The 54,966-nt window shown below is 72.5% G+C and carries 49 protein-coding genes and 5 pseudogenes (1 of these 54 only partly in view); 27 read left to right on the forward strand and 27 right to left on the reverse strand.

All coding sequences use genetic code 11. The features are described 5' to 3' along the window. Window positions 1–390 precede the first annotated feature (390 nt). Window positions 391–890, forward strand: a pseudogene (locus tag ACZ6JS_RS26715) (IS5 family transposase); the annotation flags it as partial. Window positions 891–1,077: 187 nt separating this feature from the next. Here the strand turns inward: ACZ6JS_RS26715 and ACZ6JS_RS26720 are convergent. The 3 genes and pseudogenes from ACZ6JS_RS26720 to ACZ6JS_RS26730 all read right to left on the reverse strand — a co-directional run bounded on the left by ACZ6JS_RS26720 (window position 1,078) and on the right by ACZ6JS_RS26730 (window position 2,904). Then, a complete protein-coding gene (locus ACZ6JS_RS26720) occupies window positions 1,078–1,527 on the reverse strand; it encodes a hypothetical protein (RefSeq protein ID WP_469301612.1) in 450 nt (149 codons plus the stop codon). A gap of 175 nt (window positions 1,528–1,702) precedes the next feature. Next, window positions 1,703–2,510 (reverse strand): annotated as a pseudogene (locus ACZ6JS_RS26725) (IS5 family transposase). Window positions 2,511–2,712: 202 nt separating this feature from the next. After that, window positions 2,713–2,904 carry a hypothetical protein gene (locus ACZ6JS_RS26730; protein WP_469301613.1) on the reverse strand — a complete coding sequence of 64 codons (192 nt, stop codon included), beginning with the start codon at window positions 2,902–2,904 and terminating at the stop codon, window positions 2,713–2,715. Window positions 2,905–3,242: 338 nt separating this feature from the next. Here ACZ6JS_RS26730 and ACZ6JS_RS26735 point away from each other — a divergent pair, with 338 nt between their 5' ends. Beyond that, complete coding sequence (locus ACZ6JS_RS26735) at window positions 3,243–5,216, forward strand: tetratricopeptide repeat protein (protein WP_469301614.1); 1,974 nt, start codon at window positions 3,243–3,245, stop codon at window positions 5,214–5,216. A gap of 108 nt (window positions 5,217–5,324) precedes the next feature. Continuing rightward, complete coding sequence (locus ACZ6JS_RS26740) at window positions 5,325–5,489, forward strand: hypothetical protein (RefSeq protein WP_469301615.1); 165 nt, start codon at window positions 5,325–5,327, stop codon at window positions 5,487–5,489. Window positions 5,490–5,853: 364 nt separating this feature from the next. On the opposite strand, the gene ACZ6JS_RS26745 is transcribed toward ACZ6JS_RS26740, so the two are convergent. The 3 genes from ACZ6JS_RS26745 to ACZ6JS_RS26755 form a co-directional block, all read right to left on the reverse strand. Beyond that, window positions 5,854–6,084: a hypothetical protein gene (locus tag ACZ6JS_RS26745; protein ID WP_469301616.1), complete on the reverse strand. Its 231-nt coding sequence runs from the start codon at window positions 6,082–6,084 to the stop codon at window positions 5,854–5,856. A gap of 134 nt (window positions 6,085–6,218) precedes the next feature. Next, complete coding sequence (locus tag ACZ6JS_RS26750; RefSeq protein WP_469301617.1) at window positions 6,219–6,902, reverse strand: hypothetical protein; 684 nt, start codon at window positions 6,900–6,902, stop codon at window positions 6,219–6,221. A gap of 504 nt (window positions 6,903–7,406) precedes the next feature. Next, complete coding sequence (locus ACZ6JS_RS26755; protein WP_136234612.1) at window positions 7,407–7,568, reverse strand: hydrophobic protein; 162 nt, start codon at window positions 7,566–7,568, stop codon at window positions 7,407–7,409. 267 nt (window positions 7,569–7,835) lie between these two features. On the opposite strand from ACZ6JS_RS26755, the gene ACZ6JS_RS26760 reads away from it, so the two are divergent. Further along, window positions 7,836–8,012: a CsbD family protein gene (locus ACZ6JS_RS26760; RefSeq protein WP_469301618.1), complete on the forward strand. Its 177-nt coding sequence runs from the start codon at window positions 7,836–7,838 to the stop codon at window positions 8,010–8,012. Window positions 8,013–8,289: 277 nt separating this feature from the next. Here the strand turns inward: ACZ6JS_RS26760 and ACZ6JS_RS26765 are convergent, their stop codons facing one another. Continuing rightward, window positions 8,290–8,694 carry a PASTA domain-containing protein gene (locus tag ACZ6JS_RS26765; protein ID WP_469301619.1) on the reverse strand — a complete coding sequence of 135 codons (405 nt, stop codon included), beginning with the start codon at window positions 8,692–8,694 and terminating at the stop codon, window positions 8,290–8,292. A 505-nt stretch (window positions 8,695–9,199) separates the two neighbouring features. Here ACZ6JS_RS26765 and ACZ6JS_RS26770 point away from each other — a divergent pair. Both ACZ6JS_RS26770 and ACZ6JS_RS26775 read left to right on the forward strand, forming a co-directional pair. Beyond that, window positions 9,200–10,894, forward strand: coding sequence for an alkaline phosphatase D family protein (locus ACZ6JS_RS26770; protein ID WP_469301620.1), 1,695 nt, complete (start codon window positions 9,200–9,202; stop codon window positions 10,892–10,894). Between the two features lie 353 nt (window positions 10,895–11,247). Further along, window positions 11,248–11,397: a hypothetical protein gene (locus ACZ6JS_RS26775; protein WP_469301621.1), complete on the forward strand. Its 150-nt coding sequence runs from the start codon at window positions 11,248–11,250 to the stop codon at window positions 11,395–11,397. A gap of 37 nt (window positions 11,398–11,434) precedes the next feature. Here the strand turns inward: ACZ6JS_RS26775 and ACZ6JS_RS26780 are convergent, their stop codons facing one another. Then, entirely contained in the window at window positions 11,435–13,507 is a 2,073-nt protein-coding gene (locus ACZ6JS_RS26780) for a SpoIIE family protein phosphatase (RefSeq protein ID WP_469301622.1), read from the reverse strand. Window positions 13,508–13,965: 458 nt separating this feature from the next. On the opposite strand from ACZ6JS_RS26780, the gene ACZ6JS_RS26785 reads away from it, so the two are divergent. Beyond that, window positions 13,966–15,222 carry a DUF2716 domain-containing protein gene (locus tag ACZ6JS_RS26785; RefSeq protein ID WP_469301623.1) on the forward strand — a complete coding sequence of 419 codons (1,257 nt, stop codon included), beginning with the start codon at window positions 13,966–13,968 and terminating at the stop codon, window positions 15,220–15,222. Between the two features lie 275 nt (window positions 15,223–15,497). Here ACZ6JS_RS26785 and ACZ6JS_RS26790 read toward each other — a convergent pair whose 3' ends face one another. Then, window positions 15,498–16,310: a hypothetical protein gene (locus ACZ6JS_RS26790; RefSeq protein WP_469301624.1), complete on the reverse strand. Its 813-nt coding sequence runs from the start codon at window positions 16,308–16,310 to the stop codon at window positions 15,498–15,500. A 547-nt stretch (window positions 16,311–16,857) separates the two neighbouring features. Between ACZ6JS_RS26790 and ACZ6JS_RS26795 the strand changes: the two genes are divergently transcribed. Both ACZ6JS_RS26795 and ACZ6JS_RS26800 read left to right on the forward strand, forming a co-directional pair. Then, window positions 16,858–17,544 carry a hypothetical protein gene (locus ACZ6JS_RS26795; RefSeq protein WP_469301625.1) on the forward strand — a complete coding sequence of 229 codons (687 nt, stop codon included), beginning with the start codon at window positions 16,858–16,860 and terminating at the stop codon, window positions 17,542–17,544. A 170-nt stretch (window positions 17,545–17,714) separates the two neighbouring features. Then, window positions 17,715–18,170, forward strand: a complete 456-nt coding sequence (locus tag ACZ6JS_RS26800) for an RpiB/LacA/LacB family sugar-phosphate isomerase (protein ID WP_469301626.1) — start codon at window positions 17,715–17,717, stop codon at window positions 18,168–18,170. A 140-nt stretch (window positions 18,171–18,310) separates the two neighbouring features. On the opposite strand, the gene ACZ6JS_RS26805 is transcribed toward ACZ6JS_RS26800, so the two are convergent. Together ACZ6JS_RS26805 and ACZ6JS_RS26810 are read right to left on the reverse strand one after the other, a co-directional pair. Continuing rightward, window positions 18,311–18,886: a TetR/AcrR family transcriptional regulator gene (locus ACZ6JS_RS26805; protein WP_469301627.1), complete on the reverse strand. Its 576-nt coding sequence runs from the start codon at window positions 18,884–18,886 to the stop codon at window positions 18,311–18,313. 61 nt (window positions 18,887–18,947) lie between these two features. Next, window positions 18,948–19,838, reverse strand: coding sequence for an SDR family NAD(P)-dependent oxidoreductase (locus ACZ6JS_RS26810; RefSeq protein ID WP_467282011.1), 891 nt, complete (start codon window positions 19,836–19,838; stop codon window positions 18,948–18,950). Between the two features lie 323 nt (window positions 19,839–20,161). Here ACZ6JS_RS26810 and ACZ6JS_RS26815 point away from each other — a divergent pair, with 323 nt between their 5' ends. Both ACZ6JS_RS26815 and ACZ6JS_RS26820 read left to right on the forward strand, forming a co-directional pair. Then, entirely contained in the window at window positions 20,162–21,040 is an 879-nt protein-coding gene (locus ACZ6JS_RS26815; protein ID WP_469301628.1) for a universal stress protein, read from the forward strand. An 805-nt stretch (window positions 21,041–21,845) separates the two neighbouring features. Continuing rightward, complete coding sequence (locus ACZ6JS_RS26820) at window positions 21,846–22,943, forward strand: GNAT family N-acetyltransferase (RefSeq protein ID WP_469301629.1); 1,098 nt, start codon at window positions 21,846–21,848, stop codon at window positions 22,941–22,943. 523 nt (window positions 22,944–23,466) lie between these two features. Here the strand turns inward: ACZ6JS_RS26820 and ACZ6JS_RS26825 are convergent. Continuing rightward, window positions 23,467–23,934, reverse strand: a complete 468-nt coding sequence (locus ACZ6JS_RS26825) for a hypothetical protein (protein ID WP_469301630.1) — start codon at window positions 23,932–23,934, stop codon at window positions 23,467–23,469. A gap of 247 nt (window positions 23,935–24,181) precedes the next feature. Then, window positions 24,182–26,257 (reverse strand): SpoIIE family protein phosphatase, encoded by a 2,076-nt coding sequence (locus ACZ6JS_RS26830; RefSeq protein WP_469301631.1) that lies wholly within the window; start codon window positions 26,255–26,257, stop codon window positions 24,182–24,184. A 401-nt stretch (window positions 26,258–26,658) separates the two neighbouring features. On the opposite strand from ACZ6JS_RS26830, the gene ACZ6JS_RS26835 reads away from it, so the two are divergent. Then, window positions 26,659–27,108 carry an iron chaperone gene (locus ACZ6JS_RS26835; RefSeq protein ID WP_467282024.1) on the forward strand — a complete coding sequence of 150 codons (450 nt, stop codon included), beginning with the start codon at window positions 26,659–26,661 and terminating at the stop codon, window positions 27,106–27,108. 89 nt (window positions 27,109–27,197) lie between these two features. Here ACZ6JS_RS26835 and ACZ6JS_RS26840 read toward each other — a convergent pair whose 3' ends face one another. After that, window positions 27,198–30,113 (reverse strand): ATP-binding protein, encoded by a 2,916-nt coding sequence (locus ACZ6JS_RS26840; protein WP_469301632.1) that lies wholly within the window; start codon window positions 30,111–30,113, stop codon window positions 27,198–27,200. 146 nt (window positions 30,114–30,259) lie between these two features. On the opposite strand from ACZ6JS_RS26840, the pseudogene ACZ6JS_RS26845 reads away from it, so the two are divergent. Both ACZ6JS_RS26845 and ACZ6JS_RS26850 read left to right on the forward strand, forming a co-directional pair. Further along, window positions 30,260–30,583 (forward strand): annotated as a pseudogene (locus tag ACZ6JS_RS26845) (VOC family protein); the annotation flags it as partial. Further along, entirely contained in the window at window positions 30,569–31,066 is a 498-nt protein-coding gene (locus ACZ6JS_RS26850) for a pyridoxamine 5'-phosphate oxidase family protein (protein WP_469301965.1), read from the forward strand. The pseudogene ACZ6JS_RS26845 and the gene ACZ6JS_RS26850, both read left to right, overlap by 15 nt. Before the next feature lie 91 nt (window positions 31,067–31,157). Here ACZ6JS_RS26850 and ACZ6JS_RS26855 read toward each other — a convergent pair whose 3' ends face one another. The 3 genes from ACZ6JS_RS26855 to ACZ6JS_RS26865 form a co-directional block, all read right to left on the reverse strand. Next, the gene (locus tag ACZ6JS_RS26855; protein WP_469301634.1) at window positions 31,158–32,612 is read right to left on the reverse strand and encodes an RNB domain-containing ribonuclease; all 1,455 of its coding nucleotides are present in this window, start codon (window positions 32,610–32,612) and stop codon (window positions 31,158–31,160) included. A 338-nt stretch (window positions 32,613–32,950) separates the two neighbouring features. After that, on the reverse strand, window positions 32,951–33,697 hold the full coding sequence (locus tag ACZ6JS_RS26860; RefSeq protein WP_469301636.1) for a lytic polysaccharide monooxygenase: 747 nt from the start codon (window positions 33,695–33,697) through the stop codon (window positions 32,951–32,953). Between the two features lie 56 nt (window positions 33,698–33,753). Then, complete coding sequence (locus ACZ6JS_RS26865; RefSeq protein WP_469301638.1) at window positions 33,754–35,091, reverse strand: fibronectin type III domain-containing protein; 1,338 nt, start codon at window positions 35,089–35,091, stop codon at window positions 33,754–33,756. Between the two features lie 484 nt (window positions 35,092–35,575). Here ACZ6JS_RS26865 and ACZ6JS_RS26870 point away from each other — a divergent pair, with 484 nt between their 5' ends. Next, window positions 35,576–36,067, forward strand: a complete 492-nt coding sequence (locus tag ACZ6JS_RS26870; protein WP_469301640.1) for a hypothetical protein — start codon at window positions 35,576–35,578, stop codon at window positions 36,065–36,067. A gap of 159 nt (window positions 36,068–36,226) precedes the next feature. Here the strand turns inward: ACZ6JS_RS26870 and ACZ6JS_RS26875 are convergent, their stop codons facing one another. Then, window positions 36,227–37,255, reverse strand: coding sequence for a helix-turn-helix domain-containing protein (locus ACZ6JS_RS26875; protein ID WP_469301642.1), 1,029 nt, complete (start codon window positions 37,253–37,255; stop codon window positions 36,227–36,229). A gap of 131 nt (window positions 37,256–37,386) precedes the next feature. Between ACZ6JS_RS26875 and ACZ6JS_RS26880 the strand changes: the two genes are divergently transcribed. Next, complete coding sequence (locus ACZ6JS_RS26880) at window positions 37,387–38,415, forward strand: saccharopine dehydrogenase NADP-binding domain-containing protein (protein ID WP_469301643.1); 1,029 nt, start codon at window positions 37,387–37,389, stop codon at window positions 38,413–38,415. Window positions 38,416–38,664: 249 nt separating this feature from the next. On the opposite strand, the gene ACZ6JS_RS26885 is transcribed toward ACZ6JS_RS26880, so the two are convergent. The 3 genes from ACZ6JS_RS26885 to ACZ6JS_RS26895 form a co-directional block, all read right to left on the reverse strand. Continuing rightward, a complete protein-coding gene (locus tag ACZ6JS_RS26885) occupies window positions 38,665–38,988 on the reverse strand; it encodes a plasmid stabilization protein (RefSeq protein WP_469301645.1) in 324 nt (107 codons plus the stop codon). Between the two features lie 66 nt (window positions 38,989–39,054). Continuing rightward, window positions 39,055–39,282 carry a hypothetical protein gene (locus ACZ6JS_RS26890; protein ID WP_469301646.1) on the reverse strand — a complete coding sequence of 76 codons (228 nt, stop codon included), beginning with the start codon at window positions 39,280–39,282 and terminating at the stop codon, window positions 39,055–39,057. 194 nt (window positions 39,283–39,476) lie between these two features. Then, window positions 39,477–39,830, reverse strand: coding sequence for an STAS domain-containing protein (locus tag ACZ6JS_RS26895; protein ID WP_469301647.1), 354 nt, complete (start codon window positions 39,828–39,830; stop codon window positions 39,477–39,479). Window positions 39,831–41,068: 1,238 nt separating this feature from the next. On the opposite strand from ACZ6JS_RS26895, the gene ACZ6JS_RS26900 reads away from it, so the two are divergent. Then, window positions 41,069–41,677: a GOLPH3/VPS74 family protein gene (locus ACZ6JS_RS26900; protein WP_469301649.1), complete on the forward strand. Its 609-nt coding sequence runs from the start codon at window positions 41,069–41,071 to the stop codon at window positions 41,675–41,677. Window positions 41,678–41,978: 301 nt separating this feature from the next. Here the strand turns inward: ACZ6JS_RS26900 and ACZ6JS_RS26905 are convergent, their stop codons facing one another. Together ACZ6JS_RS26905 and ACZ6JS_RS26910 are read right to left on the reverse strand one after the other, a co-directional pair. Next, window positions 41,979–42,605: an ATP-binding protein gene (locus tag ACZ6JS_RS26905; protein WP_469301650.1), complete on the reverse strand. Its 627-nt coding sequence runs from the start codon at window positions 42,603–42,605 to the stop codon at window positions 41,979–41,981. 83 nt (window positions 42,606–42,688) lie between these two features. Continuing rightward, entirely contained in the window at window positions 42,689–43,168 is a 480-nt protein-coding gene (locus tag ACZ6JS_RS26910) for a MarR family winged helix-turn-helix transcriptional regulator (protein WP_469301966.1), read from the reverse strand. Window positions 43,169–43,372: 204 nt separating this feature from the next. On the opposite strand from ACZ6JS_RS26910, the gene ACZ6JS_RS26915 reads away from it, so the two are divergent. The 6 genes from ACZ6JS_RS26915 (at window position 43,373) to ACZ6JS_RS26940 (ending at window position 47,869) form a co-directional block, all read left to right on the forward strand. After that, complete coding sequence (locus ACZ6JS_RS26915; protein WP_469301651.1) at window positions 43,373–44,503, forward strand: NADH:flavin oxidoreductase; 1,131 nt, start codon at window positions 43,373–43,375, stop codon at window positions 44,501–44,503. A 291-nt stretch (window positions 44,504–44,794) separates the two neighbouring features. Then, on the forward strand, window positions 44,795–45,790 hold the full coding sequence (locus ACZ6JS_RS26920; protein ID WP_469301653.1) for a TerC family protein: 996 nt from the start codon (window positions 44,795–44,797) through the stop codon (window positions 45,788–45,790). Window positions 45,791–45,844: 54 nt separating this feature from the next. Beyond that, complete coding sequence (locus ACZ6JS_RS26925) at window positions 45,845–46,066, forward strand: hypothetical protein (RefSeq protein ID WP_469301655.1); 222 nt, start codon at window positions 45,845–45,847, stop codon at window positions 46,064–46,066. A gap of 99 nt (window positions 46,067–46,165) precedes the next feature. Further along, window positions 46,166–46,582: a hypothetical protein gene (locus tag ACZ6JS_RS26930; RefSeq protein WP_469301656.1), complete on the forward strand. Its 417-nt coding sequence runs from the start codon at window positions 46,166–46,168 to the stop codon at window positions 46,580–46,582. Window positions 46,583–47,162: 580 nt separating this feature from the next. Next, window positions 47,163–47,648, forward strand: coding sequence for a DUF2975 domain-containing protein (locus ACZ6JS_RS26935; RefSeq protein ID WP_469301658.1), 486 nt, complete (start codon window positions 47,163–47,165; stop codon window positions 47,646–47,648). Next, complete coding sequence (locus ACZ6JS_RS26940) at window positions 47,648–47,869, forward strand: helix-turn-helix domain-containing protein (protein WP_363075538.1); 222 nt, start codon at window positions 47,648–47,650, stop codon at window positions 47,867–47,869. Before ACZ6JS_RS26935 ends, ACZ6JS_RS26940 begins: the two co-directional genes overlap by 1 nt. A gap of 511 nt (window positions 47,870–48,380) precedes the next feature. Here ACZ6JS_RS26940 and ACZ6JS_RS26945 read toward each other — a convergent pair. After that, window positions 48,381–49,287 (reverse strand): annotated as a pseudogene (locus ACZ6JS_RS26945) (class I SAM-dependent methyltransferase); the annotation flags it as partial. 152 nt (window positions 49,288–49,439) lie between these two features. Between ACZ6JS_RS26945 and ACZ6JS_RS26950 the strand changes: the two are divergent. The 3 genes and pseudogenes from ACZ6JS_RS26950 (at window position 49,440) to ACZ6JS_RS26960 (ending at window position 51,932) form a co-directional block, all read left to right on the forward strand. Further along, window positions 49,440–50,279, forward strand: a complete 840-nt coding sequence (locus ACZ6JS_RS26950; RefSeq protein WP_469301660.1) for a hypothetical protein — start codon at window positions 49,440–49,442, stop codon at window positions 50,277–50,279. A gap of 154 nt (window positions 50,280–50,433) precedes the next feature. Continuing rightward, window positions 50,434–50,727 (forward strand): annotated as a pseudogene (locus ACZ6JS_RS26955) (MFS transporter); the annotation flags it as partial. A gap of 239 nt (window positions 50,728–50,966) precedes the next feature. Beyond that, window positions 50,967–51,932, forward strand: a complete 966-nt coding sequence (locus ACZ6JS_RS26960; protein WP_469301661.1) for an MBL fold metallo-hydrolase — start codon at window positions 50,967–50,969, stop codon at window positions 51,930–51,932. Between the two features lie 72 nt (window positions 51,933–52,004). Here the strand turns inward: ACZ6JS_RS26960 and ACZ6JS_RS26965 are convergent, their stop codons facing one another. Together ACZ6JS_RS26965 and ACZ6JS_RS26970 are read right to left on the reverse strand one after the other, a co-directional pair. After that, entirely contained in the window at window positions 52,005–52,388 is a 384-nt protein-coding gene (locus tag ACZ6JS_RS26965) for a hypothetical protein (RefSeq protein ID WP_030852619.1), read from the reverse strand. Between the two features lie 87 nt (window positions 52,389–52,475). Next, window positions 52,476–53,345 carry a C40 family peptidase gene (locus tag ACZ6JS_RS26970; protein ID WP_469301663.1) on the reverse strand — a complete coding sequence of 290 codons (870 nt, stop codon included), beginning with the start codon at window positions 53,343–53,345 and terminating at the stop codon, window positions 52,476–52,478. Between the two features lie 420 nt (window positions 53,346–53,765). Here ACZ6JS_RS26970 and ACZ6JS_RS26975 point away from each other — a divergent pair, with 420 nt between their 5' ends. Further along, window positions 53,766–54,524: a rhomboid-like protein gene (locus tag ACZ6JS_RS26975; protein ID WP_469301664.1), complete on the forward strand. Its 759-nt coding sequence runs from the start codon at window positions 53,766–53,768 to the stop codon at window positions 54,522–54,524. A 20-nt stretch (window positions 54,525–54,544) separates the two neighbouring features. Here ACZ6JS_RS26975 and ACZ6JS_RS26980 read toward each other — a convergent pair whose 3' ends face one another. Beyond that, window positions 54,545–54,966: the 3' portion of a DUF488 domain-containing protein gene (locus ACZ6JS_RS26980; RefSeq protein WP_469301665.1), read on the reverse strand. It continues 64 nt past the right edge of the window; 422 of the gene's 486 nt are visible here — the last part of the coding sequence; the start codon falls outside the window, past its right edge; the stop codon is at window positions 54,545–54,547.

A 54,966-nucleotide genomic window follows, 5' to 3' on the forward strand; every position in this document is an offset into this window, starting at 1 on the left:
TCCCGAACCCCCACCGTCACCCTGGCAGCATGACCACCCCAAACAACCCCATACCCGGCACCACGTCCTTGACGGAGGACATAGAGACACCCCCCGTTTCTCGGTGCCTCCCCAGCACCCGACGGCTCCGCGTCTTCGCGGAACCAGACGACCTGGCGGCATCTCCGTTGGTGGGCGGTCTGAAAGCCTGGCCTGGACACCGTTCATGCAATGGTATGCATGCTACCGTCGGCCGCCCTGCGCCAGGACGGACGCATCGACGGACTCGTCCTGCAGCAGGTCGGCGAGGCGGACCCGGCGTCCAGCGAGAAAACGCCCTCCCCGCGGACACGGCCGTTGACCTGTCCTGCAGCAGACGGCGCGCCGCCTCCACCCGCACCGACTCGACGTAGACGGCCGGTCGATTCCGTCAGCCTGCGGGCCGCAATGGGGGGCCACTGACGGGACCGAATCCGACCGACCGCGGCAAGTTGGGATCGAAGATCCACCTGATCACCGATAGGAACGGACTGCCGCTGTCCCTGGGCATCTCCGGCGCGAACATGCACGACAGCCAGGGCCTGGAGCCTCTCGTGCTCGGCATCCCACCGATCCGGTCCTGCTGCGGCCCCCGGCGCCGACGGCCGGCCAAGCTGCACGCCGACAAGGGCTACGACTACGGCCACCTGCGCCGATGGCTCCGCCAGCGCGGAATCCGTCACCGCATCGCCCGCAAGGGCATCGAGTCCTCACAGCGGCTGGGCCGACATCGCCGGGTCGTCGAGCGAACCGTGTCCTGGCTGGCCGGCTGCCGAAGGCTCCACCGCCGCTACGAGCGCAAGGCTGAGCACTTCCTCGCCTTCGTCGGCATAGCCGCAGCCCTCATCGGCTTCCGCCGACTCACCAGGTGACACGACGTCTTAGTCGAGCAGCATGCCCCGAAGTACGACCAGCCGCCGAAGACCATCGAGGACTACTGGGCGCAGCAGCTTCAGGGGCAGGCGTCAGAGGCTTGACCAGACGAGGAAGGACAGAACCCCGTGGACGCGATGCCCACGGGGTTCTGTGCTGCTTCGTCGGCCGAGCGGGACGTCGACGCTACTTCTTGCACTTGGTCTTGAAGCCGTCCAGCAGAGCCTTGCCAGCATCGGAGTTGTCACGCACGTACGCGCTACCGCTGATGCTGATCGAAGTTTCGCTGGTTGCGATGGACTCGCTGCCGGTCCGCTCGTTGCGGGTGTCGTCTCCGACGACCGTCCAGATGATCTGGGACTGATCCTTGTTGAACTCGCCGGTGCTGGTCACGCCCGGCTTCTGGTAGACACCATCGCAGTTGTACTCATGATGCGAGACACTGTTGCCCTTGACGACCAGCTGGCCGAGGTCGGACGTGCCGTTGACGTCCTTGACGTAGTAGGTACCGTCGAGCTTGCTGGCGCTGTCGCTGCTTCCGCTGCAGGCGGTGAGTATGAGTGAGCCCGCGGCCAGGGCCGCGATGGACGCGGCGACCTTGACGCGCGTCCTACGTGCGGTCCTGGTGATGCTCATGATGTTCCCCCTTGGTTCGTTATAGATGTCCGGTGTGAGACAGAAGGCCAGTCAAAATATCCTATGGATAGGTGACTTCGGTTGACCGGTACCGCCTGTCAGGCGCCTTCTCGGAGGTTGTCGAGCCGATGCTCAGTCAGCGCTAGCGCGACCTCGAACTGACTAAGACGTCGTGTCACTTGGTGAGTCGGCGGAAGCCGATGAGGGCTGCGGCTATGCCGACGAAGGCGAGGAAGTGCTCAGCCTTGCGCTCGTAGCGGCGGTGGAGCCTTCGGCAGCCGGCCAGCCAGGACACGGTTCGCTCGACGACCCGGCGATGTCGGCCCAGCCGCTGTGAGGACTCGATGCCCTTGCGGGCGATGCGGTGACGGATTCCGCGCTGGCGGAGCCATCGGCGCAGGTGGCCGTAGTCGTAGCCCTTGTCGGCGTGCAGCTTGGCCGGCCGTCGGCGCCGGGGGCCGCAGCGGACCGGATCGGTGGGATGCCGAGCACGAGAGGCTCCAGGCCCTGGCTGTCGTGCATGTTCGCGCCGGAGATGCCCAGGGACAGCGGCAGTCCGTTCCTATCGGTGATCAGGTGGATCTTCGATCCCAACTTGCCGCGGTCGGTCGGATTCGGTCCCGCCAGTGGCCCCCCATTGCGGCCCGCAGGCTGACGGAATCGACCGCGCACCGCGACCAGTCCAGCTGTCCGCGGGCACCGAGTTCATCAAGGATGACGCGGTGGAGCCGGGCCCAGACGCGGGCCCGGCTCCACTGAGCGAAGCGCCGGTAGACCGTCTGCCGGCTCGGACCGAACGCCGGTGGGAGCTGGCGCCAGGTGCAGCCCGAGGTCGCCACGAAGACGATCCCGGCCAGGGCCTCGCGGTCACCGGCCCGCCGTCGGCCCCCACCCTGCGGACGTATCACCTCCGTGGGCGGCACCACCCGCCGGAACAACACCCACGACTCGTCCGGCACCAACCGCTCAACCAGATCCGCCATGCACCGTTCAACGAACGACCACGCCAAAGAAGCGATGTCTAAGGGGTGGTGCCCTCGCAGGGGCAACGGCGGGCCCGGTACAGGAGCGTGGACCGGTCGGCGGTCGGGCGGGAGACTGGCTTCCGGCCGCGGGTCAGGTCGTGTTCGGCTGCCAGCAGGGCGTCCGTCCGGGCCCACGTCGTCTCGTCCCACGCGGGGGCCTTCAGCCACCACCCCCGCGCGGGCGGGAGCGGTTCGGGGCGGGGTTTCGTCGCGAGCCTGCCACAGCCAGCGCGTCACCGTCTTCACCGGCACCCGGGGCCAGGTGCGCCGCGGCATGACGGTGCGGGCCCAGCAGCCGGCCGGCCTCGTCGATCGCGAGGAGGCGCTCCACCAGCACCGCGTGGGACACCATGCAGTCCCGGATCACCTGGCCGTCCGCCAGCCCTCACCGGACGAAGGAGACCGGCGACGTCGTGGCGGCCGGGGGCCGGGAGCATGCGGACTCGCGCACCCCACAGGCCGCCTGATTCTTGGCTGCCCTGTACGCGGTGGTGAAGGCGTCCATTCGTCGCGTCCGGGATCCGGCCGGCGGGCATCGGCAGCGGCTGCGCGAGCAGCATCCTGGCAGACGGCGGAGGGGCGCGTGGCGTTGAGGTGGGACGTGTCCTTCACGCCCCGGCCCCTGTATCCGCCCCGGCCGTGGCCGCCTGGCATGATCACGGAATGACACACGGGGGAACGCATGAGCACATGCGCGACCAGGAAGCCGAGTTGGCGGCCGCTGCCGAGGCAGGACAGGACGGCGCGTACCGCGTCTACGCCACATTCCTCGGCGAGAGCGGCCGGATGGACCAGGCCCTGCCCTGGTGGGCCAAGGCCGCCGAGCACGGGGACGCAGATGCGGCGCGCACGCTCGCGATCTGCCACAAGGACCGCTGGGAGTTCGCCGAGGCCGAGCGCTGGTACCGCAGCGCTGCCGACCGTGACGGCGGCTGCGCGTTCGGGCTCGCCACACTCCTGAAGGAGTCCGGCGACCAGGACGGAGCCCAGGAGTGGTACGCGCGGGGAGCCGCACTCGGCCACGTCCAGAGCCTCACCAACGGCGCGGTGCTCAAGGCCGCCCGCCACGGTGCCTTCGCCGAAGCACAGGCGCAGCTGCACGAGGCGGCCGAGCTGGGTGACCGCAAGGCGGCCTCGGCCCGTCAGGTGATCGAGAACATCGTCGACGACCTTGAGCTCTGGGAGGAGCGGCTCGCGCGGGCGGAGGCCGACGGGGACGCTGAGGCCGCGTTCGAGGCGCTGAGTCCGCTGCGGGACCCGGAGTACGCGGGGATGTTCACGTTCTACCCGAGCACGATCCGCGCGGCGGAGGCTCTCTACGCGCGAGCCGCGGCGGTCGGCTCGCACCAGGCCCTGGTCGAGCAGGCCCTCCTGGTAGCCCGTGACAGCGACCGGATCGAGGAGGCACGCGTCCTGGCCGTACGGGCGCACGAGCTCGGTTGCTCGGGCGCGGCCTACGTCCTGGGTGTCTGGGCCTTCGAGCGCGGTGACCAGCGCACGGCCGAGCAGTGGTTCGCTACGGCGGCCGCGGCACCCGATGGTCACGACTACGCCCGCTTCTACCTGGGTCTGATCGGCATCATGCAGCGGCGGCTGGACGAGGCCGAGCGATGGCTGCGTCTGACCGGCGACGCTGAGGACGAGGACGATCAGTACGGCGGCCTGCCCAAGATGTTCGTCGAGCAGCTTGAGGAGATCGCGGCGATTCGCGCCGACCCCGCCCGGCTGCCCGACCCCGAACTTGCGGCGCGCCTGCCCGAGTTGCAGGCGGCCGCGGAGTCCGGCGGTGCCGAGCAGTGCTTCGCGTACGCCGATGCACTCGACCGCCTCTACCGGCTGCCCGACGCCGCCGACTGGTACCGCAAGGCCGGCACTCCGCGCGCGCTGCTCGAGCTCGGCCGCATGCTGCAGGACTGCCATGCCGACGAGACCCTGCTCGTGCCGTACTTCGGGCCGGCCGCCGAGGCCGGGGACGCGGGGGCTGCGTACAGCATCGCCGGGATCCACACCCATGCGAAGAACGAGCGGGCCGCCGGCTTCTGGACGCTGAAGGCCGCGGAGCTCGGTCACGCGAGGGCAGCCTGGGGCGTCGGCTGGGCCTCCGAAGAGCGCGGCGGGGACCCGCAGTTCGCGGAGCGCTGGTATGTGCGCGCCGCCGAGGGCGGTCTGGCGCGGCCCGCGTTCCTGGCCGGTCGCAGCATGATGCGCTGGGGGCGGTACGCCGAGGCCGAGCGGTGGCTCGTGAAGGCGTGGGAGAACGACATCCCCGAGGCGGCGTACCACCTCGGCAGGGCGCTGCGCCGGCTCGGGCGCACGGCGGAGGCCGAGCAGTGGCTGCGCCGCGCGGTGGAGCGCTCCGGCGACTTCGACCCACCGCGCGGACCGCTCGAACGGCGCGTCGATCCCCGTCCCGAGCTGGCCGAGCTGCTCGTCGAGGAGGAGCGCGACGAGGAGGCCGCGCCACTGGTCGCGGACATCCTCGCCGAGTACCCGGGCCACCTCGCCGGCCACCGCCTCGCCGGGCGACTGGCCCGGCACCGCGGCGACCTGACCACAGCCGAACAACACTTCGCGCAGATCGAGGAGCGGGACTCCGACCCCGGTACGCGGATGAGCCTGCGGGAGATCCGTGAGCTGCTGGCTCAGGTGACGCACGAACACTGAGCAGCGAAGGAGCCGGAGGAGCCGGAGGCGGGCGGAACCCGCTCTTCCTTTGCAGCACCCCGGACTTCAACGGCTCCCGGTGGTGGCTGTTACGAGGAGGAGTACCTGGTGCGTACCGACTGGCGGCGGATCCTGTGGTGGTTCACCGGGGCGACAGTGCTGTTCCTGGCGTTGATGGCCGCCTTCCGGATGGAACTGGGCGAGGGCCGTGAGGAACCGCTCGCGATCGCTGATGTGGCGGGGTCTGGCACGGCTCGGACGGCGGCCGCCTGACGGTCCGGGCGGACGGTACTGCGGACCTGGAACGGACCACGCGGCCCCGACCGGGCTGCGGGCAGTCCGCCGACGCGCCGGCTCGTTCGTACACCGGCCCGGCGACCTGGGTATTTGACACCTACCCCGACGAAAATCCGGGAATCAGGCTCGACCATCAAAGATCCGCCACCACCGAAACGTGCAGCGTCTACCTCGTGATCTTCCCAGGGAAGAACGGCACGAGCGGGTTCATCCCCCAAGACCCGCCCGGCGTGCGCTACACACTCTCGACCGGGCAGCAGAAAGACACTCTGAACGGGACGGACCCGGCCAGCAGGTGAGGCCGCCGACAGCCGGCCAGCGGCCTGGGGTGATGGGGGGCTCACCCGTTTCCCGCCGCCCGGCGCGCCCGCTGCAGCAGGACCTGTCCCGCCATCGTGGACCAGTGAGCGCCGGGCATCAGGCCCGCCAGCACCCGGTCGTCGAGGAGGAGGCGCAGCACGTCGACCGCCCAGCCCGGGGCGGGCTTCTCCTCCCCCGAGGCGAGTTCCTCCTCCTCGCCCGTGCGGAGTTTCTGGGCGGCGCGGCGGACGGCCTCGGAGATGGTCATCATCAGCCGGAGGGCCGCCGCGGCGGTCTGCGCGGCCTCGGCGAGGGCTTCGGAGTGGATGTCAGTTCGGGACGCTCAGCCGAACCCGGCCCGGCGCCAGGAAGCGGTGACGAGGCGGACCGGGGGGCGCCCAGCGCTCAGGTGCGGTTCTCGTCGACGAGCCCGATCAGGACGTCCATGTCCGGTACGTCGAGTGCCGGTATGCGCAGCCAGTGGAACGGGAACCCGTACGCGCCGCCCTCGGCCGCCCGGTACTCCATGCGCAGCAGCGCGCCCAGCTCGCTCTCGTCCTCGCCGGCGATGACGACGCCGTAGCGGCACGAGGTGATGCTGTGCCAGGAGATGTCCTTGCCGTCGTGGCGCAGCCCGTCCGCGGTGGCGGTGAGCGGGCCGAACTCCACCTCCTCGCCGGCCGCGAGGGACCCTCTGGCCCGGGCGAGGTGCAGCGTGGTCACCGGGCCCCTGATCCGGTCCACCAGGGGTGCGATGACAGAGGGCGGAGACGGGGACATGCGGCCCGAGAGGAAGACGGCCTCCGGTGTGGCGATGGGCGGGTCGGTCATCCGCGAGGCGAAGACTGTGCCGTCGGTGAACTCCATCCGCAGCACGTGTACCCACTGCGTGACCACCGTGCCGTCCGGTGCATGGCTGCCGTCCACGTCGTTGGCGCACCACAGGTGGGCGACCTGCGTCCACCGGTAGACGTGGGGGTCGCCCGTGCCGTCGGCCTCGGTCAGCACCACGCCGTCGCCGAACACGGAGAGCGTCGCCGCCTGCGGCCCGTCGGGCCCGACGGCTTCTCCGGCCAGCGTCCCGTGCACCGGCCCGGCCGGCAGTTCACATCCCGGTCCGGATCGCGGTTGCGCAGTCTCCGGCACGTCACGCTCACGCGTGGCCCATCTCCGCCACCAGCCAACCATGCGTCCCCCGCTCGGTAAGGCGTTCCGGCTCAGCCGGTGCTGTTCACCTTCAGATCCCCGACCCGCCCCGACCCGGCGTCCACCCTATTCCCGGGTGGTTCCGCTGTCCGCCCGATCCCGATCTCCCCGCCGTCCCGGCCAGGATCGACAGGACGAAGTCCGCCTGCACCATGCCGACGTGGCGCGCCCGCCATACGCCCGTGAACAGCAAACCAGTCGAGCAGCAAGCCCCGGGCAGCGATCCGGTCCCGGGCAGCTGCCCCGGCACAGGCCGGATACCCAAGTCGGTCACCTCGCCCGTCCGCGCGTCCGCGGTGTGCAGCCTGCCGTTCGGGCGCGGACGTGCCGGTGGGCCCACCCCGTCACGGGGGCAGGCCCACCGGCATGCAGTGCTGGGGCTGCCTGCTACCAGCGGTACCAGCGGCCGCTGCTGTTCTTCGGACGGGCCACGAAGCCGATCAGCCACAGCACCAGGACCGCCAGCGCGACCCACCAGAGGATCTTCACCGCGAAACCGGCACCGAACAGGATCAGGACGAGCAGGAGAACAAGAAGCAGGGGAACCATAGTTATCAACCTCCGAAGCACCGGGTGCCCGACCGACCGACCCCCATGCGCATGATCCTTATTTGTTTCTTATCCGCCCAGGCGGGCAAAACGCGCGCGCCCGGCTCCTCCCTCGTGACTTTGCCGCCTCGATCCCGGGACACCTCATGCGCCCCGATGGGCCGGCGGACGGGATCCGGCATCGGCGGACCGATGCGGGGTTTGGGCCTCGGGATCGTGAGCAGGCGAGTCGTCACGACCAACCCGGTACTACACGAGGAGGTCCCCATGTCGGGCACCGAGAAGGCCAAGGCGCAGGCCGAGCAGGCCAAGGGCAAGGCCAAGGAGGCCATGGGCCGCATGGCCGGCAACGAGCGGATGACCGCCGACGGACACGCCGACCAGGCCAAGGGCAACGCCCGCCAGGCCAAGGAAGACGCCAAGGACACCTTCCGCCGCCACTGAACCACCCCCTCACCGCGGACCTGACCCGCGGCATCCGCTGAGCCCCGGCCAACGCCCCCTGGCCGGGGCTCAGCCACGCACCGCACCGGACACCCGAGCACCAGCCGCGGCCGGAGTCGGGCGGAACGGGCATCCGGCCCTGATCGCCCCAGCCGAGTGACGGGCGTCAGGCCCGCGCATCCGCAGCCACGCTCACGGGGCGTCCAAGGCTCAGCGCTGCTGGCGAGCCGGTGCATCCCCGGGGCGTCCGGAGCCTGCCGAACACCCGGGGGGCGGGTCAGGGGCAGCTCTCTTCGAGCTTGACTGCGCTGAGGACCATCCTGGTACCGGCGGCCAACCGCGTTCCGGCGGCAGGGATCTGTGAGCAGACCTTCCAGTCCTGGACCGCGACTTGTATGCGGGACTGGCCGAGAGCGTCGCTGGAGCGGAAGGAGACCCCGGCAGCCCGTGCCTCCTCCTGAGCGGCCTGCAGGTTCTTTCCGACCACACGGGGCACAATGACGGGCGGTGCATCGGGGGCCCGGATCACGAAATCGCTTCTGGCAGGCGCCGGCACGTCGTCGGCGGCGGTGGCGGGCGTCGTGGACGCGGGCTGGCCGGGGCCGACGGGCTGCGGGCTGCACGCCGTGAGGACGAAAGCCGAGACAAACGCGAGCAGGGCGACGGCATGGAAGGTGCGCATCGCGCCATCATGGCCGGAACAGCGCGCCGGAGGTGACGAACCTGGCATGCGCTCGGGTACTGGCCAGGGGTCACCAGCGCTCGTAAAAGATCGTCCCATGGGGTGATCAGCGGCTTCGACCAGTTCCTCAGCTGACTCGTGCTGGCCGGCGAACTGGCCGCACGCGCCGCCGCCCAGGCGGAGGAAGCCGAAGCTGTCCCGGTACCCGTGCAGCCATTGCGAACGTGCAGCCGTGGCCGTCTCCAGGACCTGTGCGGCGGCCTGGCCGGCAACGGTGCCAGGCGGCGGCGTGACCTCGGCTTCGTTCGCCCGAGCGGATGACGTATGGAGCGGCCGGCCCGTCTCCCCGTGGTGTCTCTCGCACCCCTGTGCCGGGCGGGTCTGCCGCTGACGCGCTGGTCCGGGCAAGAGCCCCGCGCGGCACTTCGGCGCCGTTGCCGTCGTCGTTCAGTACCGTACGGAGCGGCCGTTTTGTGCGGTACTGAGCACCGGAAGGGGACTCGCGATGGCCGGTCTTAGGCTGGGCCCGCTCCTGCGACACGTGGACTGGGAGTCGGGCACGAGCGCGACGGTGTGGGTGGAAAGCGACCGAGCGTGCACGGTGGAGGTCCGGTGCGCGGGCGGCGGCGGGGGTTCGGCGTCCACGTTCTGCGTCGTCGGCCACCACTACGCACTGGTGGTCGTGACGGGACTCGCCCCTGGGTCCGTCACACCGTACGAGGTGCTGCTCGACGGCGAGCGGGTGTGGCCCCTCGCGGACTCGCCCCACGCGCCCAGTACCATCCGCACGCCGCCGGTCCCGGCGGCGGGCGCGGTGGTCGCCTTCGGCTCGTGCCGGTGGGCGTCGCCTGCTGTGGGCGAGCCCGATCCGGTGGGCCCCGATGTCCTCGACACCCTCTCCGCCCGGCTCGCCGCCGACCCGGAGGCGGAGCGTCCGGACGTTCTCCTCCTGCTGGGCGACCAGGTGTACGCGGACGAGACGTCCGCCGACACCCGCGCCTGGATCGCCCGGCATCGTCAGGCCGCCGGCACCGGCTCCGCCGCTCCGCCGGACCAAGTCGCTGACTACGAGGAGTACGCCCACCTCTACGACGAGTCCTGGGGCGATCCCGAGCTGCGCTGGCTGCTCTCGACCGTACCCAGCTGCATGATCTTCGACGACCACGACGTCATCGACGACTGGAACACCAGCGCCGCCTGGGTGGCCGACATGCGGGCGACACCCTGGTGGCACGAGCGGATCACCAGCGGCCTGATGTCGTACTGGGTCTACCAGCACCTCGGGAACCTCTCCCCCGCCGAGCTCGCCGAGGACGAGCTGTACGCGGCGGTACGGGCGGCCGAAGACGGCACGGAGGTGCTGCGCGCGTTTGCCGAACGTGCCGACGCCGACCCGACGGCGGCGCGCTGGAGCTACCGTCGGGACTTCGGCCGTACCCGGCTGCTGATGGTGGACACCCGGGCCGCGCGGGTGCTGGAGGAGGAGCACCGGTCGATGCTGGACGCCGAGGAGGCGGCCTGGCTGCGGACGCAGGCGTTCGAAGACCCCGGTAGCGTCGACCATCTGTTGGTCGGGACCTCGCTCCCGTGGCTGCTGCCCCCGATGGTCCACTTCGCGGAGGGTTGGCACGCGGCGCTCTGCCGGGGCGAACGGGGGCCGCGCTGGGCGCGCTTCGGTGAGTGGTTGCGCCGGCGGGCGGACTTGGAGCACTGGGCGGCGTTCACGTCGTCGTTCGAAAGGCTGACGGAGACGGTCGCCGAGGTGGGCAGGGGTGACGCCGCCCCGGCGACGGTGTGTGTGCTTTCCGGGGACGTACACCACGCGTATGTGGCGGAGCCCGTCTGGACCACAGGACAGCAGCCGCGCTCCCGCGTCTTCCAGTTCACCTGTTCGCCGCTGCACAACTCGGTGCCCGCAGCCATACGGGCCGGATTCCGTTTCGGCTGGAGCCGGTTCGCCAGGGGGATCGGGCATCTCCTCGCCCGCCACGGGCGGGTCGCGGGACCGGCGGTCCGGTGGGAGCGCACCGGTGGGCCGTGGTTCGGCAACCAGTTGATGACGCTGACACTGCGCGGGCGTTCGGCGCGGCTGCGGCTGGAGCGGGCTTCGGCGGGTGCCGAGCGGGGACGGCGCGGGACCGACCGTGCGGGAGCGCGGCTCATCGGCGTCCTCGAGCGCAGTCTGACGGACGGAAGGTGACGCCCCGCCGGGCGGTCGATCACTGTTCTTGTCCCGGCCACCGCCTGGCGGTGGCCCGGGCGGCGGGGACGCCGTCCGTCCATCTTCAGGATGCGGTGCGGGACCGGGCCCGCGGCCTGCTGCCTCTGCCTGCGGCCTGGGCGGACGCGGCTGCGTCACTCGGTCCGGCTCCGGGGGAAAGCCCAGTCCCGCAGGTGGCGCCACGGGTCACCGGCAGGGATGTGCAGGGGCAGGCAGCGGCACACGGCCGCATACCTTGCGCCTGCGAGGGCCGGCGGCTCTTCGTACGAGCGGTTCGTGAGCGGTTCGTGCATCGTTTTGCGGCTCAGAGCCGCGTGAGACAGCGCTTGCCCATGTGCAGGACGCCGGCCGAGGAGGCCGGGTGTGCGGCACCGGACCGGATTGGCCGGCTGCTGACCCGGATCGCCCGGGACGCGGACGAGGTGTGGACGACGTGCGGGAGCACCTGGCTGGGCATCTCGGCGTTCGGGATGCGGTACTGACCGTGGACGACACCGGGTTGCTGAAGAAGGGCGTTCCCTACGGTCCTGTGCAGCCGATGCGGGCGAGGAGCAGGGCGATGTCGTCGTCGGCGGATGTGGGCACCAGGTGGGTGATGAGGGAGTCGCACAGGTGGCTCAGGGATCCTCGCGGGTGGGTGAGCAGGCGGGTCAGCTCGTTCAGGCGGTCGTCGATGTCGCGGCCGCGGGTTTCGATGAGGCCGTCGGTGTAGAGGGCCAGGACACTGCCTCGGGGCACAGTGATGTCAGTGGTGGTGAAGTCGATACCGCCGACGCCGAGGGGGACCCCGGCAGGAGTGTCGATCACATAGGCGTTCCCGCCGGGTTCTGCCGCGACCGGTGGCGGATGTCCGGCGCGGGTGATGGTGCAGTGTCCGGTGGCCGGGTCGCAGACCATGTACAGGAAGGTCGCGAGCATCGGCTCGGCGAGGTCGGCGAGGGTGGCTTCCAGTTGGCGCATCAGCGCTATGGGAGACATGTCGAGGCGGGCGAGAGCCCGGACGGCAGCGGACAGGCGCCCCATGACGGCTGCGGCCGCTATGCCGTGCCCCATGACGTCTCCCATGAGCAGGGCCGCCTTCCCTCCCGGTAGTTGCAGGACGTCGTACCAGTCGCCGCCGACCTCGTTGAGGTCGCTCGCCGGCAGGTACCGGTGAGCCGTTTCGATGTCCGGGGGCGGGGTGATGTGCTGCGGCAGCATGCTGCGCTGGAGGATGACCGCGGTGTCGTGTTCGTGGCGGTACAGGCGGGCGTTGTCGATGCTGACGGCAGCTCGGGCGCACAGTTCGCCGGCGAGGGTCAGGTCGTCGCGCCCGTAGGGCGCGGTGGTGCGGGTGCGGTAGAAGGTGGCGACACCGATGACCAGTTCTCGGGCAATGAGCGGGACCATCATCAGGGAGCGGACGCCGGCGCCGTGCAGCTGCGCTGGTTTGGGCGAGTAGCGGGCGCCGAGGCCGATGCGCTCTTCCAGGTGGGCGATCAGGTGAGACTGCCGGGCCACCAGGGGGTGGGTGTACGGGGCGGCCAGGGGGAAGGCGAGGGTTCTGCCGAGCGGGGCCAGGAGGTTACTGACGGCGGAGCCCGTGAGTGGTGCTTTGCCCAGGCGTCGCAGGTCCACTCCGCCGGCGAGACCCGCGCCCGGTTCGTCGCCGCGGGCGAGGGCGTCCAGCACGTCGACGGTGACGGTGTCGGCGAGGTACGGCACGGCGAGATCGGCCAGCTCCTGGGCGGTGCGCTCCAGATCGAGGCTGGCGCCGATGCGAGCGCTGGCCTGGCTGAGGAGGGCAAGGCGGCGGCGGGCCGCTTCTACCTCGGTCTGGGCGCGATCCTGTTCGGTGATGTCGACCACGGATGCGATCACGCCGACCGACCGGCCTGCGGGGTCCTCCAACCTCACGTAGGAACACGACCACACGTGGTCGTGGTAGGGATCGGCGGGAGTGCGGCCCGTGCGGATCCGGTCGCGGACGGCCTCGCCGCTTTCGAGGGCTCGGCGCATCGCGTCTTCCATCTCCGGGGCGTTCACCTCGGGCAGGACTTCGGCGAGGCGCCGGCCCACGTGGGCCGACTCACTCAGGCCGTTCATGGCTTCCAGTGCCGCGTTGACCTGCCGGAATCGGAGCTGTGTGTCCATGATGGCGATGCCGACCGGCGAGCGCGCGAACAGCCCGTCCCAGATCGCTGACGACCCCCGGATACGCCTGGTGGCGTGTGCGTCAGCGGCGAAGACCTGCACCGCCGACGCGCCCTCACGCCGATCCGGGAGAGGACCGGCCCAGATCTCCAGCTCGAGCGGATGCCCCTCGCGATGCCATGTGGTGACCGTTCCCACCACACCGCGGCCGGTCGCTGCCGTCTCCCACAACGACCGGCCGAGATTGGAGTCGGCTGCCGGGTGCAGCAGATCCGCAATGTGCCGGCCCACGACCTCCTGCGCGGTATACCCGAGAAGTTCCTGTGCAGCCAGGTTCCAGCGCACGATCGTCCCGTCGGCACCGGTGGCCACCTGTGCCAGGGGCAGCGATCCCAGCCGTCCACCGGCGTCCTGGGCGGCGCTGCTGATCAGCTCCTCAACGGGCATCTCGTCATGCATCCGGCCCCTCCTCCGCTCGGGCGGAGTACCGAGTACCGCCCTGCAACGGGTGGAGCACGGCAATGTCTGGACTCGCACCGGGCTTGCACGGCTGGTGCGTCAGTCAGCGGGGCCGCCCTCGAGAAGCGGCCTGCGCTGCGTTTGCTCACTCCCCATCGTCGCCCCCGCCGCCGGGAACCGCTCCTGCGCCTGACGCGAGGCCCGCTTCCGCATCGCGGAAGGCCCGTCTGTCTCGGACGGGCCTGGCCTGAGGCCGACGTGGGGGAACAAGCTCTGCAGCTCGATCATCGGGCCGGAGGACGCCGAGAGCCTTGGGACGGCACCGAAGATGATGACGCTGCTGTGGTGGGGGCAGTCAGCCGGCACGGGGGCCGCGACCAGACGCGCGACGAGACGCCTGAGGCGGCCAGGATGCCCTGACGTCGGGACGCCTCCGACCCCCGTCTAGTCTCCCGCGCATGGACATGGGCGAGCGGTGGACGGAATACGACGGGCTGCGGGGACAGGTCCCCTCGTGGCATCCGGTCGGGGTGGTGGTCCAGACCGATGGGCCGGTCGTCCGCCGGCACTACGGGACGCACGGCACGGCCGAGCACGCCGCCCTCGCGCCCGGGACCGACATCGCCAGCCTGGTCCGCCGCCAGCAGGAAGCCTTCTCGGATCGTGACGAGCCGGTGGAGTGGAAGGTGTACGGGCATGATTCGCCGGACCTGGGCCCGGCGCTGACGGCGGCGGGGTTCACTGCGGGCTGGGAGCGTTCGGTGCTGATTGCCGAGGAGCTGCCGGGCGAGAAGCCCGGTGTTGTGGCGGAGCCCCGGAACGGGCTCCGCAGCCTGTACGAGGTACAGGAGCAGGCCGAACGGGCCTGGGAGATCGCCGTCGGTTCCCCCGGTCCGCACGCGGTTCCCTACGCGGAGATGATCGCGGACGGCGCCTCGGAGCACGGCAACATCTACATTGACGTCCTCCTGCAGCACGGCGAGGTGACCGCCGTGGGCTGGGTCTACGCCGACCTGACCCGCCCCTTCAAAATCGTCGGTGGGCTGAGCGGCGACGACGCAGACTTCGTCAAGGACTGCACCGCCCACTGGCGCACGCGGAGCTCACGTCCCCTCCTGGCCGAGGCCGGCGGCCCCCTGCGCGAGCAGCTTCTGAAGGCCGGCTTCATCGAGGCCGCCACCGTCCGCTCCTATCACTGGCGCCCGACCGGCACCCCCGAGACCACCCGCTCCGCGCAGTTCCTCGACTGGCTCCTCGACGACGTTCCGCTGTGGGGCCGCTTCTACACGGTCTTCGACTTCAAGCCGAGCACCACCTCCCTGCCCGCGATCAGCGCTCCCGTGCCCTCCGCCGCCTGGCATCTGCACGCCCACCACCGGTCCCTCCCTGCCCTCCCTGAACGGATCGACGCGATCGTCCAGCGCGGCCTGCTCACGGCCACCGAGCCCGGCGAGTTCGTCCACTGGCTCCACTGGCAGCACGACGGCTACCGCTACGACCCCCGCCGCACCGACCTCCCTGGACGGCCGCCCCGACCCGGCAAAGGCACCTACCCCGACGGCGACTACTACCTCCACCTCACCGACGACCTCCGCCTGGGCACCTTCGGCCACCCCTGGGAACAGACGCTGACCGTCTGGGGGCCCCCGCTGCTCGCCGCCGTCGAGGCGGAACTGACCGAGCTGCTCGGAGAGCCGGTCAGGCGCCGCGACTGAAGGGTGGCCCGGGTCCCCGCCCTGGTCTTGAGGTCGGGAGCCCGAACGCCACACAGATTGGCGCGGTTCCGCAGCGTGCCGAGTCGCACAACGGGCGCGAAGGCTGAGAGGTGCAGTTGGCCGGCCGGGCAGTGGGACAAGTCCGGTGGTGCCCCGTGTCCGGTCATGAAGACAAGCATTGGCCCCGGCCCGGCTCTACCTCCCGGTGCCGCTCCGTAGCTGCGTTACCTGCCACCGCTGCCACCCCCGGCACCTCGGCGGGGTGGCTTTTCGTGTCACTCCGCGGGGGTGATCCGCCAGGTGCCGTGGCGTACGTCGAGCGTCGCGGTGAGGTCGGCCTGCTGCGGGAACGAGACGCCCAGCCGCCAGGGGTCTGGCAGGGTAGCCAGCCCGATGGTGACCTGATCCTCGGTGACGTTGTCCAGGGCTCCGATCCAGTGGGGTGCGGTGGCGATCAGCTGTTCAGTCAGGCGGGGCCCGGACTCGGGAACACGCGAGAACGACTCCTCGGCGAGTTCGGTGAGGGCGGAGCCGGCCAGCAGGGTCAGCAGCCGTGCCAGGACCGCGGCCGGCAGGGCGGGGTCGAGGGTTTCCAGGAGTACGTAGCAGTCGTCGTGGCCCGAGAACCAGAACCGGGAGTCTCCCAGGCGGTTCAGGAGCGGCTCGCCGACGCTGGTCGTGCCGAGCACGAGGGCGAGCTCGTCGAGCTGCTCCGGGGTCACGTCGGCGGGCACGTCGACCAGAGTCAGCTCGTACGGCGACCAGGTGCCGTCGAGGAGACGGGGCAGGAGGTCGCGGTCCATCACCAGGAACTCCTCCGCGAGTCCGTATGTGCCGGACGCCCAGGATCCGAGAGGGTGGACCGTGCACGGCACGCCGAGCTCGGCCGCGATCAGCGAGGGCTGTAGCGTCTGCCAGTCTTCGTCCAGGTAGGAGTTGGTCTCCAGCGACACCACCGCGACCGCGTCGTTCGCCACAGCCACGAGCAGGTCGGCCAGCTCACCCGCCCGGGCCGCGCCGGCGCTCACCCGCCACACCCCCTCGGCCTCGCGGACGCTGAAGCTCAACGGGAACGGTCGGCGCTCCATGCCGACACTGTTCACGCTGAACGCGCCCTGCTGCCCGACCTCGATCACTGCCCCACCCCCGAGAAACCTGCGGACGCCACTGCCCAGCCCGCCCGCATCAATCATCGCCGGTCAGCGGGGGCGGGCCTGCCACGGCCGACCACCCCTCGACGGGGCCGTGGGACAGGGCGCGGTGCCGTTGACGCCTGGTGCACCCGGCGAAGTACGACCGAAATCCGGCGGTCGCGCAGGCGCGGCAACAGTTCAACTGCGTGTGTGCTTCCACGACCGCCGGGACCTGAGCACTGTTGTGACTGAGCACTGGATCCGCCCGATGCGCACGGGAACTGTCGAGCTGTGCATTCATGTTGGCGGGCGGGCCGCGGCGCCGAAATGAGCGATCAGCCCGTCTTGAGGCCACTGCGTGCCCGTCCACTCCCGCGTGGGCATGTGGTGTGATGTCCGCGGCTCAGGTGACGGGCACACGCGACGAACGGGGGATGCAGTGTCCGGCAGGCAGGAGACTCCAGTGGCGATCTCCAGTACCCCACGGTTGCCGGCAGGTGCGTTGACACGCGAGTCGGGCCGCGCCGGGCAGCTGCTGGCTGCCGGGGAATGGCTCCCCGCCGCGGCGGACACGGCCGCGGCGGCCAGGGTCCTTGCCCGCCTCTCCGCCCCGCTCCCCGCCCGCAGGGCCGGCAGTGCACGGGCGCGGGCCGCGGACCGAGACCGGCGGCTCCAGCGGATCTGGCGCACCGCAGTTCACCACCTCGACGCAGGTGAGGTCAGTCCACCAGCCGCGGCCCTCCTGGCCGCTGTCGCTCGCGCCTTCCTGCCGTGGTTCGCCGCCCCGAACCCGCCGGCCGCTGCGGCGGCTCCGCGCTACCCGACCGGCCAGGACACGGCAGACGGCTTGCCGGTACCGCCGGCCGATGCGGGCGAAGCCCTCCTGCCCGACTTGATCGCGCTGTTCGCCGCACTGGCGGCCCCGATTCCGTCCGGGACCAGTTCGCGGACGCCCGCAGCCGTTTCCTGGCAGGTCCAGTACGAGGGTCGGTTCCGGCACTACGAGAGACCTGCCCACGGTGTGTGGACGGCCAAGACCGTCCGCTGCTCCGGATGCGCGCATGCGGACGGCCCATGGACCGTGGTCTGCGACTGGCATGTGGTGACCCTGGGCTGCCCGTGCGGGCTGGTGACTGATCGGCACGGCCTCAAGTTCTCCGAAGTCGTCCTCGTTCTGCCGGACATGTGAGCAGGCGGCGCCTGCCGCTCGCAGGCCGATCGGGTTCAGCCACTTCGCGAGTAGACCCTTGCCCGGCACCGCCGTGCGGACTCCTTCGCCGCCTGATCCGGGTGTCGGGCCCTTGGCATGTGTCCTCGGCTTGCGGCGACGGTGATGCCCCGGCTGGTTAGTCTCGGAGCATGCGGATCTCTGTTTCCTCGGACATGGACGAACCGGTGGCTCGCGCACTCCTCGGGCACCTACGCGAGCGCGGACACGAGGTGATGACGTACGGGGCGCTCAGCCCCGGCGATGATCCGCAGTGGGCAGCCTGCTCGGAGGCGGCGGCCCGCGAGGTGGCCGCCGGGAACGCGGACCAGGCGGTCGTCTGCTGCTGGACCGGTACGGGTGCATCGATCGCAGCGAACAAGGTTCCGGGCGTACGCGCGGCCCTGTGCACGGACGCCTACACGGCGGACGGGGCGCGTCGCTGGAATGACGCCAACGTGCTCGCGCTCAGCCTGCGCCTGACCTCGGAACCGCTGCTCAAGGAGATCCTCGACGCCTGGTTCGCCGCCGAGGCGAGCGCGGACGCGGAGGACCGAGAGAACGTAGCGCGCGTCAATCGGCTCGACAACGCCGGAACCACCCCCTGAACGAAGGCGGTGGCGCCGACGGGGGAACGATCGCTCCCGGCACCGGGGTCGAGGCCGCGGATGTGCCTCGGAGGGGTGCCGCCGGCCGGCCGCAGCCGTCCAGGGCTCCTGGAGGGTTCCTTTGGTCGGCGCGGGTGGTCTCAGGCGTGGGGTGCGGTCCGCAGTCCTTCGAGGAGTGTGGCCAGGTAGCGGTGTGCGGTGTCGATCCGGTCGGCGGGTGTGCCGCCGTGGACGTTGACGGCGTGGGCGATGCCGCACATGAGCGGGACGAGGTCGGCGGCGGCCAGGTCACGTCGGACGGCTCCGGCGGCGCGTGCCCGCTCGTGGAGTGCGGTGCCGGCTGACTGAAGCGCACTTTTGAGGTCTGTGGTGCGCGGCAGGGTGTCGGTGGCTGCGGCGGCGACCGGGCCCAGGGATGCGTCGGTGATCTGGGCTTCGAGGGTGCGGAGCAGGAAGCCTTCGAGCGCGTGCCAGGGGTCGGGGTCGGCCAGCGCCTGCCGGCCGTGGGCGGCCAGGGCTTCCAGGCAGGGAGCGGCGACGGTCTCCAGCAGTGCCTCGGGGGTGGCGAAGTGCCGGTAGACGGTGCCGACTCCGAGTCCGGCGCGGCCGGCGACGTCGTTCAGCTGCAGGGGTGTGCCCTGGTCGACCAGGGCGCGGGCGACAGCGACGATCCGGTCCCAGTTGCGGGCTGCGTCCTTGCGCAGGGGCGTCGTCATAGGGGGCATGGTAATCGGATGGCTCATCCGGATGCCGCCGCCGGTGTCCGTCGCCCTGCGGTCAGGCGGTTGTGAGGGGTGCGTGCCGTTCGCTGAGCCTGCGCACGTCCTCGGCGACGCGGGGGTCTGTGGCTGCGCGCAGCGGCGGCACGGGGTGTGTCCGGGCGCCGATGACGATGCCGGTCCGGCCTTGGAGGGCGTCGTCGGTGGCTGCGACGAGTGAGGGGCGGGCGGCGAGTGAGGCCGGTCCCGAGGTGGAGCGTTCGAAGGTGCGGCGTACCAGCGGCCACAGCAGCCGCAGGGCCGGGGAGACGATCTTCGGGTCGGCCAGGGTGCCGTTGGTCATGTCGGTCGCGGCGCCTCCGGGGTCGGCGGCGAAGACGGAGACGCCGGTGCCTTCCAGGCGGGCGGCCAGGTCGAGGGTGTAGGCGAGGTTGGCGAGCTTGGCGCGGCCGTACCGGTGGAAGCCGTAGTAGCCGCCGGGGGGCTCGACGGCGTCGAAGGACCGCTTTCCCAGCCCGGCGGCGCCGGAGGTCACGTTCACGATCCTGCTGGGGGCGCCGGCCGTCAGCGTGGGCAGCAGCAGTTCCGTCAGCAGGTAGGGCGAGAGGTGGTTGACGACGAACGATGCTTCGAGCCCGTCCAGGGTCCGCCGCTGCGGGAACATCGCCCCGACGTTGTTGACCAGCACGGTCAGCGGTCGGCCGGTGGCGGCGTGCTCGGCGGCGATCCGTTCGGCGAGCGTGCGCACCTGGTCGAGCGAGCCGAGATCGGCCGGCAGGAACCGGGCGGGGTGTGCCGGGTTCGTCGCGCTGATGCGCTCGACCGCCCGGGCGCCCCGGTCGGTGTCGCGTCCGACCACGGTGACCGAGAATCCGGCGTCGGCCAGTCCCAGAGCCGTCTCCAGTCCGATGCCGCCCGTCCCCGCCGTGACCACAGCTGTCCTCGTCATGCCATCCTCCACCCAGCCATACGGATACTTCATCCACTTCCTCACTTCCTGGACCGTAGCACAATCGGATCATCTATCCGCTTAGTGTCCGGGTCGGCCGGCCGCTGCGGGACGGCACGGCGGCGCTGCGGTCCCGGACCCGCGCCGGGAAAGAGTGCGTGCCGCTCGCCTCAAGGAGGCACGTGAGCGCCGGGCAAGGGGCGCTCCGGATGCTCGAGGGCCGCGCGGCGGCGGGTGTACGCCGAAGACCGCCGGGCAGGGGCACAGCGAGAAAGCAACCGCCGAGCCGGCGCGTGTCCCGGCGGCCCTTGCGGGAGGTCCGGATGGAGCGGGCAGCACACGGTCCGGCGCCTTCAGGGCGCGGCTTCGTCCTGGCGGGCGTCGAACCCGGCCCGGAGGCCACGCGTGTCATCGTCTACGCCGCACGCCAAGCGGTCATCCGCCATGCGGACGGCTTGCGCCTCCTCCACGCCGGGGTCGAGGATCCGGCGCAGACACAGTGGCTGGCCTCGCACGCCGAGCAGGTCCGGGCCGACTTCCCGGGCCTCCCGGTCGAAACGCTCGTCCGGGAGGTGGAGGCGTCCGCCGCACTGATCGAGCAGGCCGCAACAGCTCGGCTGGTGGTCGTGGGGCCGCCCGGGCGCGGTCTGTCCCGGCTGCTGAACCGCTCGGTGGCCTTCGGCGTCGCCGGCGGCGCGTCCTGCCCTGTGACCGTGCTGCGCGACTGGCCGGCCCGCGGTGGCCCGGTGACCGCCGCGGTCGGGGACCCCGCCCGCGACCGGACCGTCCTGGAGACCGCCGCGGGCGAGGCCGACCTGCGCCATACGGCCCTGCTGCTCCTCCACGCCGACATGCGACCGCAGCCGCTGCCTCCCGGACTCGCCCCGCACGGGCAGCAGAGCCAGAAGGGTGTCCTGCTGGCCGAGCGACGGTTCCTCCAGGAAGAGGCCGCGTTCCTGCGCGGGCGGTGGCCGGAGCTGACCACGGACATACAGGTGGCTTCCTCCGCCACCGCCCTGGCGCTGCTGCAGGCGAGCCGCGACGCCGCCCTCCTCGTCCTCGGCGGGCCGCGGCGCGGTAGCCGCATACGGCCGGGATCCGCGACCGGTGACCTGCTGCGCCACGCCCAGTGCCCGGTCATGGTCGTGCCCCGGCGCCGCCCGGACCGCAGGAGCGAAGGCAGCGGCCGGGGCCGGGCGTAGCGAGCGGGGAAGGCACGGCGGCCCCCTCCTCGTCCGGTCTGCAGGGAGCGATGGCGGAGGCGGCCGGGGGCGAGGTGGTGCGGACCGCCACCGGCCGCCGCCCGACGACTCGCCGGCACGTCGGGTTCCGCCGCCGGCCCACGTCGGGCACGAGGGCACGCCGGCACCAGTTGCAGGACCGGGCGCAGCTGCGCGGCCTCATGGCCGAATCCCGAGTCGCCCCCCGCCTTCACCGGACCCTGCCGGGAGTGGGCGGAGAGCCGGCGCGCCGTCGTACTCGCTCTGCTCCCCCGCGGGGTGCGGCTCGGCGAACTCCCGCCCACCGCCGATCCGGAAGCCGCCGAACATCTCTTCGGCCTCTTCCGGTGTCGCCCGCCGGCCGGCCGCCGACCTCTGCCCCCGGCGAGGCCCCGCGGCCGGGCCCGTGCTCATGTCGACCGGTTGACGCACGGACTCGGCACGCGGCACGACCAGCAGGTACGTCGACGCCGGCTCGGCGCGTGCCGTCACGGCCGGCAGGTGAACAACTGCCGCCGGGGCTCGGGGCGCCACCGGTTCGGACCGGCACTCGCGGCGGTGGCACTGCACTGGGCGAACGCCGTCGCAGGGGTGCTCCGCGGCGGCGGCCCCGGCCCGCCACTGCCTAATACTCCGACAGTCGTTCAACACCGTAGGGCGCCCCCGCACACCGTCTCCGGCCGCTGCCAACGGGGCCGGGAGCGCGCCCCGGCCCGGCCGCAGCCCGCCACTCGTGTGCCGGCAGCCGGTCAGGCCCGGTGAGCATTTCGACGTATCAGGAGCCGTAGTGACCGTTCAACGCATCGACGTGATTCGCCCTGCCGAGCTGAGCCCGGCCGACCTGGAGCGGTGGGGTGAACTGCGAGCCAGTACGGCGCCGGAGGCTAACCCCTTCATGAGCCCGGAGTTCTGCCAGGCGATCGGCCGTGTCCGGCAGGGTGCCAGGGTCGCGGTGGTGCGCCAGGACGGCGAGCCGGCCGGCTTCTTTCCCTTCGAGCGGGGCCGGTGGGGCCGCGGCCGTGCCATCGGCCTGGGTGTGTCCGACTGCCAGGGGGCCGTGCTGCGCCCCGGTGTGGCCGTGGACCCGCACGAGCTGCTGCGTGCCAGTTCCCTGTCCGTCTGGGAGTTCAACCACCTCGAAAGCGGCCAGGACCTGTTCCTGCCCTTCGCCACCGGGCGGTTCGCCTCGCCCGTCATCGACCTCGCCGGCGGATACGCGGGCTACGAAAGCCTGCTCCGGGCCGGTTCCCGCACCTTCTTGAAGGCGACCCGGGCGCAGGAACGCCGCCTGGCCCGGCAGGCCGGGCCGCTGCGGTTCGTGTTCGACGAGCGTGATCCGGCGGTCCTGCGGACGCTGATGGCGTGGAAGTCCGCCCAGTACCGCCGGACCGGCCGGCGCGACCGGTTCGCCCAGGAGTGGATCAACAACCTGGTGCGGATGCTCGCCGCCACGCAGACACCGGCCTGCTCGGGCCTGCTGTCGGTTCTCTACGCGGGCGGGCGGCCCGTGGCCGCGCACTTCGGTCTGCGCTCGCGCACCGTGCTGTCGTGCTGGTTCCCCGCCTACGACCGCAGCTTCGCCACGTTCAGTCCCGGACGCGTCCTCTACCTCCGCATGATCGAGGCCGCCGCGGCCGCCGGGATCGGCATGCTCGATCTCGGCAGGGGCGACGCCGCCTACAAGGACTCCCTCAAGACACGGGAGCTGATCGTGCACGAGGGTGCCGTGCTGCGGGCCGGGGCCGGGGCGGCCCTGCACTGGCTCAGCCACGAACCGCCACGCGCCGTCCGGGGGTTCGTGCGCGAGCGGCCGCACCTCAAGGCCGCGGCGCTGCGCACGCTGGCCGCGGTCGGCAGGATGCGTGACCGGACCAACGGCCTGTGAGACCGCATCGGGACCCGGCTGGTCACGGGCGGCGGCCCCCGCTGCGGAACACCGGAACGGCACAGCCGTCTGCGGCGCCGTCTGCACCGGCCCCGGCGCCGGGTCCGGGAGGCCGGCGCCGGGGCCGTCGCCGCCATGGGCCGGCCCCTTCGGGGGCGGTGGCGGCAAGCATGCCGGCGGCGGTGTCCGGAGCGGCCTTCGCGCAGAGGGCGGCCCGGGTGCGGCGATGTTGCCGTAGGGCCGCAGGGGCTCCCGGCTCCGGGTCAGCACGGACGTCGTGGCCGTGGGGAGGAGTGCCTCGAGGAGGCGGACGCCTTCCGTCGTGAGGGGGTGGGAGGTCGGGGTCCGGGCGGGGGAGGTTGAGGGCGCCGATGATGAGGCGCCCGTCCCCGGCGGTGAGCCGTGGCACTCGCCGCAGAGCCGGCCGGCGGGGGGCGGTGGGCGCAGCGCCGTTCGCCGCTGCGAGAGCGCCTCGCGGTGGAGTCGAGAGTGGGCGCCGCTGCCCGCGCGGCGGGACGGGCCGCTACGTTCCGGGCCCGAGCTCCCCGGCACGGAGGCGGGCGGTGTGGTCGGGGTGCCCGGCGGTACGGCGTGCTTCCTTCATCTCCGCTTCGTAGAGGTGGTCGCGACCTGCTGCCATGGCGTCCAGGGCTGCTCGCTCCAGGGCGCGGAACGGCTCGTAGTAGGTGCGGTTGTACGCCTCGACGATCTGGAAGGTCCAATGGCCCGGAATGACGTTGCGGCCGAGGATCTCCTCCTCGACGCGGTCGGCCCATTCGTCGTGGCCGGCGTCGCGGAGCAGCCTCACCGCCCGGTCCAGCTCCAGGTCCGCCGTCCCGGTCAGCTGGTGGAATCCGTACAGGTGACCGCGGGCCCGCTCCACCGTCTCCAAAGCCTTCGACAACGACCCCAGTGCCTCCACCGTGGCATCGCCGACGCCCTCGGGCCGCATGTGGACGCGGTCCGGCCCGTCTCCGTCGCTGCTGGTCATACCCGCGCACATCCCCCTCCCACGCCGCGGTGTAAGCGCCTTCGGTGCCATGTCCTCCGAAAGGAGCACCGCGGTGCAGGACCGCGGGGACCAACCGGGCTCGGACCAGGGAGCCGCGGCGGGTCCGCAGGAGCAGCCGGCCGCCGGGGCAGGCCGGGGCGAAGAGGATCGCGCCGCCGGAGCAGGACGGTCAGGAGGTCCACGGTCCCGTCCCCGCCCAAGCGGCCTGCCGGCGTCCTCGCCTCATTCACGGGGTGCGGGGGGCCTGTTCGGTCCAGATGGTTTTACCGTGCTCGTTGTAGCGCACGCCCCAGTCGTCGGCGAGCTCGCCGACGATGAACAGGCCGCGGCCGCCCTCGTCGGCCGGACCGGCGTGGCGCAGGTGCGGGGCGGCGACGCCGGCGTCGCGGAGTTCGCAGGCGAGTGTGCGGTCGTGGATGAGCCGCAGCTCCAGAGGGGGTTTGCCGTAGCGGACGGCGTTGGTCACCAGCTCGCTGACGATGAGTTCGGTGTTGTGGGCGGTCTCCTCGTCCACGTTCCACGTGGTGAGTTGCCGGCGCACATGGTGCCGGGCGGCCGCCGCGGCCGTGGGCGCGGCCTGGAGTCGCCACGTGGCGACGTTCTCGGCGGGGAAGGCACGGGTACGGGCGAACAGGACCGCGGTGGGCGTGGCGCGGCTCTCGGCAGGAAGCGCGTAGAGGACATCGTCGCGCAGGCTTGCGAGCGAGCGGCCGTCGGTGCCCGGGGAGCGGCCGACCGCTTCCAGGGCCGGGATGGGGCGGGTGGAGAGCACCACGAGGCTCTCGTCGGGGACGTCGAAACGGGAGGCGGCGAAGGGTGTTCGCTCCGGCCCGCCCAGCGGCGAGCCGGAAGTGAGTTCCGGTGCGCAGGCAGTGCCGTCCGGTGGGATCAGGGTGAGAGCCGCGGAGCCGGCGCCCACGACGGTGAGGGTCCTGTTCAGCGGGTCGTGCACGGCGTATGCGCAGCTGGCTGCGAGTGCCTGCTGGTGGAGGGGGTCGGAGGGCGGAAGGCCGGCGCGCTCGGCTGCCAGGGACGCGACGGTGCCGTGCAGCCGCGCCAGGAGTTCGTCGGGCTGCAGGTCGAAGGCGGACAGGGAGCGGATGACGATGCGCAGCTGTCCCATGACGGTGGCGGTGTGGATGCCGCTGCCGGCGACCGTGCCCACGACCAGTGCGGTGCGGGCTCCGGAGAGGGCGATGGTGTCGTACCACTGGCCGACTCCTTCGGCGGGTACGAGGAGGTGCTCCGTCTCCAGTGCGGTGCGTGAGAGGGGGCGGCGGGGCAGCAGGTTGCGCTGGACCGTCGCGGCGATGGTGTGTTCTCGGGTGTAGCGGCGGGCGTTGTCGATGCACAGGGCGGTGTGGTCGGCCAGCTGGAGCACGAGGTCGGCGTCGGGCTCGTCGTAGCCGACCGGCTGCCGCGTGCGGTAGAGGCTGATCAGCCCCAGCACGTTGCCCCGCACGGCCAGCGGAGCCGTGATGAGGGTGTGCGCCCCCGACCGGCGGATCGCGTCGGTCCGGTCCGGGTCGGCTGCGAGCCATGGCAGGTCGCCGTCGAGTGCCACCACCCGGGGCCGCAGGTCGGCGAGCGCCTGTGTGTACGGAGTGGGGGAAGGCAGGCTGCGTACGTCGCCCAGCGGGTGGGCCTGCGGCTCGTGGGCTCCTGCGTCGCCGCTGCTGCGGAACGCGGCCCGGCGCAGGGGCACGCCCGGCGCGAGGGGAGAGGGCTGGGGCTCCTCTCCCCGCACGACGGCATCCACCACTTCGACGACCGCGACGTCGGCGAAAGCCGGTACGAGGGTGTCCACCAGTTCCTGGCAGGTGGCGACCACGTCGAGGGACCGCCCGACCTCCTGGCGTACGGCGTTCAGGACCACCGCGCGTGCCCGCCCCCTCTCCCGCTCGCTGACGTCCACCGCGAGCAGCGCGACGCCGAGGACCTCTCCGGGGGGTGTCTGGAGGCGGAATGCGGACATCTCGTAGAAGTTTTGCCCCCCGGGACCGGGCTTGGGGTGGGCCTGCACGACATGCCCCACCACGCAGTGGCCGCTGTCGAGCACCCCCCGGACGAGAGACGCGACCGCGGCCGCGTCCTCGAGGAGGGGGAGATAGACCTCCTCGAAGCGGCGCCCGAGCACGTCTTTCGTCCGGATGTGCCGCATGGCAGGCGTGGCGGTGTTGACCCGTACGATCCTCAGGTCGGTGTCCAACACGTGCAGGCCCACGGGAGACTGGCCGAACAAGGCCTCCAGCAACGCCGCCTCCGGGCCGTCCACAGCCCTGGTCGAGTCACCCCGGCCCATCGCCACCACCCTCTGTCGCCGCGGATTCGCCGCATGTCGGCGCCGTCCGGGGCACCCGACCGTTCCGGCTCGTCCCCACATGTAGACCAGCCCGTCAGTACGGGCCGCCGCGCCACGCCGAGGGGCCTGTGCCTGAGCGCGCCGGCGTCGCGGCGCCCGCGGCGCCGAGTGGACGGGGCCTGTAGGGGGGAGGGGGCGGCGGGACCTTCACAGCACCGCCCGGGCGGATCTGTTCCTGCGGCTGCCGGCGGGCACCGGGGTCCGCCACCGGCTCGTGGTCCGTGGTGTTCTCCGTGGTCGGCACGGAGGCGGTGTGCGGGCCGGCGGGGGCAGTCTGTGGTCACGGCGATCGGCCCGGCAGCAGAGCGGGCCGGTCGTGACCAGCGACTGAAGGAGTGACCATGGCCGGCACCGCCAGCAGCACGTACGAGGGGTTCAGCGTCGAGGAGCGGGCCGCGATGAAGGCGCACGCTCTGGAGCAGAAGAAGGCGGCACGTCGTGGTTCGGCTGCGGAGAAGGCGGCTGAGGCGGAGCGGGACGTGCTGGCGAAGATCGCCGAGATGCAGGAGTCGGACCGGGTCATGGCCGAGCGCGTCCATGCCGTCGTCACCGCCAACGCCCCGGGCCTCGCGCCGAAGCTCTGGTACGGGATGCCCGCCTACGCCCTGGAGGGCAAGGTCGTCTGTTTCTTCCAGAGCGCGCAGAAGTTCAAGGCGCGCTATGCGACGCTCGGTTTCAGCGACCTGGCGACGCTGGACGACGGTCCGATGTGGGCGGCCGGTTTCGCGCTGACCGAGGTGACGCCCGAGGTGGAGGCGCGGATCGCCGAGCTCGTGCAGCGGGCGGTGTGAGACGCGGCGGCCGCGGTCGCCGGTCCGGCGGGGGCCGGTCCGGCCGGGTCGCGGCGGCGCCCGCGGGTGAGGGCCGCGTCGTGGCGCGGCTACCGGATGGTCATCGGGGCGAGACCGAGGCCGGTGAGGGCGCGCGCGCCGCGGGCCGTGTGCTCGCCGCCGGCGAGGGTCAGGGTTCGTGCCGACTGGTAGCGGCAGCCGGCGGCGTCGAACGCGGTGGCGGTGGCGAGGAGCCGTTCGGTGTCGGCGTCGAGCAGTGCCGTCGCGCGTTCCACGAGGGCGGTGGCGACGGGGTTGCCGGCCACGGCGGTCCGGGCCTCGGCCAGGCGGGTGGCGGCGTCGGGGGCTGCGGCGAGCACGGAGGCCTCGGCGCGTAGTGCCACGTACCAGTGGAGCCAGATCCAGGTGGTCCACTGCCGTACCTGTGCGGGTTCGGGAGCCGTCCGTTCCAGGGCTGCCTCGGGCCGCCCCTGGTGGAGCATGAGGATGGCGTCGAAGACCGCCCCGTATCCGCGGGTGTTCCACGGGGAGGGGTCGACGTGTGTGAGCACCGTGCTCCAGTCCCGGCGGGCTTCGGGGTCGTCGCGCAGTCCGTGGATCGTCGCCATCGCTGCCGCGGGCGGACCGAGGACGGCCCGGGCGGGGCTGCCGGCGCGCTGCCACGCTTCGCGGAACCGCAGGCCGGTGGTGAGTGCCTGCTCGGCGTCGCCCGCCAGGGTGTCGGCGACGAGGAGCCAGCCGGTGGCGCGGTGGCCGACCTCGGCCAGCTGCGGGTGGTCCGCGAGCCGCCGTGCCCAGTGGCGGGCGCCGGGCAGGTCCCCCACGCCGAGGGCGGCTTCGGTGGCCTCGCCGAGTGCCTCGATCAGCTCGTGGGTGTAGGCCGGGCCGCCCGAGGCGTACGGGGCGGCCAAAGCGTAGGGGGCGGCATCCGAGGCGTACGGGGCGGACGGGGCGGACGGGGCGGACGAGAGCAGCTCGACCCGGCGCCGGGCCGTGGCCGCTGCCGCGAACGCGTCCCCGGCCCAGCTCAGTGCGCCGGCGAGGGTGTCGAGGGCGGCGGACCGTGCGAGCGGGTCCCCTTCGAGTCGGGCGAGTTCGACGGCCCGTTCGGCGGATGCGACGGCTTCCTGGACGGTGGGGCCGGCGGGGCTGCCCGCCGCGTGCGGCGTTGGGGAGGGAGCGTCGGCCGCCGGGCTGTGGGCGGTCGCGATCGCGTGGGTGAGGGCTCGTCCGGCTTCGGCCAGGGCGACCGCGGCCCGGGCGGAGGGGTCGGCGCCGGCCAGTTCCCGCGCCTCGGTGATGAGCGCGTCGGCTTCCTCCGGCGGGAGGTTGCGTACGAACTTGCTGGAGAACCGGTAGGCGTTGCTGGCGGCGGCCGCCAGGTCGCGGGCGGCTGCGGCGGTGTCGCCCGCTCGGCGGGCGACGTCGGCGGCCGCACGGTTGAGGCGGTGCATGTCGTCGCCGTGCAGGCGGCAGGCGGCGACGGCTGCCGCGTGCCGGAGCATCGCCGCCGTGTCGGCCGGGGTGTTCGCGAGCGCGGCGGCCTGTTCGTACCGCTGCTGGGACTCGGCGATCAGATGGCGGGTGAAGGCCAGCCCGGCCAGGGCGTGGGCGAGGCGGTGGGCGTCCGCGCGCTGCTCCGGCCGGTTCTCCGCCCATGCGAGGGCGGCGCGCAGTTCGTCGGCCGCCCGGTCGAACCGGGCCCTCCAGTCCGTTCGCGGCAGCGCCAGTTCGGCGCTTCGGGCGAGGCACCAGTTCAGGTGCCGGGCCCGGGTGTCGTGGAGTTCGCCGGCCTCGGTGAGGCGGTCGGCGCCGTATTGGCGCAGCGTCTCCAGCGCCCGGTAGCGGGTGCCGTCCGGGGAGAACGTCACGGCCAGCAGGCTCTGTTCGGCGAGTCGGGCCAGCCCGTCGGCGACGGTCGCCGCGTCGAACCCGGTGACCTCTGCCGCCGCCGGCGCGGTGAACGGTGTCACGAACACCGACACCTGGCGCAGCAGGGCCCGGTCTGCCGGGTCCAGCAGGTCGTGGCTCCAGTCCAGAGCCGCCCGCACCGAGCGGTGCCGGTCCTGTGCGCGGGAGCCTCCGGTGAGCATGCGCAGGGGGTGGGCCAGGGCCGCGGTGATGCCGTCCAGTCCGAGGGTGGGGTAGCGGGCGGCGGCCAGCTCGATCGCCAGCGCCATGCCGTCCAGCCGTTCGCAGATTTCGGCGACCTGGCCGTACTGGTGGGGATCCAGTGGCCGGCCCACCGACGTGGCCCTGTCGATGAACAACGCGACCGCGTCCGAGCCGCCGCCGTCGTCGTCGCCGGCCGGCGACAGGGACAGTGAGGGGACCGGGTATACCCGTTCGAACGGCACCATCAGGCGGGACCGGCTGGTCACCAGTACGCGGAGGTGCGGGCAGGCGGCCAACAGGTGTTCGAGGAACAGGGCCGCCCCGTCCACGACGTGTTCGCAGTTGTCCAGCACCAGCAGGGCGTGGCGGTCGGCCAGTGCGGCGGCCACGGACTCGGCCATGTCGTGGCCCAGTTGCTCGCCGAGGCCGAGTGCCTCGGCGACCGCGGTGGCGATCATGGCGGGATCGGTGACCGGCACGAGGTCGACGAACCACACCCCGTCGGCGAACTCGTCGGCGGCGTCGGAGGCCACGGCCAGCGCGAGCCGGGTCTTGCCGACCCCGCCGGGGCCGACGGCGGTCACCTGTCGGTGCTCCGTGAGCATCGCGGTCAGCGCGGCCCGCTCGCCCGCCCGGCCGATGAACGGGGTCAGGCGCATCGGCAGCGCCGGTGCCGGGCGCCGCCGGCCGGTGGCCGTCCGGTCGGACGCGCGCCGGGCCAGGGCCCGCCGGTCGGGGACCTCCAACTTGCGCAGGAGGGAGGAGACATGGGTCTCCACCGTGCGCACCGAGATGTACAGCCGTGCCCCGATCTCCGCGTTGCTGAGGTGGTCTCCGACCAGCTCCAGCACCTCGGTCTCGCGGGGCGAGATGTTCGCTGCTTCTCCCATGGCCCTCATTCTGTCGCACACCCGTGCGTGCTCCCGCTCCGTGCTCGTCTCCGTGGTCACCACGGATGCCGGCCGCCCGTGCCGGGCGGGACGCTGTGAGCGCACACCGAACGGGGCGTTGCGGCCCATGACTTCAAGGGAGTTCCATGTCCGGCTCGTCCACGTCGGGAATCAAGACGGTGCTCCACCCGGTGTCCGATCTGGGGAGGGCCAAGGGGGTGTATGCGGCTCTGCTCGGTGTGCCGCCGAGCAACGACTCGCCCTACTACGTCGGCTTCGAGGCCGCGGGGCAGCACGTCGGGCTGGTGCCGGGCGGCGGACCGCAGGCGATGACGTCGCCGGTGGCCTATTGGCACGTGCCGGACATCGGGGCGGCGCTGGCCGCGGCGGCCGCGGCGGGCGCGACCGTGACCGAGTCCGCGCACGACGTCGGCGGCGGTCGGCTGGTGGCGACGGTGGCCGACCCCGACGGCAACGTCCTCGGCGTCCTCCAGGACCGGGCGGGCGCCGCCCCCCGCTCCCGTGCCCGGCGCCGTCTCGACACCGAGCACCGGCTCGCCCACGACGTCGACGTATGGGTGGCGACCGCCTCCGCCGGCGGTGCGCCGTACCTGGTGCCGCTGTCCTTCGACTGGGACGGCCGGGTCCTGCGGGTGGCCACTGCCGCGGACAGCCCCACCGGCAGGAACCTGGCCGCTGCCGGGACCGTCCGCCTCGCGCTCGGTCCCACCCGGGACGTCACGATGATCGACGGCACCGTGGAGGTCCTCGGCATCGACGCCCTCGCGCAGGAGCCGGGTGACCGCTTCGCCGCACGCACCGGCTTCGACCCGCGCGCGCTCACCACGGCCTACCGCTGGTTCCACATCACCCCGCACCGCATCCAGGCATGGCGTGAGGAGGACGAGCTGGCCGACCGGGAACTGATGCGGGAGGGCCGCTGGCTCGTCTGACGGGCGCCGGCTCGTCCGACGGGACGCCGGCCGCTTCCTGCCGTGTCCACGGCACCGGCCCACCGCTGCCCGGCGATCCGCTTTGCCGGGCTCAGGGCACGGTGAAGAGGACCTTGTCCTCGTCCGCGGCGGGGTCCGCCTGCTTGAGCCTGGCCCTGACGGTGGATCCGAGCTGGAGGTCCAGGCCGTCGGTCGAGACGACCTTGGCCAGCACGGCAGGGTCGGCCAGGAACACCTTGCCCTCGCGCGGCCTGCCCCGCTCCGCGTCGGTGTCGATGACCTCGGCGTCGAACACCTCGCCCACGCGGTCCTTGAGCATCGCGGCCTCGGCCAGGTCCACGGTCTGCCGGTCCGCCAGGCCGCTCTTCCCCCGTGCGGTGTCGCACGGGATGCAGTGCAGGGCGTCGAGCACCCAGTTCGGCGGGGCCTTGTCCGCGCACGCTGCCACGCACAGCTCACCGGTGTACCGGTCGACCAGGCGCCGCAGCGGGGCCGTGCAATGGGTGTACGGGGCCGCAATCGCCGCGTGCATCGTGTGCTCCGGCGTCTGGTGGTCGCGGAAGACGGTGTACTGCGCTTTGAGCATCGTGCTCGTGGCCTCGCTGAGGAAGGCCATGTGCTGCTGGTTCCGGGGATCGAGCTTGCGCACCAGGGTGGCGTACGAGATGCCGGGCCGCCAGACGATGCCCAGGGCCTTGGCGAGGTCGTGCAGGCGCCTGACCACGTTCTGATCGGCCTGCTCCCTCTGGGTCCGCAGGATGCCGGTACCGGTGTCGAGCATGATCCGGGCCGCGGACATCCCGGTCATGAGGGAGATCTGCTCATTCCAGCCCTCGACCGGCAGCGTGGCCACGTAGCGCAGTCGAAACGATCCGTCCTCGACGGTGACCTCCTGGTCCGGCAGGTTCACCGAGATGCCGCCGCGCGCGATTTCGACGGCCTCCCGCAGCTCGCCGATCTCGCGCAGCAGGGCGAGGGAGTCCTCCGCGGTGCCGTTGTCGATGGTCTGCTGGGCGCACGCGTAGTCGAGCTGGGTCCGGCTGCGGATCATGGCCCGGCTGACGGATGAGTCGGTCAGGTTGCCGTGGCCGTCGAGGTCGTGCTGCCACAGCAGGGCGGGGCGGTCCTTGCCCGGCAGCAGGCTGGCCGCGTCCTCGGAGAGGACGGGCGGGTGCAGGGGCACCTTGAGGTCGGGGAAGTACAGCGTCTCGATCCGGTCGTGGGCCTCGATGTCCAGAGGGCTGCCCGCTCTGACGAAGGCCGCCACGTCCGCGATGGCGTAGTACACGCGGTAGCCGCCGCCGGGCCGCCGTTCCAGGTGCATGGCCTGGTCGAGGTCCTTCGAGGTCGGCGGGTCGATCGTGAAGAAGGGCAGGTGGGTGGCGTCCTTGTGGTTCAGCTGGGGTTGGGCCGCTGCCCTGTCGGCCGCTTTGAGGACGCGCTTGGGGAAGGTCAGGGGGACCTTCAGCTCCGCGCGGAGTTCCACCAGCGCGGAGCGCAGGGCGTCCTGGGCCTCGGCGGACATGTGCATGGGGCGGCGTCGCATGCCCCGAGCGTAGGACTGCGGTCGGGGACCGGCGCGGTGAGCGGGTCCGGACGGCGGAGCGGCGCCCTCGGGTGGCGGGTGCATCGGGCACCCTCCTGACGTCCGTGTGCGCCGGCGCGTCGGGTGAGGTCGGCACGGCTTGCGCTGCCTGCGCGTGCATCGGTTCCGTCGGCGTTCTGTGCGGCACGCGGCGGGTCGCCGCGGTTCGGCGGGCTGTGGCCGGCCCTGTTCCGCTTCCCGGTGCGGCGGCCGGCCGGTGCGGGCGGTGGCGTGGGGGGGCCCCGAGCCCGGGAAGGGGGTGTCCGGGCTCGGGGTGGTGTGGGGGCGGCGGCCGCCGCCTACTTGAAGGTGACGTCCGAGCAGGAGTAGAAGGCTTCCTCGCTCTGGAAGGAGCCGTCGGGCCGCTTCAGGCCGTGCCAGATCGTGTAGATCAGGTGCTTGCCCTTCTTCTCGGGGAGCACCGCCTTGAAGGTGAACGCCTTCGCGCCGAGGAAGCCCGAGGGGGCCGCCGTGGCCGCGGTGTTGTCGGCGCTGAGGAAGGGGGTGTCCTCCAGGTCGGACCACTTCAGCGGCTTCTTCGGGTCGTAGCCGTCCTTGGTGACGTACATCTCCATGCGGTACGGGTTGTGCAGCGCGCTGATGTCGTAGCGGAGGTCGTACTCGGCGCCGCCGGGCAGTGTCGTGGAGGGGAAGTCGTCCCGCGGCAGGTCCAGGCCGGAGAACTGGGCGTTGCCCGCGCTGCACAGCTTGCCGTCGGGTATGCGGGCGCGGTGCTGCGGGGAGGAGGTGGGGGTGCTGTGGTCGATGGCGCGGCCCTGGACGATGGACTTCCAGTCGCCGGGGATGCCGGGGCTCTGGGCGAGGGCCTGCCGGCAGGCCTCACTGGCCTTGGGGTTCTTGGTGCAGGCGACGCTGCGGCTCACCGGGTCGGCGGTGGAGCCGTGGGCGGAGGCGGGCGCGGAGCCGAGGGTGGTCACGGCGAGGGGGAGGGCCGCGAGCGCGGTGAGGCGCAGGAGGGCGGTGCGGCGGGCCGGGGGCCGTTGCGGGGCGGGGGAAGTCGTGGCGGCGGGGCGGGTCGTGCTCATGAGGGGGACGCTCCTGGTCGATGGGTCGGTCGTGCGCGGGGGAGGCAGGCGGGCGGTCAGCCGCCCGTCTTCACGGTCAGCTCGCGGGAGAACGCGCCCCACGTGCCGTCGCCGAGCCGCGCCCGGATCTTGACGGTGTACGTCGAGCCGGGGTGGGAGCCGACGAGCACCTCGCGCGAGCCCTTCGTCGCCGGTACGGGCAGTACCGGGTCGCCGGTGCCCCACATGAAGGTCTGGGCGGGCTTGCCGTTCAGGTGGACCTGGTAGGTGGTGATCTGGCCGACGCCCTGCGGGACGGACCAGGTGAGGTTGAGGTAGTGCTGGGTGACGCCGCCGTCCTGCTTCGTGGCGGTGGTGGCGGCGAAGTCGCCGGGGGCGGCGGTGCCGGTGTTGCCGTCGGGTGCCGCGGTGGTCGTCACCTGTGCTTCGCGGGTCGGGTCGGACTCCTTGCCGGAGGCGTCGACGGCGGTGACCTTGAAGCGGTGGGCGGTGCTCGCGGTCAGGCCGGAGACGGTGGCCGAGGTGGCTTTGGCGTCGGCCTCCTGGACCTTCGCGCCGTTGCGGTAGATGCGGTAGCCGGTGACGGCCACGTCGTCGGTGGCCGCGCGCCAGCGCAGGGCGGCCTGGTACGGGCCGGAGGCCGTGGCTTCCAGGTCCGCGGGGATGACCGGCTTCGCCTTGTCCTGGCCGGGCGCGGCGAGGGTGGTGAGCACGATGTCCTTGCTGAAGCCGGTGGTGCGGCCGTCGGCGCGGACGGCGCGGACCTTGAACGTGTAGCGGGTGGCGGGGGCCAGTTGCTCGATGTCCGTCATCGTGTCCTTGACGGTCTTGAGCTGCTTGCCGTTGCGGAAGACCTCGTAGCGCACGATCTCGGCGCCGCCGGCGGGCGGCTTCCACATCAGGTGGACGGCGGTGTGGTCCTTGACGAAGGAGCCGCTGTCGGCGGGGACGGCCGTGTTCGTGCCGGTGTCGCTCCCGTTGCCCGACGCGCCGTTCACGCGGCATCCGGTGATCTTGGGTATGGCCTTGCCGGCGGGGTTGATCCCGACCTTGACGGCCCGGTTGCCCTTGGCGGCCACGTCGGCGCGGTCGGCGATCGGCTTGATGGTGACGTGCTTGCCGTCCTGGCGGAGTTCGTACGCCCAGGGGTTGTCGAGGGTGACTTGTCCCTGCGACACGTCGAACTCGGCGGTCCAGTCCCGTACGGGCCGGTCGCCCTTGTTGGCCAGGGAGACCTCGCCGGACGCCCACCACACGGTGGCCTGGTCCGCGACGCGGCAGGCGGCGCTGAGTGCGTTTTCTTCTTCTCCCGCGTTGGCGGCCACGGGGATGACGACGGAGCCGACCCCGACGACCACGGCCGCGCAGGCCAGGGCAATTCGCTTTCGGGACATCACAAACCTCTTGGTAAAGCCGATCCGCCGGTGCAGCGGCGGCATCGAAAGTGCCTCGGTCAACACCCGTGACACTAAGCGCGGTTTGCGGCCGGAACGGGCCTTCGGGGGGCTGCGGGCCGGCTGTTATCCGTCCCTTAAGGTCCGGATAGGGCGCCCTTGATCCCCTGTCGGCGCCCTTCGACCCTGCGGACACTGAAGATCACTCTCTGTTTCCGGGTGCGGGTCCTGCCTCCGTCGGGGGCCGCCGTGGATGGTGGCGCGGTCCGGGGCCGAAACGGGCCTCCGGCGGCGGGGCGCCGGGGCAGTCGGGTGGGGCAGGAGCAGCGCCGCGGGGGTGCGCCGCCGATTCGGCGGGTACCCGCCAGTAGGTTTCCAAATGGGCCTGGTTACAGTGTTTTTGACTGGCCGCCAGCGCGTTCGAAAGGTTGGCGGAGAGCGTGCGTGCGGTGGCGTGCTGCCGTGCGCGGGAACAAGGGAAAACATGAGTTCGATACACAAGCGCATCGGTGCGGTCCTCGGTTCGTCCGCCCTGTTCGTCGGCGTGGCGCTGACCGCCGGGGCCGGGACCGCCATCGCCGACGAGACGGGTGACCTCGCGCCCGACAGCGGCCTCTCCGTGTCCATGGCCGGGGTCGCGGGGGCTGCCGCGAGGTCCGGGGACGGGTCGCTCACGCTCCACATCTCCAGCCCCCAGGACGGCCACAACATGGGCTTCGTCCGCTGGAACGCCGACCCGCAGCCCGCGCCCGACATCCCGGGCGACTCCCTCATCGCCAAGGACATCAGCCCCGACGGCTGGGCGGTCGAGGCCGAGCTGAGCACCGGCCGCATCGCCTCCACGCGCGGCCACAAGGCGATCTACATGAAGGTCGTGTCCGGCAACCTGCCCGAGGGGAACCCCTACAAGATGCGTGGATGCGTCGTAAAGGGCAGCGAGCGCAAGTGCACCTCGTGGCACTCGGTGCGCGCCTGATCCGCTGAAGGGCCGGGCCGCACGGCGGCCCGGCCCGCACCCGGGCCGCTTGCGCCGGTACGCGGCCGCCGGCGGTCTGGGCGCGGGCTGCCGGCGGCCGTCCGGGACGGTTTCCGCGGGCGGGCGACCGCCGGGCGGATGCGCCGGCCCGCCGGACGGTCATCCGCCCGCCGCGCCCACCCGTGCGGCCAGGGCCCCGGAGGCCGTCGTGCCGCCCGGCAGGGCGGGGACGGCCGCGAGAACGGGGCGGGTGCGGGTGCGGAAGGTGCGGCGGTAGGTGTCCGGCGGGACGCCGACCGTCCGGGCGAAGTGGCGGCGCAGGGTGGTGGCGGTGCCCATGCCGGTGGCCGTCGCGATGGTGTCGACGGTGTCGTCGGTGGTCTCCAGCAGTTCCTGCGCATGCCGGATGCGCTGGGTGAGCAGCCACTGCAGGGGGGTGGTGCCGGTGACCGATCTGAAGTGGCGTCCCAGGTGGCGCGAGCTCATGCCGGCCTGACGGGCCAGGTCCTCCACCGTGAGCGCCTGGTCGAGGCGCTGCAGCACCCAGGGGAACAGGCGGGCCAGCGGATGGTTGCCGGGGGTGGGCACGGGAGTGGTCACGAACTGGGCCTGGCCTCCGTCGCGGTGCGGAGCCACGACCAGGCGCCGGGCGATCGTGTTGGCGACGGCCGAGCCGTGGTCGAGGCGCACCAGGTGCAGGCACAGGTCCATGGCGGCGGCCTTGCCCGCGGAGGTGAGCACGCTGCCGTTGTCCACGTAGAGGACGTCGGGGTCCACCGTGACGCGGGGGTGGCGTCTGGTCAGCTCCTCGGTGTGCGCCCAGTGCGTGGTGGCGCGCCGGCCGTCCAGGAGGCCGGCGGCGGCGAGCACGAACGCGCCCGTGCACAGGGAGGCCACGCGGGCCCCCGCCTCGTGGGCCGCGCGCACGGCGTCGACCAGCTCCGCCGGCGGGTCCCGGTCGACGTCGGCCCAGCCGGGGACGATCACGGTGTCGGCCCGCCTGAGGCGGTCGAGTCCGTGGTCGGGCTCCAGCCGGAAGCGGTCGACCCGGACGGGGCTCGGACCGCAGAGCGCGAAGTCGTACCAGGGCTCGACGATGTGGGTCAGATCGGAGCCGAAGACCTCGATCGCCAGGGACAGTTCGAAATGCAGCATGCCGTCGGTGATGGCCAGGGCAACAGTGGTCACGTCCGGAAGTGTACGGGTCATGTCGTTCCGGACACTCGTGTGGAAGGTCGCCCCGCGCCAGGATCTTCCTGACGGAGCGCTGCGGTTCACCAGGAGCCGCGGCGGTGCCTTCGGCGTGGAGGAGCGGGTTCATGGGATCGGGTCAGCAGGTGGCGGTGTTCGGCGCGTACGGGCACACCGGCCGGTTCGTGGTGAGGGAGCTGGTGGCGCGGGGGTTCGTCCCGGTGCTGTCCGGCCGCGACGCCGGCAGGCTGAAGGTGCTGGCGGACGGGGCGGGGCTGGACGCCCGCCCGGCGACGGTGGACGACCCCAAGTCGCTCGACCGCGCGCTGGCCGGCACGGCCGCCGTCGTCAACTGCGCCGGTCCGTTCGCCTCGACGACCGCCCCCGTGATCGAAGCGGCCCTGCGCGCCGGGATCCCGTACCTGGACGTGGCGGCCGAGCTGGAGGCCAACATCGACACCTTCGCGCACTTCACCGGCCCGGCACGGGATGCCGGCGCGGTCGTCGTCCCCGCGATGGCCTTCTTCGGCGGCCTCGGCGACCTGCTGGCCACCGCCGCCATGGGCGACTGGAGCGAGGCCGACGAGGCGCACATCGCCTACGGTCTGAGCAGTTGGCACCCCACCGCGGGGACGCGGCTGTCGGGCGCGGTCTCCCGGGAGCGGCGCGGTGGGCGGCGTCTGCGCTACACGGGCGGGCAGTGGGAGTACCGCACCGACGCCGCGCCCACTCTCGAGTGGCGCTTCCCGCAGCCGATGGGCACCCGGCCCGTGGTCGGGGAGTTCACGATGGCCGACGTAGTGACCGTGCCCAGCCACCTCCGTGTCCCGGAGGTCACCACCTACATGACGGCCGACGCCGTCCGGGACATCGCGGCCCCCGACACGCCCGCGCCGGCCGCCGCCGACGAGAGCGGCCGGTCCGACCAGGCCTTCGTCGTCGACGTGGTCGTCCGGCGCGGCGGCGCCGAGCGCCGGGCGGTGGCCCGCGGTCAGGACATCTACGCGGTCACGGCACCCCTCGTCGTCGAAGCCGTCGAACGCGTCCTCACCGGCCGCACCCGCACCGTCGGTGTCGCCGCGGCGGGCGAGATCTTCGACGCCCCGGACTTCCTGCGGGCCCTCTGCCCGCACGTCGCACTCGAACTGCTCCCGTAGCGGGCAGGCAAGCGCCCGTGCGCCCCGCGTTCGGCGACCCGGCGACCCGGCGACCCGGCGACCTGCGTCGAAACGGCCGACACTCTGGCCTGGTGCGGTCCCTGTCCCCCAGTCCGCTGCTTCGCCCGGTACGGTGCCCGAGCGCCATGGGGCGGGGGCAGTGCTCCGACCGCCACGGGTCGAGCACGTGCCGTCCGGTCTCCCCGGCCTTGTGCGGCCGGCCGCAGTGCTTGGCGCCCCCCGCCGGTTTCAGTGGCCGAGAGCGCGCTTCAACTGTGCCTTGTCCATCTTCGAACGGCCTTCGATTCCCTTGTGCTTGGCCTCGTTGTACAGCTGCTCCTTGGTGGGGCCCTGAGCACCGCTGTGGGAGCGCCGGCCGCCGCGCTCGGAGGACGACATGTCCTGAAGGGAGGTCCGGGAGGCGGTCTTCGACTCGCCGGCGCGGGCGCGTTCCTTGTTCACGGTGCGGGCGGCGATCTCCTCGGCGCGCTTCGTGCTCTCGCCGCGCTGTTCGGCGCTCTCCTTGATGTGCTCGTACTGCCGTTCCCGCTTGGGGCTGGATCCACGGGGCATGACAACCCTCCTCGGCTCGTCGTTCGATCTCGGCACCTGTGCTGCGCCTTCCCACCCCTGGCCGCCTCATTCAGCCGGACCGCGGCCCCCTCCTGCGCCCTCCTCCGACGGCGGCGCTCCGTCCTTCCTGCGCGTCCCTCCTTCGGCGGCACGCTCCACACGGGCGGGGTCGGCGGGCGGGCCGGTGCCGGTGCCGGTCCGGGACGGGGCTCCCGGGGGGCGGCCGTGCTCGTCCACGGCCGCGCCCTCGTCGGGGAGCAGCTTCGGGCGTGGGTCGTGCTTCTCGGCGTTCATGATCGGCCGGCTCTCCGTTGTCGACGGGCGGCGTCCTGCCCTCCCTTGGCCTTCAGGGACACGCGGTCGGCTCTCGGTGAACCGGCCGGGTGTATTTCGTGCGTCTTCCCGCAGCGGCCGCAGGTATGGGCCCGGGGGCGCCGGTCTCGTCGCCTCGGTGTGGGCATCGCCCCCCGGGCCGGGGGCGGGCGCCTTCACATGAAGAGGGAGCGGGTGCCCGTGAGGTTCAGGAGCCGCTCCACCCGGTGGCCGGCCGCCGTGATGCGCAGGCCTCGGCCCGCCTGCAGAGCCGCGCAGCGGGCGGCCAGGAGCGTGTTGAGGCCCGCGCAGTCGCAGAAGGCCACTCGCTCAAGATCTACGAGGAGCGTGCCGCGGTGGGAGACGAGCGCGGCCAGCAGCACCCGGCGCAGGGACGCGGCGTTGTCGAAGTCGATCTCGCCGCTCACCACCACCCGGACCGTCCCGGACCGCGGACCGGGGACCACCCCGACCTCCAGGTCGGCGTCTTCCGGGGAGCTGAGGCGGCGATCGGACACGATGGAGGTCATGTCTGCCTCCCCACACGTTCTGGGGCTGTTTTCCGCTTCCCAACAGCATCGTCGGTATCCGGACGACCTACGTCAATAAAAACGTGAAAACGGCGCGTACACAAAAAGGGGGCGCAAATGGGGCCATGGGTGCCGAAGGTCTTCCCCACAGGCCGTGGTTCCTGACCAGCCACGCCCGCGCCCTGCTCGCGCTCGCCCGCGACCCCGAAGTCCGCCTCCGGGAGGTCGCCGCGACCTGCGTGCTCACCGAGCGGGGCCGTCCAGGCGATCGTCGCGGACTGGAGCAAGAGGGATACACCTCACCCGGGTACGCCAGGGACGGCGCCTACCGTCGCGGCCCGCCTCGGCGGCGTGGCGGAACTTCGCCTCGGGGGTGATGACACCGCGGCGCTTCTCGCCCTCTTCGCCGACGACCCGCACGCGAGACCCCGCGAACCCCCCGCGGACCTGACCGCCCGGCCTCGGTCCGGGAGGACCGGTTCTAACGCGGCGCAGCGGCCGTTCCTCAGCCGACGAACGCCGGGCACGGGGCGGCACCGGGGCTCGGGCCGTTGTCGTGGGCCACCGACGGGGGACCACCGCGCGTACGGCCCGGCCGTCCCGGGGATCGGGCATGACGATCATGCCCGGTAGGAGCTGTGACCCTGGCACCTGAGATGCCCGGGGGTGTCATGCCCGGTCGCCGGCCGGCCGCCGCGGCCGAGGACGACCGCTGCCCCCCTTTCGGGCTTGCGGAGGCACCCGGCGGGGGCAGCTCGCGCCTACGAGGTCGGCGCACCCGGCGGCCGGCACCGGACACCGGTGGGGAGAAGCGCCGCACCGCGGGGGACGTCCGCCGGGTGCCGCAACGCCGCGTGGCCCTGCCGATGGCGCTCCGCCGTCCTCGATGTCCCACGGCGTGTTTCTGCGGCAGCCGGGTCAGGGTGGGGCCGGTGGCGCGCGGACGGCCCGGCCCGAGTGCCTCGGCCGGCAGCTCCCGGACCTTCCTCGCCGAGGCGCTACCGCGCCACCGGGCACTTCGCCACTGACCCCTTCGCCGGCGAAGGCGCCACGCCCGGCCGCGGGGGACGAGCCGGCTGCCGTCGAATGGCACCACCGCTGCCGGACGGACACGGCGCCGTCCCCAACAGCCGGTCCCGGACGTGGTGATGGAGGCAATGGACCACGGCTGAGGAATACTTGCCCTCACCCCGCCCCGCGACGCGACGCGGGTGCGGCCGACGACGAGGGGGCCGTACATGACCACGGCGAAAGACCTGTTCACCCTTGCCCTGGAGCCCCAACCGGAGCGCTCCGTGGGGCAGGGCGACCTTTCCCTGTCCCTCGCCGGCGCCGAACTGATCGATCTCCTCCAGGCCGGGGCCGTCGGCCTGGACGGCGACCTCATCGTGCCGGGCCCCCGGCCGGACCTGGACGATCGGCTGCTCGGCGCGGCGGCGTCGGCACTCGTGCGGACGGTGCCGCACGAGAACGTCGAGGACTGGCTGTGGCGCAGGGGCCGTGAGCTCGCAGCGGCCTACCAGGCTGCGTTCGAGGAGGACGGCCTGCTGACGCGTCCGCGGCGCGGCCTCTTGGGTTGGGGGGCCGAACGCATGGAGCTCGCGGACACACCCGCCCGGCGTGGCGCACAGAGTCGCTGGCAGGAGGGCGAACCCGTCCTCGGAGCCCTCGCCGCGGCCATCGGCATCCGCCGTGGTGAAGGCCTCCCCGAGGATGCCGGCCCGGCCGGCGAAGCGGTGGCGACCGTGCTGGCCGCGGTCCACGACGCGGTGATGGAACTGGAGGCTGTACGCCAGCGGCGTTCCATCGAGAACACGGCCTTCGCCAACGTGTGGCGGGTCCCTTAGGCCGCGCCGTCCAGGCGCTCGTCGCCACGAGTGCCGGCCTCCCCCGACGGAGCCGGTCGAGCCATCCCCGGCGCGGGGGCGTACGGCGCGGCCGGGGGTGGGGCATGTGGGTCCGTCCGGCGGGAGGCCGTACTCCTCCCCCGGCTCCTCGAGGTGTGGGACCCGGCCGATGTGCCGGCGTGGTCCCGGGCGATGGGGGCGTAGGGCGTTCGGGCCGGCGGTCCTGCCCTCGCGGCGTGGGACCGCGTCGACCTGCCGCAACGGCGCCGCCGGCAACGGCGTGTGGCAACGGCCGGATCCGTCAGCCGTTGCGCCGGTCGTCGATCCGGACGTGCAGGTGCGGCCAGGCCGTGGCCAGGCGTGCAAGGTCGGCGGCCGCCGGCACGGTCACCGAACCCACCGACCCGTCCGGCCTGAAGTGGACCGATGTCCCGGTCGTGCCGTCGTTCCCGAGGGCTTCAAGATCGGTGGCGGGGACGCCGTATGCGTAGCGCTGCGTCCAGGCCCCGCTGCGGCGGCGGTTGGTGTGGACGAGCCACTCGCTGAGCGCCGCGACCACGGACATGCCGCGCCGGGGACGGCCGTCGGGCAGCATCTCGGCCTGCGGGAAGTCGAAGAACCGGAGATCCTTCGTGGCCATGACCGGCTTCTTCACCATCCGGCCGTGCTCGTCCGCACGGGTGTCGGTGCCGCGTCCGTCATCCCTGACGGACAGGGAACCGTCCGGATGGAGGACTACGACGCAGCGTCCCCCGCCCGTGGCCGACGCTTCGTCAGCGGCGTAGGCGAGTACCTCGAGGACGAGGTGCCAGGGTCCCTGCGGCGCGAACTCGGCGGGACTCTGCCGGATCCGTGCCAGATGTTCGGTGTCGACGCCGCCGGCCCAGTCGTGCGTCGTGTTGACCCAGGAAGCCCCCGATGTGCCCATCGGGCAAGTATCCCCCCTGCGGTTTCGCTGCGGTCCGGGGCGACGGGCCACGGGGATTCGCCGGCTGCGCGGGCTCGCGGCCCCTACGTGGCTCGCGGTGCGGATCGGCGTGGGGTCGCCGGACGGCCTGCGGCGGGGGTGTCGTCCTCCTCGGCGCGCGGCCAGTACCGTCCTTCGAGGGCTTCGGCGCTGCGGTTGAGCCGGATCAGGACGTCCTCCAGCTCCCGTACCTCCTCGGGGGACCAGTTGGCGATCACCCGGGCCAGGCAGGACCGGTTGGCCTCGCGGTCTCCGGCGAGGCGGCGCCCGCCTTCGGCGGTGATGCGCAGCTTGCGGGCCATGCCGCCGTCCGGGTCCGCCACGCGCTCGGCCAGTCCGCAGCGCAGCAGGGCGGCCGTCTGGCGGTTGACGGTGGAGGTGTCGAGTCCGAAGGCCTCCGCCAACTGCCCGATGGACATGGGGCCTTGTGTGTCGATCCGGCTGAGCAGCAGGTACGCGGACCGCTCCAGGCGTTCGGGGTCGCGCTCGCGCCGGCCGAGCACCTGATGCCTCGAGAGGAGCATCAGCTCCCGCTCCAGTTTCTCCAGCACTGCGACTCCCACTCCTTCCGGCGCTCCATTATCGCCGACCCGTCTGCGGATCGGCCCCGCGCGGGCGGCGGGCGGGGTCGGGTCGATCCGGGCAGCGATATGCATGATACATATGATGTGTACTATGCACTCCCCGTTGCCATCCCGCCGAGCCCCAGCCCAACCCGGAGGACCCGCATGACCGTGACCACGTCCACCCCCTCCCGCGCGGCCGAGATCCTCTCCCGGCCTGTCACGCTGAACGGCCTGACCGTCCCCAACCGCATCGCGATGGCTCCGATGACGCGGATGTTCTCCCCCGGCGGCGTGCCCGGCGAGGACGTGCAGGCGTACTACGCGAGCCGGGCCGCCGCGGGTGTGGGCCTGATCGTCACCGAGGGCACCTACGTCGGCCACGAGTCCGCCGGGCAGAGCGACCGGGTGCCGCGGTTCCACGGCGAGGAGCAGCTGGCGGGATGGGCGAAGGTCGCCGCGGCCGTGCACGAGGCGGGCGGCACGATCGTGCCCCAGCTGTGGCACATAGGCATGGTGCGCAAGCAGGGCGAGGCACCGTACGCCGACGCGCCCGCCGTCGGCCCCTCCGGCATCCGCGTCGACGGCACCGAGGGGGCCGGCAGGGCGATGACCCGCACCGACCTCGACGACGTCATCGGCGCGTTCGCCGACGCCGCCGCGGACGCCGCGCGGATCGGCTTCGACGGCGTGGAACTGCACGGCGCCCACGGCTACCTCCTCGACCAGTTCCTGTGGGAGCGGACCAACCGCCGCACCGACGCCTACGGAGGCGACGCGGTGGCCCGTACGAAGTTCGCCGCGGAGATCGTGGCGGCGGTCCGCGAGCGCGTCCCGGCGGACTTCCCGGTGATCTTCCGCTACTCGCAGTGGAAGCAGGAGGCCTACGACGCCCGGCTCGCGCACACCCCGCAGGAGCTGGAGGCGATCCTGGCCCCGCTGGCGGCGGCGGGCGTCGACGCGTTCCACGCCTCCACCCGGCGCTACTGGCTTCCGGAGTTCGAGGGCTCGGAGCTGAACCTCGCCGGCTGGACCAAGAAGCTCACCGGCCGGCCGGCCATCACCGTCGGCTCGGTCGGCCTCGACGGCGACTTCATCCGGGCCTTCGCCGGCGAGGGTGCGGCGATCGGCGACATCGACAACCTCCTGGACCGCATGGAACGCGACGAGTTCGACATGGTCGCCGTCGGCCGGGCGCTGCTCCAGGACCCGCAGTGGGCGGCGAAGATCCTCGGCAACCGCTTCGACGAGCTGCAGCCGTACGACGCGGCGGCGCTCAGGTCGCTCAGCCGCTAGCCGACGGCCGGCAGTGGTCCGGCCTCCTTCTCGTGCCGGGCGCGGAGGCGCGGAAACGGCGCCGGACGGCAGGGGGCTGCCGCGTGGACACCGGACGAGCGGGGCAGGGGACCGGGCGATCGCCCGTCCTGGCGCCGCCCGGGCGGGCCGGGCGGCCGGGGCGGCGCCAGGGGTGCCGGAGGGGGGCGGATGTCTGGTCCGCCCGGCCCCCATCAAGAAGACAAACAGGTTTGATTACGGCAAAATCGCACGCAAGGGCGTCACCCTACTGCCCGTCTGCGGGGGTCCGCCGTGCACGACGTGCCCTATTGGCTGTGGATCGTCTTCGCCGTCACCGTCCTCGCGGCGCTGGCGGTCGATCTTCTGGCGCACCGGCAGGCGCACGTCATCGGCTTCCGTGAGGCGGCCGCGTGGAGCGGGGTGTGGGTCGGCCTGGCCCTCGCCTTCGGCGGCCTCGTGTTCGCCGTCGTGGGCACACAGGCCGGTGTGGAGTACACGACGGCGTGGCTGCTGGAGAAGAGCCTGTCGGTCGACAACCTCTTCGTCTTCGCTCTGATCTTCGGCTATTTCCGGGTCCCGCGGGCCTATCAGCACCGCGTGCTGTTCTTCGGGGTGCTGGGCGCTCTGGTGTTCCGGGGTGTGTTCCTCGCCGCCGGAGTGGCCGTCGTCAGCCGGTTCACGGCCGTGCTGTACGTCTTCGCCGCGATCCTCTTCTACAGCACGTACAAGATCCTCAAGGAGGAGGACGACAGCTTCGACCCGGGGCGCAGCCTCGTCGTCCGGCTGTTGCGGAAGGTCGTGCCGGTCGGCGACGACTACGTCGGGACGAAGTTCGTCGTGAAGGAGGCCGGGCGGCGCATCGCCACGCCGCTGCTGGCCGTGGTGGCCGCGATCGAGGCGGCCGACCTGGTCTTCGCGGTCGACAGCGTGCCCGCCGTGCTCGCCGTCAGCAGTGACGCCTTCATCGTCTACAGCAGCAACGCCTTCGCCATCCTGGGGTTGCGAGCCCTCTACTTCATGCTGGCCGGCATGCTCGACCGTTTCCACTACCTGAGCAAGGGGCTGGCCCTGATCCTCGCGTTCATCGGCGTGAAGCTGGTCCTGCAGGCCTCGCACGAACTGATCAGCCCCTCGATTCCCGAGATCCCCTCGCCGGTGAGCCTCGCGGTGATCGTCGTCGTCCTCGCGGTGTCGGTCACCCTCAGCGTGCTCCGGCCGCCGCCGTCGCCGCCGCCATCGTCGCCGTCGCCGTCGGACGACGGCGGCGGGTCCGCCCGCGAGGCGTGATCACCTCGCCAAAGCAAGCTTCAAATACCGGCAAAGTGGACTTAAAGTCGTTTTATGGACAGAGAGAAGCATCCTGCGGCAGCCCGCCCCGGACACCTTTGCCCCAGCTGCCACCAGCAGCTGCCCGCGACGGTCCAGCGGTACAAGACGATGGGCGTCTACGTCCCCCTCTACGCCGACGCCCCCTGCACCAACCCGGCCTGCCCCCAGAGCACGCCCGCCGGCCGGTCGGCGCAGCAGGCGCAGCCGCTCACCGAGGACCGGCCCGCTCCCTGAGCGCACTTCGGCGCCGCCAGCGCACTCCGGCGCCGCCGCTCTCGTCACAGGTGCGTCACGGGCCGCTCCCCCGCCCCGCGCGGGGCCCACCATGTCCTGATGCGTACACATCACGCCGCCACGCTGCTGGCCACCGTCACGCTCCTCGCCCTCGCCGGCTGCACCGGCGAGGGCGGGGCCGAGTCCTCCCCGGCCGCCACCGCGCCGACGGCGCCCGCCGGGCCCGGCGCCACACAAGCCTCCGGGATCCCGCCCGAGCCCACCGGCGAGAAGCGCGTCATCTACCTCGCCACGCTGGCCGGGATCGACCCCGAGATCGTGAACGGCCAGGACGAGCAGGCCATCAGCCGCGGCCGTGAGCAGTGCAGCGCCATGAAGGACGAGAGGGACCCCGCCAAGCGCGTCGCCCAGGTCGAGCAGCGCTTCACCGGCCCCCGCCACCCCGACGGCTTCGGCCCGACCAAGAGCGCGCTCATCCTCGCCACGGTCCAGGCCAACATCTGCCCCACCTACTGACGGGGCCGCCGGCGCCCGGGGCCGCGGGAGGCGGGATGCGGCGGCGTGGTCGGGACGCCGGGTGCGTGGAGGGGGGACGAGCGGGCGGGGCGGGAAGCCGTGCGGTTCCCGCCCCGCCCGTGTGCCTCAGGGTGCGGCGGCCGGGGACGCGGCCCCGGCCCCGCCCGGGCCGCCGCGGTCGGGCCCGGTTCCGGCCGGGGCCCTGCCGGAACCGGGTCCGGCCCCGCCCGACCCCAAGGCCGCCGCAGCCATCGCCCGCAGAAACGTCGACCGGCGCAGCCCCGGCCCCCGCACAACCGTCACGCACGGACAACACGACGGAGGGCCCGGGCGTCACGCCGCCGTCGGGCGGGCCGGCCGGCGGTCATGAGGAGCAGGGGCGCCGACCGGCTGCCATGGGGGCAGGGCGGGCCGAAGCCGAGGACGGTCAGGCGCCGGGTTTGGGCCTGCCCGGCCCGGCCGGGGTGTCGCGCGCCGGGCGGGGGTGGGGCCCTGCGAAGCGGCCGCCGGCGGTCCCACCCCTTGCTCGACCTATCGAGTTTCGATAGATTTCCATCGTGGATCGATGGAAGGATGGGTCGTGGGGAAGCTGACCGTGCATGCGTTGCGCGCTGTGCTCGCGGTGGTGTTCGTCGGCACCGTGTTCGTGCAGGCGGGGATGGTGTGGGGGTTGGTCACGGGCGAGACGGAGGGGTCGCTGCCGCTGACCCCGATGCGCGTGATCGTGATCCTGGGCATGCTGGCGGCCCAGGTGGCGCTGGTCTGCGTAGGGCGGCTGACGGCGATGGTGCGGCGCGGAACCGTGTTCTCCCATGCCGCGTTCCGGTACGTGGACGGCGTGATCGGCGCGATCACGGCGGCCGCCGTGCTGTGGTTCGCGGTCACGGCGGTCAACGCCCCCGGCCAGCGGGAGGACCCGGGCGTTACTGTGATCATGGGCGGGATCGGCCTGGCCGTCCTGGGGGTCGCGCTCATCGTGCTGGTACTGCGGATGCTGCTCGCGCAGGCCGTCGCGCGCGACGGCGAAGCGGCGCAGATGCGGGCCGAGTTGGACGAGGTGATCTGATGCCCATCACCGTCGACATCGACGTGATGCTGGCCAGGCGGAAGATGTCCGTGGGGGAACTCGCGGACCGGGTGGGGATCACACCGGCCAACCTGGCGGTGCTGAAGAACGGCCGCGCCAAGGCGGTGCGCTTCGCGACGCTCGCCGCGCTCTGCGAGGCGCTCGAGTGCCAGCCGGGCGACCTGCTGCGCTGGGAGGCCGAGGACGCCGCCGGCGGATGACATCGCGGGGCCACGGAGCAGCCTCCGGCGGCCCGGCGGTCGGGCAGGGCGGCGCGGCAGGACGCCCTCCCCCGACCCCGCATCCGCCCCGACTCCCCCGCGACTTCCGCGGCGAGGCCCACGTGGATCGTCGGGGACCTGGACCTCCCCGGTGCCGTTGACCCGGGAGGGCGGGGACGGCGCCGGCCGGTGGCCGCGAGAAGCCCGCAGGACCCGATCCGGTTCACCGACCCGATCCGGCGCGGCACGCTCCACACGCTCACGTACAAGCGGCCCGGGCGGGACGAACACCCTGCTCACGCATCCCGGGCTTCAGCCTGGAAGACCTGGACCAGGGACTCGCGAACCCCCGGCCCGCCGGGCGGGAGACCCGCGGCGCACCCGGTGGCGCTTCCCGCGCGCTGCGATCCGCCCCGGTAGGGCACGGTGGCGCCGCACGCGGCCCGCTGCCGCGACGGGGCGACCGGGTGACCGGGTGACCGGGCGGGGGGCGGGTGAGGGGCGACGGGGTTCAGGTCACGAGGAGGCGCAGGCCGAGGTCGGCCGCGTCGAGGTCGGCGGCGAGGCTGCGCACCGCCTGCTGCTCGGCCTGCGGCCCGACCCTGGTCCCCACCGGCATCGCACGCCGCACGCGATCCTCCAGGTACGCCCCCGGCCGGCGCCGGGTACGCCTCGAACAGGCCGTCGGCGCAGTCCCACGGGACGGGCACCGGCTCGGCGCGGGCGCTGATCGCGTCGGCCATCCCGGCGAGCGGGGGGAAGCCGTCAGGACGGCGGCGAACTCGGGCAGGTAGTCGCTGGTGCGTCAGAACCGGCCTGCCATCCCGGCTCGTCGGTTTCGAACGTGAGCACCACCACGCGGCGGGCCACCCGCCGCATCCCGCACAGCCCGGCGATCGGGTCGGTCCAGTGGTGCACGGTGGACACGGCCATCGCGGCGTCGAAGGACCGGTCCTCGAACGGCAGGTCCTCGGCGGCGGCGGCCACGCACGGCGCCGAGCCGGCACGCCGCTGCCGGCGCATGACCGCCGACGGCTCCACCGCGGTCACCTCGCGGTCGGCGGACTCGTAGGAACCGGTGCCGGCCCCGGCGTTCAGCACCGTGCGGGCGTCCCCGAGCGCGTCCCGGATCTGCGGCGCGATCCGTGGATCGGTGCACCGTGCAACCGTGCAGGCGCCGCCGATCGCGTCGTGCAGACGCGCACCGCGCATCCCAGTTGCTCCTCCGGTGTCACCTGCAGCCCCTTCGCCCGTGTCTCGAGTTCCCTGTCGATGGCGGCCACCAAGGGGTCGGCGCGGTCACGCCGTTCCAGCAGCACGCCGCGCAGCCGGCGCAGGTGCGCGACCGCGGCGGTGGACGGGTCGCCGAGCCGTTCAGCGGTTCTCCCGCAGCCCGATGCCCAGCCCCGCGCGGCCAGTCACTATTCAACATTCACCGGGGTCGCATCGGCATCTTTCCTGACATAAGCTCAGAAGAGAAAAGAATTACGGCTGTTGACGACTCAACGAGTGGCCCCTGAATTCTTGAACTCCGAAAGAAATCGGCAGTGTGAGAACAGGAGGAAATGCCATGCTCTTCTTCTACAACCAGGACACCGGGGCTGCCGGATCGGGCAGGCTCGACGGCAGTGGTGATTTCGTCAACCTGAAGGACTTCCCCGCCGGGCAGTTCGGGAACTGGACGCACATCGTGCCCGGTGGCGGACAGCTCTTCTTCTACAGCAAGAACGCACGGGCAGCGGCGACGGGCAAGCTCGATGCGGGCGGTGACTTCGTCAACCTGAAAGACTTCCCCGCGGGACAGTTCGGGGACTGGACCCACATCTCGCCGGACGGCGTCCTGGTCTTCTTCTACAGCAAGAGCACGCGGGCGGCCGGATCCGGCCGACTCGACGCCGGTGGTGACTTCTTCAACCTGGTGGGCTTTCCCGCAGGACAGTTCGGGGACTGGACCCACGTCCTCTTCGCCGGCGGTGATCTCCTCGCCCGTTTCTTCTTCTACAGCAAGAGCACACGGGCGGCCGGGTCGGGTGACCTGGACGACGGCGGCGATTTCATCAACCTGGTGGACTTCCCGGCCGGGCAGTTCGGGGACTGGACGCACATCGTCTTCGACGGAGGCGCCTCGAAGCTCTTCTTCTACAGCCGGAACACACGGGGGGCAGCAACCGGCAGGCTCGACGCTGGCGGCGACTTCGTCAACCTGAAGGACTTCCCCGCCGGGCAGTTCGGGGACTGGACGCACATCGTGCCCACGCATCGCCGGCTGTTCTTCTACGACAGGCAGACGCGGGCGGCCGCATCGGGCGAGCTCGACGGCAGCGGCGATTTCATCAACCTGAGGGACTTCCCCGCAGGACAGTTCGGGGACTGGACCCACATCGGTGCGACCCAGGACGGGCTGCCCTGAGGCTCCGCCCGACCGGCGCGGGCCGCACGGGCCCGGCAGGGCGCGGGCCCGTGCGCGCGCGGCAGAAGCGGTCGAAGACGGGTGGGAGGCCCTGCGGGGAGATCGCCGGGGCCCGTGGCCGCGGACCGTCAGCCGCGGGCTCGTCCCCTCAGGCATTGATCCGCCTCGGGATCCGGTCGGTACCGTGTGCCTGCTGTGCATCGCGGCCGGGCTCGGCACGGCCGGCGGCAGCGTGTCCGCCCTGGTGTCCCGGGTGACGCCGCAACCGCAGGTCGGCAGCGTCGCCGGCATCGCCGGTGCGGTCGGCGGCCCGGGCGGCTTCGTGCCGCCCCTGGCCATGCGGGTCCGTCCACAGTGCCAGGGGGCCTGTTCGATCGGGTTCATGCTGCTGGCCGATCCGGCCCTGGCGGGCTGCGTGTACGCGTACGTGCGGATGCGTACCCCGTAGGGCCGTCCGCGGCCCACGGCGACCCGAGCGGGGCCGGGGGCGGCGACGCGACCGGGGTGTGACGGCGGGCGGGTCGGGGCAGGGGAGCCCGGTCCGCGGCGGCGGGGGCTGACGCCGGGTCCGTGCGGCGCACGGCCGGCGGCGCGGGTGGGGTGCCGGGAAAACCGCGGGCAGCGGCAGTGTGCCGGCCGTTACGATCGGCGCCTTCACCCGATCGTGGCGGTCCGACGGAGGCACCGATGGCACTGGCCCCTGCACGGACGACACCGGCCGCGCATCCCGACCTGCTGGAGCGGGGGCACCCGTTCCGCCAGTGGAAGACCTGGCGGATACCCGGTACCGAGTTCACCCTCACCGGCTATTCGCGTGCCAACGACAAGACGTTCTTCCACATCCCGGAGCTGCGGTGCGCGCTCGACGCCGGGCTGGCGGAGGGGCGGCAGCCGGAGACCGTCTTCCTCACCCACACCCACCACGACCACTCCAAGGACCTCGACCACCTCGCGGCCAGGGCCGGCGGGGTCGACATCCACCTGCCCGCCGCGGCGGTGCCGTACGTGGAGTCCTTCCTGCGGGCGTCCGCCGAGCTGAACCACGGCGCCGCCTACGACCCCGCGCTCGCCGCGGGCTGCCGGCTGCACGGGGTGCGCGGCGGTGACGAGTTCGCCTTCGGGCGGCGCGGGCACCGGGTGCGGGTGGTGGAGTGCGTCCACAAGGTGCCGTGCGTGGGGTATGCGTTCTCCGAGCCGCGCAAGGCGCTGCTGCCCGCGTACGAGGAACTGCGGCGCGGCCTCGCGGAGCAGGGCCGGGGTGCGGAGTTCGGCCGGATCCTCGCGCGGCGCCGCAAGGAGGGCGTCGAGGTCGAACGGGAGGTGTTCAGGCCGTTGTTCGCGTTCCTCGGGGACACCCATGTGAGCGTCTTCGAGGACAATCCGTGGCTGCTGGAGTATCCGGTGGTCATCACCGAGTGCACGTTCCTCGACGACGCCGAGCTGGCCCGTGCCGACCGGGTCGGGCACACCGTGTGGAGCCGGCTGAAGCCGGTCGTCGAGGCCCACCCGAAGACCCTCTTCGTCCTCACCCATTTCAGCCTGCGCCATTCGGACCGGGACGTGCTCGACTTCTTCCGCGACGAGCGGCCCGCGAACGTGCTGCTGTGGGCGCATCCGGAGAGCCGGCTGCCGGAGCAGCACCAGCACGGCTGACGCAACGGCTGACGCAACGGAGCGGCCCTCACCGGTGTCCGCCGATGAGGGCCGCGCCGTCGTTTCAGGGCCTCAGCACTCGCGCAGGCCCGGCGCGGGGTCGACGGAGGTGTGGACGTCGACCGCGGCGACGTTGCCCCACTGGCCGTTGTCCAGCTGGGTCCAGTACCAGACGTTGTTGCCGCCGGCGTGCTGGTCGCCGCGGCCCCAGCACTGGAACCAGCTGGGGCTGGTGTTCAGCGGCCCGCGCACCGCGGAGTTGTAGCGGCGGTGCTCGTAGCCCTTGGCGCCGACCCGGTTGCCGCACCACAGCTTGCCGTCGGCGCGCACCCCGCATTCGGCGGCCGCGCTGTTGCCGGTGGCGGGCGCGGCCGCGGCGGGCCCGGTCACGGTGGCCGTGCCGGCTGCCAGTGCGGCGGCCGCGAGACCCAGGACGATCTTGTTGCGTGCGGACATGGTCTCTCCTCGGGAAACGGCTCATTCGGGAGCCGGGGATGGACGTGCGGTGTGTGCTGTGTGATGTGTGTGGTGTGGTGTGCGTGTTCAGGGGCAGGTGCGTACGCCGTCCAGCCAGGCGGGGCCCTTGATGTAGATGTTGGTGATCCACGCCCCGTACTCGGGCAGGTAGGACCAGGCGTCGTTGGTGTAGCCCTCGGCGGTCACGGGTTCGGCGTGCTTTTGGCAGTCGATGCGCACCGTGGTGGGGCCGGGGAACTTGTGTACCCGCGGGCTGGCGGTGGACGGCTCCGTGTGGGTCCACACGTCGGTGCCCCAGGTGCTGAACGTGCCGGGTGCCTGCGCGGGCGGTGCGATGCGGACCGCGCCGGCGTAGTCGCCGCCCAGCCGTACGTCGCTGACGGTGATGCGGGTGCCCGATTCCCGGGCCTCGACCATCCTGCCCGCGCCCAGGTAGATCGCGATGTGGTGGACGGAGCCGCCCGAGCCCCAGGCCAGGAGGTCTCCCGGGAGCAGTGGTGTGGTCCCCTGGGCGGCGGTGAACCGCTGCTGCACGTGCGGTGAGTGGAACTGGTGGTAGGCGTTGCCGGTCAGGGGGTCGCCGCCGGCCGCGCGGTGGTAGGCGTAGCGGACCAGTCCCGAGCAGTCGAAGCCGAGGCGCTCGGGGTCGTGTGCGCTGTCCGGGTCGCTGGGGTCGACCTGGCCGTAGGTGGGGCCCGGCTGTGGTCCGTGGCCGCCGCCCCAGGTGTACCAGACGCCGATCTGTTCGCAGGCGGCTGCCACGGCCTTCTCCGCCACCGCGGAGGCGCCGGGGGCGAGCACCCGGCACTCCCCCGCCGTCTGCGCCGTCCTGGGTGCCGCGGCGGTGGTGGCCGCGGTGGCACTGTGGGCTCCTTCCCATGTGGTCAGGAGGGTGAGCGCCGTCACCGCCGCCACCGCTGTTGTGCGCATCGCCATGTCGGGTCCCCCGTTTCCGCCGCGCGGTGTGCCGCGGGGCGTCGTGCTCGTCGTGGTGTCCTGTCGGGCACTTCGAGACTGTTCCCCGGGTGGCGTGTGTGTCGAGGAGGCGCGGGTCGCCCATTGCAGCGGGAAACGGGAAACGTCCGGGAAACCCCCTCCCGCCTGGGGTTTTGAGTATCCGTCAGTGGTGCTCACGGCTGCCGCGCGGTGGCCGGTGCGGGGGGGTGTTCGTCCGCCTGCACCGCGCCGAGGGGGTGTGGTGCGCCGTCATGTCCTCGCGGACGCGCCGGAACCAGGGCGCGGCAAACCGCATCACCTTCAAGGGTGGCCGGGGACCGGTCGCGGTGGCGGCCGGCCGACTCGGCCGGGCCGCCCCCGCCTTCGACTCCAACCGCACGGGAGCGGAGAATGCCGCGGATGAATCCTCAGCCGTCGTCGGGGCCCCTCGGCAGGGCGCTGCGCGCCGTACGGGGCTACCCGCGCCGTGCGCCGCTGACCGCCGGATACGTCTGCCTGCTCCTGGCCGGCCACGCCTGGATCGGCCGGGTGTCCGCCGATCGGGGGGCCGCTGTGCTGGGGTACCTCAGTACCAATGCGGACAACCTGCGGGATCATCCGCTGGCCGCGCTGGTGGGCAGCGCGCTGTTCTTCGACGGGACGCTCACGGACGTCGCGTCGCCCGGCTTCGTGGGCACCCTGATCACTTTGGGGCTGGGGGTGGGCTGCTTCCTGGCCTGGGCGGAGTCGCGGTGGGGGAAGCGGCGTGCGGTGGCCGTGTTCCTCGGCGGGCATGTCGCGGCCACGCTGCTCACCGCCGTCGTCATCAGCGTCGGGCTGCGGTACGGCTGGTACCCGGCGGCGGTGCGGCAGTCCTTGGACTACGGGGTCAGTTACGGCGCGCAGACGGTGCTGGCGGTCGGCACGCTCGCCCTGCCGCGCCGGGGGCGCCTGCCCTGGGCCGCGTTCGTGCTCGCGTGGCCTTTGGGCGGGGTCGAGTGGTACGGGCCGCTGCCGGACTTCACCACGGTCGGCCATCTCCTGGCGGCGGTCCTCGGCTTCGCCCTGGTGGCCGTCGCGGCTTTCAGGCGCCGGCGGGTCGGCGGCGGCGGGCCGTCCCGCGGCGGGGGCTCCTGCGAGCAGGTGCGAGGGGGCGGCGGCGTCTCACCGCTTGTCTGAGGGGTGGCGCCGCCCGCGGTTCAGTCCGGGCGGATGTGCGCAACCGGCAGGCTGTGCTCGGCGTGCAGGCGCTCGGCCACGAGTGAGCGGTGGCATGCCGGCGGATCGCGCTCGACGCAGAAGAGGGCGGTCACGGAGCCGCTCGGAAGAGCGGCCACGAGCGCGCCGAGGTCGAACGGGTCGAGGATCTCGCGGGTGTAGCGGTCGGTGTACTCGGCGGCCAGCGCGACGCGGTTGCGTTTGCCCACGCCCTGGCGGTCGTCCTCGCGGTACTGGAGCCGGCGCAGCTGCGTCGTCGGCGCCAGTTCCTTCACGTGCCGGTAGCCGATGCCCGCCGCGGCGAGCGCGCTGCGCAGTCGGACCGCGTTCGCCCAGGCGTAGTCGGGGCCCCGGACGCCGCGCCGCTGACGGAGGTCGAGCAGCAGTGCCACGCCCTCGGCGG

Source organism: Streptomyces sp. NPDC046349 (assembly GCF_055587885.1).

Bases quoted from the DNA above. Each gene is read 5' to 3' on its own strand.
- ACZ6JS_RS26765 (WP_469301619.1), bottom strand. From the start codon at position 8,694: ATGCGCACCTTCCATGCCGTCGCCCTGCTCGCGTTTGTCTCGGCTTTC.
- ACZ6JS_RS26780 (WP_469301622.1), bottom strand. From the start codon at position 13,507: ATGCATGACGAGATGCCCGTTGAGGAGCTGATCAGCAGCGCCGCCCAG.
- ACZ6JS_RS26965 (WP_030852619.1), bottom strand. From the start codon at position 52,388: ATGTCCGCACGCAACAAGATCGTCCTGGGTCTCGCGGCCGCCGCACTG.
- ACZ6JS_RS26950 (WP_469301660.1), top strand. From the start codon at position 49,440: ATGCTCTTCTTCTACAACCAGGACACCGGGGCTGCCGGATCGGGCAGG.
- ACZ6JS_RS26790 (WP_469301624.1), bottom strand. From the start codon at position 16,310: ATGGAGCGCCGACCGTTCCCGTTGAGCTTCAGCGTCCGCGAGGCCGAG.
- ACZ6JS_RS26835 (WP_467282024.1), top strand. From the start codon at position 26,659: ATGGCCGGCACCGCCAGCAGCACGTACGAGGGGTTCAGCGTCGAGGAG.
- ACZ6JS_RS26930 (WP_469301656.1), top strand. From the start codon at position 46,166: ATGCGTACACATCACGCCGCCACGCTGCTGGCCACCGTCACGCTCCTC.
- ACZ6JS_RS26970 (WP_469301663.1), bottom strand. From the start codon at position 53,345: ATGGCGATGCGCACAACAGCGGTGGCGGCGGTGACGGCGCTCACCCTC.
- ACZ6JS_RS26745 (WP_469301616.1), bottom strand. From the start codon at position 6,084: ATGATGACCATCTCCGAGGCCGTCCGCCGCGCCGCCCAGAAACTCCGC.
- ACZ6JS_RS26865 (WP_469301638.1), bottom strand. From the start codon at position 35,091: ATGTCCCGAAAGCGAATTGCCCTGGCCTGCGCGGCCGTGGTCGTCGGG.
- ACZ6JS_RS26940 (WP_363075538.1), top strand. From the start codon at position 47,648: ATGCCCATCACCGTCGACATCGACGTGATGCTGGCCAGGCGGAAGATG.
- ACZ6JS_RS26730 (WP_469301613.1), bottom strand. From the start codon at position 2,904: ATGGTGTCCCACGCGGTGCTGGTGGAGCGCCTCCTCGCGATCGACGAG.
- ACZ6JS_RS26755 (WP_136234612.1), bottom strand. From the start codon at position 7,568: ATGGTTCCCCTGCTTCTTGTTCTCCTGCTCGTCCTGATCCTGTTCGGT.
- ACZ6JS_RS26785 (WP_469301623.1), top strand. From the start codon at position 13,966: ATGGACATGGGCGAGCGGTGGACGGAATACGACGGGCTGCGGGGACAG.
- ACZ6JS_RS26775 (WP_469301621.1), top strand. From the start codon at position 11,248: ATGTGCAGGACGCCGGCCGAGGAGGCCGGGTGTGCGGCACCGGACCGG.
- ACZ6JS_RS26880 (WP_469301643.1), top strand. From the start codon at position 37,387: ATGGGATCGGGTCAGCAGGTGGCGGTGTTCGGCGCGTACGGGCACACC.
- ACZ6JS_RS26805 (WP_469301627.1), bottom strand. From the start codon at position 18,886: ATGACGACGCCCCTGCGCAAGGACGCAGCCCGCAACTGGGACCGGATC.
- ACZ6JS_RS26735 (WP_469301614.1), top strand. From the start codon at position 3,243: ATGCGCGACCAGGAAGCCGAGTTGGCGGCCGCTGCCGAGGCAGGACAG.
- ACZ6JS_RS26810 (WP_467282011.1), bottom strand. From the start codon at position 19,838: ATGACGAGGACAGCTGTGGTCACGGCGGGGACGGGCGGCATCGGACTG.
- ACZ6JS_RS26915 (WP_469301651.1), top strand. From the start codon at position 43,373: ATGACCGTGACCACGTCCACCCCCTCCCGCGCGGCCGAGATCCTCTCC.
- ACZ6JS_RS26760 (WP_469301618.1), top strand. From the start codon at position 7,836: ATGTCGGGCACCGAGAAGGCCAAGGCGCAGGCCGAGCAGGCCAAGGGC.
- ACZ6JS_RS26885 (WP_469301645.1), bottom strand. From the start codon at position 38,988: ATGCCCCGTGGATCCAGCCCCAAGCGGGAACGGCAGTACGAGCACATC.
- ACZ6JS_RS26890 (WP_469301646.1), bottom strand. From the start codon at position 39,282: ATGAACGCCGAGAAGCACGACCCACGCCCGAAGCTGCTCCCCGACGAG.
- ACZ6JS_RS26855 (WP_469301634.1), bottom strand. From the start codon at position 32,612: ATGCGACGCCGCCCCATGCACATGTCCGCCGAGGCCCAGGACGCCCTG.
- ACZ6JS_RS26910 (WP_469301966.1), bottom strand. From the start codon at position 43,168: ATGCTCCTCTCGAGGCATCAGGTGCTCGGCCGGCGCGAGCGCGACCCC.
- ACZ6JS_RS26860 (WP_469301636.1), bottom strand. From the start codon at position 33,697: ATGAGCACGACCCGCCCCGCCGCCACGACTTCCCCCGCCCCGCAACGG.
- ACZ6JS_RS26770 (WP_469301620.1), top strand. From the start codon at position 9,200: ATGGCCGGTCTTAGGCTGGGCCCGCTCCTGCGACACGTGGACTGGGAG.
- ACZ6JS_RS26900 (WP_469301649.1), top strand. From the start codon at position 41,069: ATGACCACGGCGAAAGACCTGTTCACCCTTGCCCTGGAGCCCCAACCG.
- ACZ6JS_RS26825 (WP_469301630.1), bottom strand. From the start codon at position 23,934: ATGACCAGCAGCGACGGAGACGGGCCGGACCGCGTCCACATGCGGCCC.
- ACZ6JS_RS26975 (WP_469301664.1), top strand. From the start codon at position 53,766: ATGAATCCTCAGCCGTCGTCGGGGCCCCTCGGCAGGGCGCTGCGCGCC.
- ACZ6JS_RS26925 (WP_469301655.1), top strand. From the start codon at position 45,845: ATGGACAGAGAGAAGCATCCTGCGGCAGCCCGCCCCGGACACCTTTGC.
- ACZ6JS_RS26895 (WP_469301647.1), bottom strand. From the start codon at position 39,830: ATGACCTCCATCGTGTCCGATCGCCGCCTCAGCTCCCCGGAAGACGCC.
- ACZ6JS_RS26905 (WP_469301650.1), bottom strand. From the start codon at position 42,605: ATGGGCACATCGGGGGCTTCCTGGGTCAACACGACGCACGACTGGGCC.
- ACZ6JS_RS26720 (WP_469301612.1), bottom strand. From the start codon at position 1,527: ATGAGCATCACCAGGACCGCACGTAGGACGCGCGTCAAGGTCGCCGCG.
- ACZ6JS_RS26830 (WP_469301631.1), bottom strand. From the start codon at position 26,257: ATGGGCCGGGGTGACTCGACCAGGGCTGTGGACGGCCCGGAGGCGGCG.
- ACZ6JS_RS26960 (WP_469301661.1), top strand. From the start codon at position 50,967: ATGGCACTGGCCCCTGCACGGACGACACCGGCCGCGCATCCCGACCTG.
- ACZ6JS_RS26800 (WP_469301626.1), top strand. From the start codon at position 17,715: ATGCGGATCTCTGTTTCCTCGGACATGGACGAACCGGTGGCTCGCGCA.
- ACZ6JS_RS26815 (WP_469301628.1), top strand. From the start codon at position 20,162: ATGGAGCGGGCAGCACACGGTCCGGCGCCTTCAGGGCGCGGCTTCGTC.
- ACZ6JS_RS26840 (WP_469301632.1), bottom strand. From the start codon at position 30,113: ATGGGAGAAGCAGCGAACATCTCGCCCCGCGAGACCGAGGTGCTGGAG.
- ACZ6JS_RS26870 (WP_469301640.1), top strand. From the start codon at position 35,576: ATGAGTTCGATACACAAGCGCATCGGTGCGGTCCTCGGTTCGTCCGCC.